Annotated in this window: 53 protein-coding genes and 1 pseudogene (2 of these 54 only partly in view); 25 read left to right on the forward strand and 29 right to left on the reverse strand. The window is 65.2% G+C overall.

From position 1 onward, the window contains the following. The 4 genes from DCM80_RS10385 to cobS form a co-directional block, all read right to left on the reverse strand. Window positions 1–32 carry the 5' end (the start) of an NADH:flavin oxidoreductase/NADH oxidase gene (locus DCM80_RS10385; protein WP_257196875.1) on the reverse strand. 1,081 nt of this gene lie to the left of the window's left edge, so the window shows 32 of its 1,113 coding nt (coding positions 1–32); the start codon lies at window positions 30–32; its stop codon lies beyond the left edge, outside the window. 240 nt (window positions 33–272) lie between these two features. Continuing rightward, a complete protein-coding gene (locus DCM80_RS10390) occupies window positions 273–1,349 on the reverse strand; it encodes an esterase-like activity of phytase family protein (RefSeq protein ID WP_257196876.1) in 1,077 nt (358 codons plus the stop codon). Beyond that, window positions 1,346–3,247: a cobaltochelatase subunit CobT gene (gene cobT, locus DCM80_RS10395; protein ID WP_257196877.1), complete on the reverse strand. Its 1,902-nt coding sequence runs from the start codon at window positions 3,245–3,247 to the stop codon at window positions 1,346–1,348. Before cobT ends, DCM80_RS10390 begins: the two co-directional genes overlap by 4 nt. A gap of 142 nt (window positions 3,248–3,389) precedes the next feature. Next, window positions 3,390–4,373, reverse strand: coding sequence for a cobaltochelatase subunit CobS (cobS, locus tag DCM80_RS10400; RefSeq protein WP_373568102.1), 984 nt, complete (start codon window positions 4,371–4,373; stop codon window positions 3,390–3,392). A gap of 313 nt (window positions 4,374–4,686) precedes the next feature. Here cobS and DCM80_RS10405 point away from each other — a divergent pair, with 313 nt between their 5' ends. Further along, window positions 4,687–5,346, forward strand: coding sequence for a DedA family protein (locus DCM80_RS10405; protein WP_257196878.1), 660 nt, complete (start codon window positions 4,687–4,689; stop codon window positions 5,344–5,346). A gap of 191 nt (window positions 5,347–5,537) precedes the next feature. Here the strand turns inward: DCM80_RS10405 and DCM80_RS10410 are convergent, their stop codons facing one another. Continuing rightward, a complete protein-coding gene (locus DCM80_RS10410) occupies window positions 5,538–6,758 on the reverse strand; it encodes a citrate synthase family protein (protein ID WP_257196879.1) in 1,221 nt (406 codons plus the stop codon). Between the two features lie 78 nt (window positions 6,759–6,836). Here DCM80_RS10410 and DCM80_RS10415 point away from each other — a divergent pair, with 78 nt between their 5' ends. Together DCM80_RS10415 and DCM80_RS10420 are read left to right on the forward strand one after the other, a co-directional pair. Beyond that, entirely contained in the window at window positions 6,837–7,931 is a 1,095-nt protein-coding gene (locus tag DCM80_RS10415; protein ID WP_257196880.1) for a citrate synthase/methylcitrate synthase, read from the forward strand. A gap of 253 nt (window positions 7,932–8,184) precedes the next feature. Continuing rightward, entirely contained in the window at window positions 8,185–8,421 is a 237-nt protein-coding gene (locus DCM80_RS10420) for a hypothetical protein (RefSeq protein WP_257196881.1), read from the forward strand. Window positions 8,422–8,479: 58 nt separating this feature from the next. Here DCM80_RS10420 and DCM80_RS10425 read toward each other — a convergent pair whose 3' ends face one another. Continuing rightward, entirely contained in the window at window positions 8,480–9,112 is a 633-nt protein-coding gene (locus tag DCM80_RS10425; protein WP_028139023.1) for a J domain-containing protein, read from the reverse strand. Between the two features lie 106 nt (window positions 9,113–9,218). Between DCM80_RS10425 and DCM80_RS10430 the strand changes: the two genes are divergently transcribed. Next, window positions 9,219–9,488 carry a BolA family transcriptional regulator gene (locus tag DCM80_RS10430; RefSeq protein WP_257178709.1) on the forward strand — a complete coding sequence of 90 codons (270 nt, stop codon included), beginning with the start codon at window positions 9,219–9,221 and terminating at the stop codon, window positions 9,486–9,488. Between the two features lie 67 nt (window positions 9,489–9,555). Here the strand turns inward: DCM80_RS10430 and DCM80_RS10435 are convergent, their stop codons facing one another. The 3 genes from DCM80_RS10435 to DCM80_RS10445 form a co-directional block, all read right to left on the reverse strand. Next, complete coding sequence (locus tag DCM80_RS10435) at window positions 9,556–10,908, reverse strand: hemolysin family protein (RefSeq protein WP_257196882.1); 1,353 nt, start codon at window positions 10,906–10,908, stop codon at window positions 9,556–9,558. Between the two features lie 67 nt (window positions 10,909–10,975). After that, window positions 10,976–12,118 carry a 3-dehydroquinate synthase gene (aroB, locus tag DCM80_RS10440; protein ID WP_257196883.1) on the reverse strand — a complete coding sequence of 381 codons (1,143 nt, stop codon included), beginning with the start codon at window positions 12,116–12,118 and terminating at the stop codon, window positions 10,976–10,978. After that, the gene (locus DCM80_RS10445; RefSeq protein WP_257196884.1) at window positions 12,115–12,738 is read right to left on the reverse strand and encodes a shikimate kinase; all 624 of its coding nucleotides are present in this window, start codon (window positions 12,736–12,738) and stop codon (window positions 12,115–12,117) included. Before DCM80_RS10445 ends, aroB begins: the two co-directional genes overlap by 4 nt. 174 nt (window positions 12,739–12,912) lie before the next feature. Between DCM80_RS10445 and DCM80_RS10450 the strand changes: the two genes are divergently transcribed. From DCM80_RS10450 to DCM80_RS10465, 4 genes are all read left to right on the forward strand, one after another. Beyond that, window positions 12,913–13,059, forward strand: a complete 147-nt coding sequence (locus DCM80_RS10450) for a histidine kinase (protein ID WP_257178713.1) — start codon at window positions 12,913–12,915, stop codon at window positions 13,057–13,059. A 17-nt stretch (window positions 13,060–13,076) separates the two neighbouring features. Then, complete coding sequence (gene xerD, locus DCM80_RS10455) at window positions 13,077–14,033, forward strand: site-specific tyrosine recombinase XerD (protein ID WP_257196885.1); 957 nt, start codon at window positions 13,077–13,079, stop codon at window positions 14,031–14,033. A 338-nt stretch (window positions 14,034–14,371) separates the two neighbouring features. After that, entirely contained in the window at window positions 14,372–15,334 is a 963-nt protein-coding gene (locus DCM80_RS10460) for an acetyl-CoA carboxylase carboxyltransferase subunit alpha (protein WP_257196886.1), read from the forward strand. Window positions 15,335–15,831: 497 nt separating this feature from the next. Then, window positions 15,832–17,352: a murein L,D-transpeptidase family protein gene (locus DCM80_RS10465; RefSeq protein ID WP_257196887.1), complete on the forward strand. Its 1,521-nt coding sequence runs from the start codon at window positions 15,832–15,834 to the stop codon at window positions 17,350–17,352. Between the two features lie 170 nt (window positions 17,353–17,522). Here the strand turns inward: DCM80_RS10465 and DCM80_RS10470 are convergent, their stop codons facing one another. From DCM80_RS10470 to DCM80_RS10510, 9 genes are all read right to left on the reverse strand, one after another. Continuing rightward, window positions 17,523–18,548 carry a DUF1254 domain-containing protein gene (locus DCM80_RS10470; protein WP_257196888.1) on the reverse strand — a complete coding sequence of 342 codons (1,026 nt, stop codon included), beginning with the start codon at window positions 18,546–18,548 and terminating at the stop codon, window positions 17,523–17,525. Window positions 18,549–18,561: 13 nt separating this feature from the next. Further along, window positions 18,562–19,449, reverse strand: coding sequence for a subclass B3 metallo-beta-lactamase (gene bla, locus DCM80_RS10475; protein ID WP_257196889.1), 888 nt, complete (start codon window positions 19,447–19,449; stop codon window positions 18,562–18,564). Between the two features lie 993 nt (window positions 19,450–20,442). Beyond that, window positions 20,443–21,138, reverse strand: coding sequence for an ABC transporter ATP-binding protein (locus tag DCM80_RS10480; RefSeq protein ID WP_257178719.1), 696 nt, complete (start codon window positions 21,136–21,138; stop codon window positions 20,443–20,445). After that, window positions 21,131–21,862, reverse strand: coding sequence for an ABC transporter ATP-binding protein (locus DCM80_RS10485; RefSeq protein WP_257196890.1), 732 nt, complete (start codon window positions 21,860–21,862; stop codon window positions 21,131–21,133). The genes DCM80_RS10480 and DCM80_RS10485 overlap by 8 nt, the downstream gene beginning before the upstream one ends. Next, window positions 21,852–22,967: a branched-chain amino acid ABC transporter permease gene (locus DCM80_RS10490; RefSeq protein ID WP_257196891.1), complete on the reverse strand. Its 1,116-nt coding sequence runs from the start codon at window positions 22,965–22,967 to the stop codon at window positions 21,852–21,854. Before DCM80_RS10490 ends, DCM80_RS10485 begins: the two co-directional genes overlap by 11 nt. Before the next feature lie 198 nt (window positions 22,968–23,165). After that, window positions 23,166–24,383 carry a substrate-binding protein gene (locus tag DCM80_RS10495; protein ID WP_257196892.1) on the reverse strand — a complete coding sequence of 406 codons (1,218 nt, stop codon included), beginning with the start codon at window positions 24,381–24,383 and terminating at the stop codon, window positions 23,166–23,168. Between the two features lie 4 nt (window positions 24,384–24,387). Then, on the reverse strand, window positions 24,388–25,245 hold the full coding sequence (locus DCM80_RS10500) for a branched-chain amino acid ABC transporter permease (RefSeq protein ID WP_135171376.1): 858 nt from the start codon (window positions 25,243–25,245) through the stop codon (window positions 24,388–24,390). A gap of 36 nt (window positions 25,246–25,281) precedes the next feature. Continuing rightward, window positions 25,282–26,796: an amidase gene (locus tag DCM80_RS10505; RefSeq protein WP_257196893.1), complete on the reverse strand. Its 1,515-nt coding sequence runs from the start codon at window positions 26,794–26,796 to the stop codon at window positions 25,282–25,284. Window positions 26,797–26,961: 165 nt separating this feature from the next. Then, window positions 26,962–28,146, reverse strand: coding sequence for a substrate-binding domain-containing protein (locus tag DCM80_RS10510; protein ID WP_257196894.1), 1,185 nt, complete (start codon window positions 28,144–28,146; stop codon window positions 26,962–26,964). A 179-nt stretch (window positions 28,147–28,325) separates the two neighbouring features. On the opposite strand from DCM80_RS10510, the gene DCM80_RS10515 reads away from it, so the two are divergent. Further along, the gene (locus DCM80_RS10515; protein ID WP_257178725.1) at window positions 28,326–28,769 is read left to right on the forward strand and encodes a MarR family winged helix-turn-helix transcriptional regulator; all 444 of its coding nucleotides are present in this window, start codon (window positions 28,326–28,328) and stop codon (window positions 28,767–28,769) included. A gap of 46 nt (window positions 28,770–28,815) precedes the next feature. On the opposite strand, the gene DCM80_RS31290 is transcribed toward DCM80_RS10515, so the two are convergent. Further along, a complete protein-coding gene (locus tag DCM80_RS31290) occupies window positions 28,816–29,190 on the reverse strand; it encodes a DUF6006 family protein (RefSeq protein WP_373569399.1) in 375 nt (124 codons plus the stop codon). A 324-nt stretch (window positions 29,191–29,514) separates the two neighbouring features. Here DCM80_RS31290 and DCM80_RS10520 point away from each other — a divergent pair. Next, window positions 29,515–29,643 (forward strand): annotated as a pseudogene (locus DCM80_RS10520) (MarR family transcriptional regulator); the annotation flags it as partial. Window positions 29,644–29,808: 165 nt separating this feature from the next. Next, window positions 29,809–30,219, forward strand: coding sequence for a response regulator (locus tag DCM80_RS10525; protein WP_257196896.1), 411 nt, complete (start codon window positions 29,809–29,811; stop codon window positions 30,217–30,219). On the opposite strand, the gene DCM80_RS10530 is transcribed toward DCM80_RS10525, so the two are convergent. Both DCM80_RS10530 and secA read right to left on the reverse strand, forming a co-directional pair. Beyond that, window positions 30,170–31,657, reverse strand: coding sequence for a sensor histidine kinase (locus DCM80_RS10530; RefSeq protein WP_257196897.1), 1,488 nt, complete (start codon window positions 31,655–31,657; stop codon window positions 30,170–30,172). The two genes, DCM80_RS10525 and DCM80_RS10530, sit on opposite strands and share 50 nt — an antisense overlap. 310 nt (window positions 31,658–31,967) lie before the next feature. Next, window positions 31,968–34,808 carry a preprotein translocase subunit SecA gene (gene secA, locus DCM80_RS10535; RefSeq protein ID WP_257196898.1) on the reverse strand — a complete coding sequence of 947 codons (2,841 nt, stop codon included), beginning with the start codon at window positions 34,806–34,808 and terminating at the stop codon, window positions 31,968–31,970. A gap of 355 nt (window positions 34,809–35,163) precedes the next feature. Here secA and DCM80_RS10540 point away from each other — a divergent pair, with 355 nt between their 5' ends. Both DCM80_RS10540 and argJ read left to right on the forward strand, forming a co-directional pair. Beyond that, window positions 35,164–36,090, forward strand: coding sequence for a peptidylprolyl isomerase (locus tag DCM80_RS10540; RefSeq protein ID WP_257196899.1), 927 nt, complete (start codon window positions 35,164–35,166; stop codon window positions 36,088–36,090). 101 nt (window positions 36,091–36,191) lie between these two features. Beyond that, window positions 36,192–37,451 (forward strand): bifunctional glutamate N-acetyltransferase/amino-acid acetyltransferase ArgJ, encoded by a 1,260-nt coding sequence (argJ, locus tag DCM80_RS10545; protein ID WP_257196900.1) that lies wholly within the window; start codon window positions 36,192–36,194, stop codon window positions 37,449–37,451. Between the two features lie 207 nt (window positions 37,452–37,658). Here the strand turns inward: argJ and DCM80_RS10550 are convergent, their stop codons facing one another. Beyond that, entirely contained in the window at window positions 37,659–39,011 is a 1,353-nt protein-coding gene (locus tag DCM80_RS10550) for a TadE/TadG family type IV pilus assembly protein (protein WP_257196901.1), read from the reverse strand. Window positions 39,012–39,143: 132 nt separating this feature from the next. On the opposite strand from DCM80_RS10550, the gene DCM80_RS10555 reads away from it, so the two are divergent. Further along, a complete protein-coding gene (locus DCM80_RS10555) occupies window positions 39,144–39,554 on the forward strand; it encodes a (deoxy)nucleoside triphosphate pyrophosphohydrolase (RefSeq protein ID WP_257196902.1) in 411 nt (136 codons plus the stop codon). A 112-nt stretch (window positions 39,555–39,666) separates the two neighbouring features. Here DCM80_RS10555 and DCM80_RS10560 read toward each other — a convergent pair whose 3' ends face one another. Next, a complete protein-coding gene (locus DCM80_RS10560) occupies window positions 39,667–40,533 on the reverse strand; it encodes a class I SAM-dependent methyltransferase (protein ID WP_257196903.1) in 867 nt (288 codons plus the stop codon). 137 nt (window positions 40,534–40,670) lie between these two features. Between DCM80_RS10560 and DCM80_RS10565 the strand changes: the two genes are divergently transcribed. Genes DCM80_RS10565 through DCM80_RS10585 form a run of 5 tightly spaced genes read left to right on the forward strand, consistent with a single transcriptional unit; the run spans window position 40,671 to window position 43,723 of the window. Further along, a complete protein-coding gene (locus DCM80_RS10565) occupies window positions 40,671–41,189 on the forward strand; it encodes a macro domain-containing protein (RefSeq protein WP_257196904.1) in 519 nt (172 codons plus the stop codon). Between the two features lie 59 nt (window positions 41,190–41,248). After that, window positions 41,249–42,046, forward strand: coding sequence for a ComF family protein (locus DCM80_RS10570; RefSeq protein WP_257196905.1), 798 nt, complete (start codon window positions 41,249–41,251; stop codon window positions 42,044–42,046). A 47-nt stretch (window positions 42,047–42,093) separates the two neighbouring features. Then, a complete protein-coding gene (gene grxC, locus DCM80_RS10575) occupies window positions 42,094–42,369 on the forward strand; it encodes a glutaredoxin 3 (RefSeq protein ID WP_028139049.1) in 276 nt (91 codons plus the stop codon). Beyond that, complete coding sequence (locus DCM80_RS10580) at window positions 42,366–43,244, forward strand: carbon-nitrogen hydrolase family protein (protein ID WP_257196906.1); 879 nt, start codon at window positions 42,366–42,368, stop codon at window positions 43,242–43,244. Before grxC ends, DCM80_RS10580 begins: the two co-directional genes overlap by 4 nt. Beyond that, the gene (locus tag DCM80_RS10585) at window positions 43,241–43,723 is read left to right on the forward strand and encodes a DUF1178 family protein (RefSeq protein WP_257196907.1); all 483 of its coding nucleotides are present in this window, start codon (window positions 43,241–43,243) and stop codon (window positions 43,721–43,723) included. The genes DCM80_RS10580 and DCM80_RS10585 overlap by 4 nt, the downstream gene beginning before the upstream one ends. Here DCM80_RS10585 and DCM80_RS10590 read toward each other — a convergent pair. From DCM80_RS10590 to DCM80_RS10605, 4 genes are all read right to left on the reverse strand, one after another. Next, entirely contained in the window at window positions 43,720–44,619 is a 900-nt protein-coding gene (locus DCM80_RS10590; RefSeq protein ID WP_257196908.1) for an EamA family transporter, read from the reverse strand. The genes DCM80_RS10585 and DCM80_RS10590 overlap by 4 nt on opposite strands. A 257-nt stretch (window positions 44,620–44,876) precedes the next feature. After that, window positions 44,877–45,158, reverse strand: a complete 282-nt coding sequence (locus DCM80_RS10595) for a GIY-YIG nuclease family protein (protein WP_257196909.1) — start codon at window positions 45,156–45,158, stop codon at window positions 44,877–44,879. A gap of 108 nt (window positions 45,159–45,266) precedes the next feature. Then, a complete protein-coding gene (gene ubiG / locus DCM80_RS10600; protein WP_257196910.1) occupies window positions 45,267–46,034 on the reverse strand; it encodes a bifunctional 2-polyprenyl-6-hydroxyphenol methylase/3-demethylubiquinol 3-O-methyltransferase UbiG in 768 nt (255 codons plus the stop codon). 14 nt (window positions 46,035–46,048) lie between these two features. Next, on the reverse strand, window positions 46,049–46,516 hold the full coding sequence (locus DCM80_RS10605; protein ID WP_257178737.1) for a PH domain-containing protein: 468 nt from the start codon (window positions 46,514–46,516) through the stop codon (window positions 46,049–46,051). A gap of 149 nt (window positions 46,517–46,665) precedes the next feature. Here DCM80_RS10605 and DCM80_RS10610 point away from each other — a divergent pair, with 149 nt between their 5' ends. The 3 genes from DCM80_RS10610 (at window position 46,666) to prfA (ending at window position 51,601) form a co-directional block, all read left to right on the forward strand. Continuing rightward, window positions 46,666–47,922: an aspartate kinase gene (locus DCM80_RS10610; protein ID WP_028139055.1), complete on the forward strand. Its 1,257-nt coding sequence runs from the start codon at window positions 46,666–46,668 to the stop codon at window positions 47,920–47,922. Window positions 47,923–48,190: 268 nt separating this feature from the next. Next, complete coding sequence (ptsP, locus tag DCM80_RS10615) at window positions 48,191–50,458, forward strand: phosphoenolpyruvate--protein phosphotransferase (RefSeq protein WP_257178739.1); 2,268 nt, start codon at window positions 48,191–48,193, stop codon at window positions 50,456–50,458. A gap of 57 nt (window positions 50,459–50,515) precedes the next feature. Further along, complete coding sequence (gene prfA / locus DCM80_RS10620; protein WP_257196911.1) at window positions 50,516–51,601, forward strand: peptide chain release factor 1; 1,086 nt, start codon at window positions 50,516–50,518, stop codon at window positions 51,599–51,601. Window positions 51,602–51,652: 51 nt separating this feature from the next. On the opposite strand, the gene DCM80_RS10625 is transcribed toward prfA, so the two are convergent. Then, window positions 51,653–52,123 carry a MarR family winged helix-turn-helix transcriptional regulator gene (locus DCM80_RS10625; RefSeq protein ID WP_257197922.1) on the reverse strand — a complete coding sequence of 157 codons (471 nt, stop codon included), beginning with the start codon at window positions 52,121–52,123 and terminating at the stop codon, window positions 51,653–51,655. 117 nt (window positions 52,124–52,240) lie between these two features. Next, entirely contained in the window at window positions 52,241–52,639 is a 399-nt protein-coding gene (locus tag DCM80_RS10630; protein WP_257178743.1) for a hypothetical protein, read from the reverse strand. A 456-nt stretch (window positions 52,640–53,095) separates the two neighbouring features. Here DCM80_RS10630 and DCM80_RS10635 point away from each other — a divergent pair, with 456 nt between their 5' ends. The 3 genes from DCM80_RS10635 to DCM80_RS10645 all read left to right on the forward strand — a co-directional run. Next, window positions 53,096–54,430 carry a substrate-binding protein gene (locus tag DCM80_RS10635; protein ID WP_257196912.1) on the forward strand — a complete coding sequence of 445 codons (1,335 nt, stop codon included), beginning with the start codon at window positions 53,096–53,098 and terminating at the stop codon, window positions 54,428–54,430. 100 nt (window positions 54,431–54,530) lie between these two features. Beyond that, entirely contained in the window at window positions 54,531–55,406 is an 876-nt protein-coding gene (locus DCM80_RS10640) for a branched-chain amino acid ABC transporter permease (protein WP_257178745.1), read from the forward strand. 12 nt (window positions 55,407–55,418) lie between these two features. Then, on the forward strand, window positions 55,419–56,167 hold the 5' portion of the coding sequence (locus DCM80_RS10645) for a branched-chain amino acid ABC transporter ATP-binding protein/permease (protein ID WP_257196913.1). The gene runs 1,099 nt beyond the window's last position; the window shows 749 of its 1,848 coding nt (coding positions 1–749); it begins with the start codon at window positions 55,419–55,421; the stop codon falls past the right edge of the window.

Consider the following 56,167-nt stretch of genomic DNA (forward strand, 5'->3'; position numbering starts at 1 on the left):
CGCAGCTTGATCGGGGAGAACAGGACGGACATGCGGGGGAGTTCCGGAATGGGGGGCAGTCGAAGAGAGTGTAGTGGGGGACGCGCGGATTGCTAGGCGCGCGGGGGAATGGCGGGTAGTGGCGCCACGCATTGCGCTGTTGGCTTGGTCCAGACCGCCTCCACGCGTCATTGCGAGCGAAGCGAAGCAATCCAGTCTGCCGCCGCGGAGGGATCCTGGATTGCTTCGTCGCAAGAGCTCCTCGCAATGACGGAGGAGAGACGGTGCCCGCCCTACTCCGCCAGCGTGAATTGCAGCAGCAGGGTCCGTTGCAACATCGAGAAATTGTCGTCGGAGATCAGCGTCAGCACGGTCTCGCCCTCGGGCGTGACGTGGGCGTCGATGCCTTCCATGTTGTCGATCTCGTGGCCGAGATCGGCGACGAACAGCGCGGGGCCGTCGACCAGCGCGCCCGGCGCGATCGCCTTCAGGGGGATCGAGCGGATGCGGATGTTGACGCCGGTGAACCAGGAGAACTTGCGCTCGAGGATCAGCAGCTCGCCGGAAGGCAGTAAAACGGCGTCGCTGATGTCGTATTTGTCGATGCGGCGCACGCTGAACTGCCCGGGCGTGGGGCCGCCGATCAGGAATGCCGTCAGATTGCCGTCGGCGTCGAGGCCGCGCTCGGAGAAGGCGATCAGGGTGCCCGCGAGCGGCTGGTCTTTGCCTTTGGGCACGACGACCAGCGCCTCCAGCCCCTTGTTGGAGGGAAGCTTGCGCACGCCCGCCGGCACCGGCATCACCTCGCCGCGGGCGCGCGTGCCGCCCTTGGCAAAATCATAGCGCAGGATCTGGTTGACGCGCTCCAGCCCGACATAGACGAGGCTGCCGTCGCGCGCGATCGCTTCCGAATCCCACCACAGCCGCTTCTCGGTGATCGGCCGGCCCTCGGCTCCTAACAGCGGCGCGGCCTCGACCTCGTCCAGCCCGGTCATCTTGCCGTCGGCATAGCGGATGCGGCCGGTGAACCAGCCGCCCTGGTCGGAGACCGCGAGGAAGCGCTCGCCCCTGGCATCGAGCCGGATGCCTGACAGGCCGCCGAAGCCGCGATAGGGCGAGGTCAGCACCAGGCCGCTGCGGTACTCCAGCGAGCCGAAGCGCGTCCGCGTGCGATCGCGCGGCTCGAAATTGGGAATGGCGCGCGCATTGACCTCGACGCTGACCGGATCGGTGACGGCGTTCTCGATCTGGAGCGGGCGCGGCGGCGGCTCGGCCGCGGCTTGCGCCAGCGCGATGCGGGAGACTGCGAGGGTGGAGAATCCCGCCGCAGCGTACCGAAGAAAGCTGCGGCGGGATGAATGCGTGCTCACGAATGCAGTTTGCGTCGCGGGCGAGCGGGTGCTTGCGTGGGCGCCGTCGCGGTCTCGCTGAACAGCTCGGCGAGCTTCTCGGTGATGGCGCCGCCGAGCTCCTCGGCATCCACGATCGTCACCGCGCGGCGATAATAGCGCGTCACGTCATGGCCGATGCCGATCGCGATCAGCTCGACCGGCGAGCGGGTCTCGATCTCCTCGATGATGTGGCGCAGGTGCCGCTCGAGGTAATTGCCGGGATTGACCGACAGCGTGGAATCGTCGACCGGCGCACCGTCCGAGATCATCATCAGGATCTTGCGCTGCTCGGGCCGGCCGAGCAGGCGCTTGTGCGCCCAGTCCAGCGCCTCGCCGTCGATGTTCTCCTTGAGCAGCCCCTCGCGCATCATCAGGCCGAGATTCTTTCGCGCACGGCGCCAGGGAGCGTCGGCGGACTTGTAGATGATGTGGCGGAGATCGTTGAGGCGGCCGGGATTGGCCGGCTTGCCGGCGGCCAGCCACGCCTCGCGCGATTGCCCGCCCTTCCAGGCGCGCGTGGTGAAGCCGAGGATCTCGACCTTGACCCCGCAACGCTCCAGCGTGCGCGCCAGGATGTCGGCGCAGGTGGCGGCGACCGTGATCGGGCGCCCGCGCATCGAGCCGGAATTGTCGAGCAGCAGCGTCACCACGGTGTCGCGGAACGTCGCCTCCTTCTCGTGCATGAAGGATAGCGGGTGATAGGGATCGGTGACGACGCGCGACAGCCGTGCGGGGTCCAGGATGCCCTCCTCGAGGTCGAACTCCCAGGCGCGGTTCTGCTGCGCCATCAGCCGGCGCTGCAGGCGGTTGGCGAGGCGGGCGACGATGCCCTGCAGATGCGCGAGCTGCTTGTCGAGATAGGCGCGCAGCCGCTCCAGCTCGTCGTGGTCGCAGAGGTCCTCGGCGGCGATCACCTCGTCGAACTTGGGCGCGAAGGCGTGATATTCCGGCCCGCGCGGCTCGTTCTTGCCGTGCTGGTTCGGACGCGTCGCCTCGCCCGGCGTCTCGTCGTCGCCGAGCTCGCCGTCGTCGAAGCTGTCGGAGGTCGAGGCCTGCGCGCTTTCCATCGCGCTCTCGCTCATCTCCTCCGAGCTCGCCTGGGCCTGGTCGGCGCTCATCTCCTGCGCGGCATCGGAATCGGGCGAGCCTTCCGCGCCCGACTGGTCGTTGTCGCCGTCCTGGTTCTCGTCGTCGTTTTCGTCGTCCTCGCTGTCGGCGTTGCGCTCGTCGCCGAGCTCGAGCGCGGTCAAGAGGTCATGCACGGCATCGCCGAACCTGGTCTGGTCCTCGACCAGCGTATCGAGCCGGTCGAGCCGCTTGCCGATCTTGTCTTCGAGGATCGGACGCCAGAGGTCGACCATCTTCTTCGCGGCGGTCGGCGGCGCCATGCCGGTGAGGCGCTCGCGCACCAGCATCGCCAGCGCGTCCGCCAAGGGCGCGTCGGCGCGGTCGGTGATCTCGTCGAACTTGCCGCGATGGAAATGATCGTCGAGCATCGCGGTGAGGTTCTTGGCCACGCCCGCCATGCGGCGCGCGCCGATCGCCTCGACCCGCGCCTGCTCCACCGCCTCGAACACGCCGCGCGCCTGCGGATTGCCCGGCATCAGCTTGCGATGCAGCTTGGCGTCGTGACAGGCGAGCTTGAGCGCGATGGAATCGGCATGGCCGCGCACGATCGCGGCATCCCGCTTGGTCATCTTGCGCGCCGGCTCGGGCAGCCGCGCCTTGCCAGGCGCGAGGCCCGGCCGCTCGGCGGCGAAGGAGACGTCGAGCTCCGGCGCCTTGGCGATCGCCTTCAGGCAGGAGGCAACCGAGCGCTTGAACGGCTCGGTCGGCGCTTCCTTGCTGCTGCGGAATTTGGAGTTGGAGGTGGTCATCTGACCCTATCTGTCGTCCCGGCGAACGCCGGGACTCATAACCACCGGCCGCTCTTGTGTCAGGAAACTATCAGCGTCGTTTCAATCGAGACATCACGCGGCATCGGTCCCGGCCTTCGCCGGGACGACACACCGTGAGAGATTAGCTCAGCGCCACGTTGACCGCCGATTCCGGCAGCTCGGCGTTGAAGCAGCGCTGGTAGAACTCGGCGACCAGGGGACGCTCGAGCTCGTCGCACTTGTTGAGGAAGGTGACGCGGAACGCGAAGCCGATATCGCCGAAGATGTCGGCATTCTCCGCCCAGGTGATCACCGTGCGCGGGCTCATCACCGTCGACAGGTCGCCGTTGGCGAAGGCGTTGCGGGTGAGATCGGCGAGGCGCACCATCTTGTTGACGATGTCGCGGCCTTCGCTGGTGCGATAGTGCTTGGCCTTGGCCAGCACGATCTCCACCTCCTCGTCATGGCTGAGATAGTTCAGCGTGGTGACGATCGACCAGCGGTCCATCTGGCCCTGGTTGATCTGCTGGGTGCCGTGATAGAGGCCCGACGTGTCGCCGAGACCGACCGTGTTGGCCGTGGCGAACAGGCGGAACGCCGGATGCGGCTTGATCACCTTGTTCTGGTCCAGCAGCGTCAGGCGTCCGGAGACTTCGAGCACGCGCTGGATCACGAACATCACGTCGGGGCGGCCGGCGTCGTATTCGTCGAACACCAGCGCGACGTTGTGCTGCAGCGCCCAGGGCAGGATGCCGTCGCGGAATTCGGTGACCTGCTTGCCGTCGCGGACCACGATGGAGTCCTTGCCGACGAGGTCGATGCGGCTGATGTGGCTGTCGAGGTTGACGCGCACGCAGGGCCAGTTCAGGCGGGCTGCGACCTGCTCGATATGGGTGGATTTGCCGGTGCCGTGATAGCCGGTCACCATGACGCGGCGGTTGCGGGCAAAGCCCGCGAGAATGGCGAGCGTGGTGGCGCGGTCGAAGCGGTAGTCGGAATCGACTTCGGGCACATGAGGATCGACTTCGGAATAGGCGGGGACTTCGAGATCGCTGTCGATCCCGAACACCTGGCGCACCGACACCTTCATGTCGGGCAGACCGGAAACTTCCTCAACTTTGGACATGGCGGCGGTCGTCATCAATCCTCCGAGGTCCCGGGCGGTCCCGAAACCGGTTATTCGCACGTTGGCTGCGGCTGGGTGCTGAAAATCAACCTATCAGAGACGGGTGGCCGGCAGAAGCCCGCCCGCCAATCAAAGTTCCGTTGTCTTTTCATTTAGATAGGCAAGGATCGCAGTTTTTGGAGGGCTGCCTTGCGAATCATGCCCAAATTCAGGCGGGTTCGCGGGGGACCCGCCCACGCGAATGGCGCTTTGGCCGCGTGCCCTTACTTATGTAGGGTCGGAAAGCCCCGTGCTCCAGCCCGCCAGAGACGACGTGACGTCCTTTCTCGATCCCCTCATCTCCTTCGTCTCCGCCCATCCGTGGCTGGCCTATCTGACCCTGTTCCTGGCGGCGCTGCTCGAAGCCGTCCCGGTGGTGGGCTCGGTGATCCCCGGCTCGACCATCATCCTGGCGCTGAGCGCCCTGGTGCCGGGCGGCGAACTCAAGCTGCAATGGGTGTTGCTGGCGGCCGCGCTCGGCGCCGTGCTCGGCGACGGCTCAGCCTACTGGATCGGTCACCGGCGCCAGCGCGAGATCCTCAACACCTGGCCGCTGACCAACTACCCGCGCGTGGTCGCCGAGAGCGAGAGCTTCTTCAACCGCTTCGGCACCTGGGCCGTGTTCTTCGCCCGCTTCGTGCCGCCGATCCGGGCCTTCGTCCCCGTGACCGCCGGCGCGCTCGGCATGGCGCCCGCAAAATTCTACGCGGTGAACATCCCGGCGATCCTGGCCTGGGCGCCCGCCCATGTGCTGCCGGGCGTGCTGGCGGTCTTGGCCCTGCACGAATATGCCGGGCTGCATCTTCATGGGCATGTCGGCAAGCATATCTGGATGCTGACCGTGGTTGGGGTTGCGATCGTGGCGGGCGTTGCGGTGGGGATCTATCGCCGGCGGAACGGCGGTGGTGCCGCGGCGGCGAAGCCGCGGACGTAGGAAGACGCCATAGCAAAGCAGCGCCACACCAAAGGTGTCGTCCCTGCGAACGCAAGGACCCATACCGCGTGATCTATGGATTGCAACAGACAGGAGTACCGAACGACTCATCGTCGCCAAACTGCTCCCTGGGGTTATGGATCCCTGCGTTCGCAGGGACGACAGCGGAGAGCGAGGCACTCGCAGAGGTTCTAACCAGCGGTCCCCACCCTCTTCCCCGGCGCAGGCCCGACATACCTTGCCCTCGGCCTGATCAGCTTCCCGTGCTGCAACTGCTCGCTGGCATGGGCGATCCAGCCGACGCTGCGGGCCATCGCGAACAGCGCGAGCTCGCTGCCTCCGGGCAGGCGCAGCGCGTGCACGAGCACGGCGAGCGCATAATCGATGTTGACGAATTCACCGGTGGCTTCCGCGATGCGCTCCGGCACCTCGCGGGTGAATTTGCGCGGCGCGCCGGCGCGGGACAGCGCGTTGAGCAGCGACTGCGCGCGGGGATCGCCGCGCTTGTAGACGCCGTGGCCGAAGCCGGCAAAACGCTCACCGAGCGCGACGCGCTCGCGCACCATGGGCTCGACGTCGCGGTCGATCAGCGTCTTGACGAGCTGCGAGGCCAGCACGCCGGCGCCGCCATGCTGCGGCCCTTTCAACGCGGCAAGGCCGGCGATGACGGCATCGTACAGGTTGAGGCCGGTCGAGGCCGCGCAACGCGCGGTGAAGGTCGAGGCGTTCAGCTCGTGATCGGCGAGCAGGACGAGGGCGCGGCGGATCAGGTCGGGCGCATGCTTGTGGTCTGGCGCCCAGGCGGTTGCGACCTGCTGATGCAACGGCTCGGCCGAGGGCTCGGCATTGAGCATGGTCGCCACCAGCAGCCGGACGATGCGCCCGCCCACCATGGCGCGGCCGTCGGGCGCGCGGGTGAAGGCGCGGGGATCGGTGCTGGCGGCCAGCGCGAACACGGCGATGGCGCGGTCGATCGGCGCCGCGCGGCGTGCGGCCGCGGCGATCGCGCGCATCTCCTCGGAGAGCTCAGGTTGGTTGTCGGCGGCGAAAGGATCGACGTCGGAGACATCCCAGAGCAGCGTCGCGGCGTGCTCCAGCGTGCCGTTCTCGGAAAGATCGACGCAGTTGACGCCGCGATAGATCGCGCCCTCCTCCGTGATGGTCGAGATCTCGGTGTCCATCACCGGCAGGTCGGCATCGAAGCTGCGCAGGCCACGCGGCTCCGGCGACGGCACCCGGCGCTCCTTCAGCGCCCGGACGTCCTCGGCGCGGTAGCGGTTCTTCCGCGAATCCGGCGTCGGCTCGGAGCGGATCAGGCCGCGGCTGACGTAGGCGTAGAGCGTGGCCGGCGAGATCGCGAGTTCGGCCGCGGCCTCCCGGGCCGAGAGATAGAGTCCTTCCCGATTTTTCATATTGATTCATGTAATCAAGATTGATCAATGTGTCGAGAGGCCCGACCTTGTCTGCTCCGTGAACAGGAGATTTGGGCCATGAATATCCACCTCACCAAGAGCCAGATCGGGTTGGACGGCGTTCCCGCGGCCGAGACCGTGCTGAGCCATGTCGATGGCGAGCGCGGCGAGCTGATCATTGCCGGGGAGCATGTCGGCCGGCTGGCGAGCCAGTCGAGCTTCGAGGGCGTCACCGCCCGGCTCTGGAACGGCGCCAGCAAGACCAGCCTGAGCGAAGCCAACGTGCGGGCAAGCCTGGGCGCGGCGCGCGAGCGCGCCTTCGCACGCCTGCCGGACCTGCTGCCGGCGACGCGCGGCATGGGCGTGGTGGACGGATTTCGTGCAGCCGTCGCCGGACTTCGCGCCGAGCCCGGGCTGGAGCACGAGGCGACCATCGTCGGCGCGTTTCCGGTGATCGCGGGCGCGCTGGTCCGGCGCGCCAAGGGGCTCGAGCCGGTCGCACCCGATCCAACTTTGAGCCATGCTGCCGACACGCTGCGCATGCTGCACGGACGCGCGCCTGAAACGCGCGAAGTCACAGCACTCGACGCCTATCTCGTCACCGCCAGCGACCACGGCATGAATGCCTCGACCTTCACCGCGCGCGTGGTGGCCTCGACCCAGGCCGATCTGTTCGCCGCTGTCACCGCTGGCTATTGCGCACTCACGGGCCCGTTGCATGGCGGCGCGCCGGAGCCGGTGCTGGAAATGCTCGACGCGATCGGCACGCGCGAGCGCATCCAGCCCTGGGTGGATGCGGCGCTCGCGCGCGGCGAACGCATGATGGGCTTCGGCCACCGCGTTTATCGCGTACGCGATCCGCGCGCGGACGTGCTCAAGACCGCGGTCGAGGCGCTGGCCTCTGATGGCACCGACCTGCCGTTCGCCGGCGAGGTCGAGGCATATATTCGCAGCTCCTTGCGCAAGAAGAATCCGGAGCGGCCGCTGGAGACGAACGTGGAGTTCTTCACCGCGATCCTGCTCGATGCGCTGGCGATTCCGCGCCAGGCCTTCACACCGATCTTCGCGGTGGCGCGGAGCGCCGGCTGGACCGCACATGCGCGCGAGCAGCAGCGCACCGGGCGCTTGATCCGGCCCAGTTCGTCATATGTCGGGGCGATGCCGGAGGGGTGAGGACGAGCGGATATCTCCGCAAAGCCCGCAATTGTAGGGTGGGCAAAGGCGCGCTTGCGCCGTGCCCACCATCTCTCTCGATCGCAACAGACACGTGGGCACGCTCCGCTTTGCCCACCCTACGCGACTGGAGCCGGCGGTGTGCAAGCATGCGACAGAAGGAATCAGCGGCAAGCTGGAACGATGCGGCGCGCGGGGCATTCACGCTCGCCCCAAAAGTCCGACGTCAGGGGCGATAAGAAAAGGAACGAAAATGAAGAAGCTTACTTGCGCCGTCGCTGCCGGAACGCTGCTGGCTCTGTCATCACTCGCCGCGCCTGCCAATGCCCTGCCGGCTCAGCCGATCCCCGGCGCAGCGGCGTCCGGTGACATCGTGAACGCCCGCTATCACCACGCTCACCGGCGCGTGTGCACCGTGCGCACGGTCGTGACGCGCGGACATCATGGACATCGCATCGTCAAGCGCGTTCGTGTTTGCCGGAGCAGGTAAAGACTCAGGTGCCGTCCGCTTTCGGGCGGACGGCATCCCATCACGGCGCGATCAGGCCTCAAGCCTCGCGCACCACCGTCTTCAGATAATTATACGCCTTGATGATCTCGATCAGGCGATCCTCGGTGGAGCGGTCGCCGCCATTGGCGTCGGGGTGGTGCTGCTTCACCAGCGCCTTGTACTTGGTCTTGACGTCGGCGAGCGTGGCGCTGGGGCCGAGGCCCATGACCAGCAGCGCCTTGCGCTCGGCGTTCATCACCTTGCGCGTCTCGGCCTTGGGCGCGGCTTCGGGGCCCTTGCGCCAGCTGGCGCGGCCGTTGATCTCGCTGAACATGCTGAACGGATCGGACGCCATGTCGATCTCGGCTTCCGCGCCCTTCTTGCCGCCATTGGCGCCCATCTTCCAGGTCGGGCGGTGACCGGTCAGCGCATCCTTCTGGTAGCGCGCGACGGCGTCGGCGTTCATGCCGGAGAAGAAATTGTAGTTCTGGTTGTACTCGCGCACGTGATCCAGGCAGAAGTGCCAGTACTCGCGCTGGTTCTCGCGGCCCTTGGGCGCACGATGCGCGCCCTTGTTCTGGCACCCCGCCCACTCGCAGCCGACGGCGGTGTCGCGCGGCTTCACGTCCGGCTGCTTGCCCCGCGGCTTGACGCGGATGGAGTCGAAGAATTTTGATGAATCGATCGGCATGGCTGACTTTGACTACGCAATGCAAAAACGTTCAAGTCTTGACATTGCAATTCGCCGCAAACCCGGCAATTAACGGGGCGAGATCTCCGCACCCGAATGGCACAACATGGCTATGCGCGACACTATCAGCAACAAGTTGCAGGAAGCTTTCACGCCGGAAAGCCTGCAAGTCGTCGACGAGTCACATTTGCATGAAGGCCATTCCGGCCATCGGCCGGGCGGTGAGACACACTTCCGCGTCTATATCGTGTCTGCCGCCTTCAAAGGGAAGAGCCGGGTCGAGCGCCATCGCATGATAAATTCGGCGCTCGCCGCGGAACTCGCCGGCCGCGTGCACGCGCTGGCGATCCAGGCCAAGGCGCCGGGAGAAGGCTAGCTCTTCCTTCTGGCGGGCTTGAACATGATCACGAATGGTCGTCATGCCCGGGCGCAAAACCACTACGTCAGAACGACGTCCCCGCCCGTCTCGGCTTCGCCTCTTCCAGCTCCGCCTCGCGTGCGACCGGCGAAATACGTAGCGCGGTGATGCGGTTGCGCTCGCGGCGGAGCACGCGGAAACGGAAGCCGTGGAAGGTGAAGCTCTGGCCGCGGTCGGGGATCGAGCGCGCTTCGTGAATGACGAGGCCGGCGACCGTCGTTGCCTCTTCATCGGGCAGGTGCCAGTCCAGCGCGCGGTTGAGATCGCGGATCGGCACCGAGCCGTCGACCACGACCGAGCCGTCGGGTTGACGGCGCACGCCGGCGACCACCACGTCGTGCTCGTCGGAGATGTCGCCGACGATCTCCTCCAGAATGTCTTCCAGCGTCACGAGGCCTTCGACCTCGCCGTACTCGTCGACGACGAGCGCGAAATGGGTCTTGCGGCGGCGGAACGCCTTGAGCTGCTGGGAGATCGGCCGCATTTCCGGCACGAACCAGGGCGGCAGCATGATCGTGGTGACGTCGATGCGCGAGGTATCGCCCTCCGAGGCGCGGATGGCCCGCAACAGATCCTTGGCGTGCAGGATACCGATGATGTTCTCCGACTTGTCGCGCCAGAGCGGAATGCGGGTGTATTCGGTGGCCAGCACCTCACGCACCAGCTCCTCCGGCGGCAGGTCGGCGTTGATCATCACCATGGCGGTGCGGTGAACCATCACGTCGGACACCGCCAGCTCCCCGAGGCGGAAGACGTTGTGAATGTATTCGGCCTCGCCGCTCTCGATCTTGCCGTGCACGGCCGATTCCTCGACCAGGCCCTCGATCTCGGAATCCGTCAGGATCTCGTGCTGCGAAAACTCCTGGACCCCGATCAGGCGCAGGATCGCGCTCGACGCCGCGTTGAGACACCAGCTCAGCGGATAGAACACCAGGTAGGAGACATGCAGCGGATAGGCGATCCACTGCGACACCGGCATCGGCTCCCTGATCGCGAGCGTCTTCGGCACCTGCTCGCCGATGATGATATGCAGCGACGAGAAAACCAGGAAGCCCGCCACGAACGAGACGAAGTGCAGCGTGGCCTCTGCCAGACCGAGCGGCTCGAGGATCGGGCTCAGCAGCGCAGAGACGGTCGGCTCGCCGATCCAGCCAAGCCCGAGCGACGCCATGGTGATGCCGAGCTGGCAGCAGGCGAGATAGGATTCGATGTTTCCCATCATCGTCTGCAGCAGGCGGGCGCCGAAGCGATTCTGCTCGACCATGGCCTTGACGCGGAAGCCGCGGCTCTTCACCAGCGCAAATTCCGCCGCCACGTAGAACGCATTGGCCGCGAGCAGGAGCACCGCCAGCAGCAGATTGATCGAGATCGAATTCATGTTTGCCTCGCGACCGCCTCGGCATTCCCCGCCGTTGCGCGGGCGGCCGGCCTGAACGGTCCCGCCATCACTGCGATAGTTTCGACTGCAGGAAGTCGCGCACCGGGGCCGGCTCGACATCCTTCGCGATCACCGCGCGTCCCACCGCCTCCAACAGGATGAAGGTGAGCTTGCCGCGCTTGACCTTCTTGTCCTGCGCCATCAGCGCCATCAGCGCGTCGGCATCGGCAAGCCCTTCCTGCGCAAAGCCCGCGATGTCCTGCAGGCGGGTCGGCAGGCCGGCCTCGATCAGATGCCGCTCGACGCGCGCGGCGTCCTGCTCGCCGATCATGCCGAGCTTCGCCGAGAACTGCGCCGCCAGCGTCATGCCGATCGCGACGCCCTCGCCGTGGAACAGGCGGTCGGAGAAGCCGGTCGCCGCTTCCAGCGCGTGACCGAAGGTGTGGCCGAGATTGAGTAGCGCGCGCTCGCCGGTCTCGCGCTCGTCGCGCGCGACCACGCCGGCCTTGGCGCGGCAGGAGGTCGCGATCGCGTGCTCGCGCGCGGAGCCGCCCTTGACGATGTCGGCATGGTTCTTCTCCAGCCATCTGAAGAAGGCCTCGTCGCCGAGCACGCCGTATTTGGCGACCTCGGCATAGCCGGCGCGGAACTGGCGCGGCGACAGTGTGTCGAGCACGGCGGTGTCGGCGATCACCAGCACCGGCTGGTGGAACGCCCCTAACAGGTTCTTGCCTTGCGGCGAGTTGATGCCGGTCTTGCCGCCGACGGAGGAATCGACCTGGGCGAGAAGCGAGGTCGGCACCTGCACGAAATCGACGCCGCGGCGCAGGATCGCCGCGGCAAAGCCGGCGAGATCGCCGACCACGCCGCCGCCGAGCGCGATGACGAGATCGTTGCGCTCGATCCTGGCGGCGATCAGGGCTTCGCTGACCTTCTCCAGGCCGGCATAGGTCTTGGAGATTTCGCCTTCCTCGACCACGATGCGCGAGGTCGGGATGCCGCTCGCCGCGAGCGAGGCCTCGGTTGGCTCGAGCCAGTGCTTGGCGACGTTGCGATCGGTCACAACAGCAGTGCGCACGCCCGGCCGCAAACGCGCCACGCGTTCGCCGAGCGAGGCCAGCACGCCGCGGCCGATGACGATGTCGTAGGCGCGGTTCTCCAGCGCGACCTCGACCTTGACGGGATCTGAATGTTTCAACGGCGCAGTCATCTCAACGCACTCGCTACGTCGGCAGCTGGGGGAGCGGCCTGTTCGCCGCAAAGATGGCCGCGCAGCGCCTCGATGCATTCCTCGACGATTTTGTCGTGCGGCACGTCGCGCGAGGCGATGGTGAGGTCGGCATGGCCATAGACCGGCTCGCGCTCGGTGAGCAGGCGCGTCACGGTTCCTTCGGGATCGGCGGTCTGCAGCAGCGGGCGATCGGCGCGTCGGCGCACGCGGCGCATGATGACGTCGTGGTCCGCCTTGAGCCAGATCGACACCGCCTTTGCCGCGATGCGCTTGCGCGTCTCCTCGCGCATGAAGGCGCCGCCGCCGGTCGCCAGCACCACCGGCCCGCCGTCGAGCAGCCGCGCGATCACCCGCGCCTCGCCGTCGCGGAAATAGGCCTCGCCATGGCGCTCGAAGATCTCCGGGATGGTCATTTGCGCCGACGTCTCGATCTCGGTGTCGGCATCGACGAAGGGCAGCTTGAGCCTGAGCGCCATGCGGCGGCCGATGGTGGATTTGCCCACTCCCATCATACCGACGAGCACGATCGAGCGCGATCCCAGCGCCGACAGGATGTCGGCTTCGGGCGAAGCTGGTATCGGCAACGCGGCGTCGGACATGTCTCGCTCGATTGGATCCCGCTCGATCTGCCGCAAGGGGCGGCACCGGTTCGGCCACCTATACGACCCCGGAAGGGGCCTCGCCAGAGGACTCTTGCCACGAAACGGCGAACATGTTGGATGATTTCATTGGTTAATTTGGCCGCCCGAGACCTTCTCCCGAGACCTTGCCCGATGCCCAGCCTGTTCCGCTTCCTGACGGTCGTCGCCGTGCTCGCCGGCATCGTCTATGGCGTGGTGTTCGCGCTGGCCAACTTCGTCACGCCCAAGTCGCGGGAAATGACGGTGACGATCCCGCCGGATAAATTTCTCAAGAAATAGGAGCTAGCCTGACGGGCATGCGCAACTCGCCCTCAGACGCCAGGCTCACCGGCCTGTTCCTCGACATGCTCGCGGCGGAACAGGGCGCCGGGCCCAACACGCTCGACGCCTATCGCCGCGACCTCACCGACTTCTCGGAGTTTCTGGGCCGTGTCGGCCGCAGCTTTACCGATGCCGAGACGCAGACGCTGCGCGATTATCTCGCCGATCTCGACAGCCGCGGCTTCAAGTCCACCAGCGTGGCGCGGCGGCTGTCGGCGCTGCGGCATCTCTATCGCTTCCTGCTCAACGAGCGCATCCGGGCTGAGGATCCCGCCGCGATCCTGTCAGGTCCCAAGCGCGGCCGCGGCCTGCCGAAAGTGCTGTCGATCTCCGATGTCGACCGCATGCTTCGCCGCGCCAGGGAATTGAGCGAGGCGGAGGATGCCTCGCCGGCGAAGCGGCTGCGGAGCTTGCGGCTCTATTGCCTGCTCGAAGTGCTCTACGCCACCGGCCTGCGCGTCTCCGAGCTGGTGGCGCTGCCGCGCTCGGCGGCCAAGCGCGATGCGCGCATGATCGTGGTGCGCGGCAAGGGCAACAAGGAGCGCCTGGTGCCGCTCAACGAGGCCTCGCGGCAGGCGATGGCGGATTACCTTGCGGCGACGGAAGCTGCAAAGGCGGACAAGAAAAACAGCGTGGCCGCCTCGAAATGGCTGTTTCCCTCCTTCGGCGAGAGCGGACACCTGACGCGGCAGCATTTCGCCCGCGACCTCAAGGAGCTCGCAATCGCCTCGGGCCTGCAGGCCCGGCTGGTGTCCCCGCACGTGCTGCGCCACGCCTTCGCCAGCCACCTCCTGCACAATGGTGCGGACTTGCGCATCGTGCAGACCCTGCTCGGCCACACCGATATTTCCACCACCCAGATCTACACCCATGTGGTCGAGGAGCGGCTGAAGAGCCTGGTGCGCGACCTGCACCCGCTGGCGGAGAAGTAAACAGCTCTCGTGCCCCGGACGCGGCGCAGCGTTCCGGCGATGCGAAGCATCGTCCAGTACGGTGCGACGCAGAGCCGGGGCCCATGCCGCGCTGGGTCCCGGCTCTGCGCAGCAGCGCTGTAGAAGCGCTGCAGCGCGTCCGGGACACGAGAGCCGGGCCGGGACGACCCATGAAACCGCCTTGACTTCGGCCACATCTCCGCAGAAAGAGCCGTGGCCTCTCGCATGATTTGGCTCCGCGCCAGCAGCGCACAAGCCAAACCATTGACAACGCTGCACTTCTTCCCACGGCCCCGACCTCGCTTCGCCTCTTAGCCCCGTCCCCCTATATTGAGTTGATGCAAGACCAGATGCGCAGCTATCTCGACTTCGAAAAGCCGGTCGCCGAGCTCGATTCCAAGCTCGACGAGCTCAGGACGCTGGCGGCCTCCGGCACGGATATCGCTGACGAGATCGGACGGATCGAGGACAAGGCGGCGCAGGCGCTGGCCGACCTCTATGAGAACCTGACGCCGTGGCAGAAGACGCTGGTGGCGCGGCATCCGCAGCGGCCGCATTTCAACGACTTCATCAAGGGCCTGATCACCGAATTCACCCCACTCGCCGGCGACCGCAAGTTCGGCGAGGACGAGGCGCTGGTCGCCGGCTTCGGCCGCTTCCGCGGCGAGCCGATCTGCGTGATGGGCCAGGAAAAGGGCGATTCCACCGAGAGCCGCATCCGGCACAATTTCGGCATGGCGCGGCCCGAGGGCTATCGCAAATGCGTGCGGCTGATGGAGATGGCCGAGCGGTTCGGCCTGCCGGTGCTGTCGCTGGCCGATTCCGCCGGCGCCTATCCCGGCATCGGCGCCGAGGAGCGCGGCCAGGCCGAGGCGATCGCCCGCTCGACCGACGCCTGCCTGGCGCTGAGCGTGCCGAACGTCGCGATCATCACCGGCGAGGGCATGTCCGGCGGCGCCATCGCCATCACCACCGCCAACAGGGTCCTGATGCTGGAGCACGCGATCTACAGCGTGATCTCGCCGGAAGCGGCGTCCTCGATCCTCTGGCGCGACGGCACCAAGGCGCAGGAAGCCGCCAACAACATGAAGATCACCGCCCAGGACATGCTCCGTTTCGGGGTGATCGACCAGATCCTGAAGGAGCCGGTCGGCGGCGCCCACCGCGACCCCGCCGCCATGATCGCCACCACGGGCGAGGCCATCGCCAAAGCCTTTGACGAGCTGCGCGGCCTCGACGGCGACGCCATCCGCAAGCAGCGGCGGCAAAAATTCCTCGATATCGGCCGCAAACTGGGCTGATTCGGGCTGGTTTGGTGCCGCAATGGCGGTGCGCTCCCGGGGGAGGGTTGGGGAGAGGGTTGTCTCCTCTCGCGACACTCCCATTGCGGCGCGAGCCCCCTCCCGGCCTCCCCCGCAAGCGGGGGAGGTGAAGAGCGAGCCGGTAACCCCGCATTAACCCTTTTTTTGCCCAAATCGGCGATCTCTGTGGTGGTCTGGCCACATGGTCCAAGTTCCGGCCCAGTTTAAGTCTCTGTTGACCACACCTTTGGGCCAACGCCCTCGTGATCCCCGCTCGGGTTGCGACCACATGACCCAGAGGTTAGAATTTTAATCAATGGCTTCAGGGCACAAGCGCTGGGGCGTGAGCTGAAAAAGCCCGTCACCGACGGGTCCGGTTCGCCGGTCGGATCATGCGCCAAACGAATTGGGGTTCGCGCATCAATGCCCGGCACGGTGTGGGGTCCATCTTGATTTCTCGTTCGCTTGCTCGCGCGCTCTTGGCTTCGGTTGCGCTGATGACGGCCGGCGGTCTGCTGGCCGGCTGCAACACCGACCAAGTCTCGCTCGCGACCAATGCCAAGGCCAATCAGCCGGTGCCGCCGAAGCTGCTCGCCGCGATGGCCGAGAAGGACATGGATCTGCAATCGCCGATCCTGGTGCGGCTGTTCAAGCAGGAGGCCGAGCTCGAGATCTGGAAGCAGACCCGCTCCGGCCAGTTCGCACTGCTCAAGACCTATCCGATCTGCCGCTGGTCGGGCGATCTCGGCCCCAAGGTGCGCGAAGGCGACCGCCAGGCGCCGGAAGGATTCTACTCGATCAATCCGAGCCAGATGAATCCGCAATCGGCCTATTACCTCTCCTTCAACACCGGCTATCCGAACGCGTTCGACAAGGCGCTGGGCCGCACCGGCTCGCAGCTGATGGTGCACGGCGACTGCTCCTCGCGCGGCTGCTACGCGATGACCGACGAGCAGATCGCGGAGATCTATTCGCTCGGCCGCGAATCCTTCTTCGGCGGCCAGAAGGCGTTCCAGCTGCAGGCCTATCCGTTCAAGATGACGCCGGTGAACATGGCCCGGCACCGCAACAATCCGAACATGCCGTTCTGGAAGATGATCAAGGAAGGCTATGATCATTTCGAGGTGACGCGGCAGGAGCCGAAGGTCGATTTCTGCGAGAAGAAGTACGTCTTCGACGCGGCGAAGCCGGCGGACGCCAGGCGCGACCCGGTGTTCGACGCCTCGGCCAAGTGCCCGGCCTATGTCATCCCCGAGGACATCGTCGCCGCGGTGCGAGGCAAGCAGGCCAAGGACGAGGCCGAATACGCCAGGCTCGTCGCCAAGGGCACGCCGGTGGCGCGCATGAACACCGGCATCGATGGCGGCATGAACAAGGTGTTCGCCGCCAAGATTCCGGAAGGCTCGACCGGCCTGTCCGAGGGCGCCGAAGGCACCACGCTGCAGATGCTGGCGATGGCCAAGGCGCCCGGCACGATCCCCAGCCACGTCAATCCGCCGAAGCCGAATCTCGACGCGGTCGCGTCAGCGCCCGCGCCGCAGGACGAGCCGGTGGTGGCCGTGCCCGCGAGCACCCGCGTCGCGTCGGTCCAGCCCGTGGAAAAGTCCCAGGACAAGTCGCAAGAGAAATCCGGCTTCTTCTCGAACCTCGGCCGCAAGATGGGCATCGGCTCTTCCGACACCACGGCGACCACGCCGCCGCCGCAAGCCACCGCATCCGTCGCCCCGGCCGCCACGACCACGACACCCCCGACCGCGGCGTCGCGGCTCAAGGCCGCCGTGAGCCGGTTCGTGCCCGGGCATGACAAGTCGAAGGATGCCGTGAAGGATGCGCCGAAGCCGGCCGTTGCGGCTGCCAAACCGGCCGAGCCCGCCAAGCCAGACACCCGCCTCGCCCAGACCCGGCCGGCGCTGAAGCCGTCGGTGAGCGACGGCGCCGGTGAAGCCACGCAGATCATGGGCGCCGCGCCGATAGTGTCATCGAACTCGTTCGACAGCCGGTTCTCGGCGGTGAAATAGGCGGGCGGGAGGCTTACTCCCGCTGTGTCGGCAACCCGAGGCCGCGTCCGGTTTCACATGGCTTGATCTTCATCCAGAACGCCAGAGGCGGCGAGCCGGACGCTGAGGAAATTGTAAAGCTTGTTCGGGCAACCGCATCAAATGTCGTATTGGGCCAGCAGGCCGCATTCCTAGGATGCCGGTTGCGCTTCCGGCAGCTTCCAGCTTCCGTCCAGGATCTCCTTGCGGGGCCTGTACAGGCGCATCGTGAAGTTCCAGCCGGCCACGATCGGCAGACAGTTCGGTGTCGCCTTTCCGCAGCCGCCGAACTGGATCACGTAGGCGCCGCTCGCATCCGGCTTGGCCGTCAGGTTGTTGAATGAGTAGGCGCCGCGTTCGTTCTTCTGGAAGAATCCCTTCCCGTTGTAGACGCTGATCGACCAGAAGCCGTCGACCGGTACGTCCTTGAGCGTGAGGCGATAGACCGTCTTGCCGTCGTTCTTCGGCGGATAGAGGCTCTGGTAATCGGCCGCATAGCGCGGGTTGCCGCCCCAGCCGATCGCCGTGCCGATGAGATGGTCGATCGGGTCGACTTCGTCCTTCCTGCCGAAGCGATCGACGACGCTGCCCAACGAGCCCAGGGTTTCGAGCGCGGACCTAACCTTGGCCAGCGAAGCCTGGTCCCAATTCGGCACCTCGAACTTGCCCATGCCTGCCTGCCGCACCTCGATCGCGTCCTGCACTCCATTGGCGGCCTTCACGTCCTGAGGGTCATCCGAGTTGGCCAGCGTGCGGATGATGACGTAGACGTAGCGGGTGCCGACCTTGGTCTTGTCGTAGTTGAAAGTGCCGGGCCCGTAGGCCACCTCGGTCGTGTAGTGATCCTGCGAGATCACCTGCATCGACATGAAGCGCTTGCCGGCGTCCGGCAACTTGATGGTGAGCGGTCCGGCGTCCAGGTCGAACACGCCGGAGGAGTACAGCGTGTCGCGGTTCATGCGCACCACATCCTGCTTGTCGATCGAAGCCATTTCGCGCCGGTGCCTGAGCTTGCCGAAGGCGCCGTCGTCCATTGCGGCCTTCCGGAAATAGAGGTCTGTCTCCGCCCGGACGAAGTTGTGGACGTTGACCGCGTTGGGTTTGGCACCTTGAGCGATTGCCGCATTTGCCGAGGCCAGCAGCGCCAGGGCCAATATCGGACCGAGCGGAGATTTCATCGCCAACGACTCCTTACTTTGACGGCGCCTTGGGGACGCCGAGCTCCTCGTCGACCTCGTCCTCGAACGCACGCTTCTTGCCGGCGATGAAGCGTCTGTAGCCCTCCGGATCGATCCAGGCGTTGATGCCCTCGGTCTCCGCCCGCTTCTGCTTGCCTTCCAGGTCGTAATACTCGTTGTGCTGCGCCAGCCAGATGTCGGGCTTGATCATCTCCAGCGCGTGGTGCGTGTTGCGGTAGTCCTCGGTGATGCCGGGGTACGAAGGGTTCTTCGCCACGCGGTAGCCGGGGTTGAAGCCTGCGCCGTCCGGAAACGCCACCACGTAGGCCTTGCCGTCGACGACCAGGTTCGCGATCCAGGTGGTGGCGCCGCGGGTGTGGCCAGGGGTGTGGTAGGCCGTCAGCAGCACGTCGCCCAGCTTGACGGTGTCGCCGTCGCGCAGAACGCGGTCGACCTTCACGCCTTCATAGGTCAGATCGTTGCCGTACTTGAAGTCGTCGCGGTCGTCGCTCTCCATCGCGGCGACATCGTCCTTCATGACGGCCAATTGCGCTCCCGTCAGCTTCTTCATGAAGGCGAAGGCCCCGGCATGATCGATGTGGGCATGGCCGTTGATCATGATCTTGACGTCTTCCGGCTTGAAGCCGAGCTTGCGGATCGACTCTACGATCATCGGCCCCGACGACGGCATGCCGGTGTTCATCAGGATGCTGCCCTGGGACGTAGTAAAGAGGAAAACCCCCAGTCCCTTGGTGCCGACGAAGTAGATCGGTCCAACGATCCTGACGGGTTCGGCCGGCTCCTCCCATTTCAGCGCCTTCTTCGCCAGCGTGATGAAGAGGTTGTTGTTGTTGGCCAGTTGCTCTTTCGTCGGAAGCTCAGGAGGGAGCGCTTGTGCCATCGCATGTGCCGATGCGAGAAGAGCAGCAGCGCTCAGAATTGCACCAATTCGAGTTGGCGAAGCCATTTCAACCCCACGGAACTGGTATCCGGTTGTTCAAGCATAAGCTGAATAATGGCTAATGGAAGGTATTTCGAAGCTGTAGCGGTAAGAGCCCGCTGGTCATCCAATCCTATCGGGGTTCATTTTCGACGGATTCGGCGGGCAATTGAGAACAATGACTGCCGATCTAGGCTCCGCAGTTCGACGTCGCCAACATAATTCGCTTTACCCGAAGCCCGACACACCCTATACTCCCTTGCCATCTCATCCTGCCGGAAGGGGCGGGTCGCGATCGTCACGGTTCGTGGGGTGAGTTGCGGTGGACGCGGGCGGTCTGGCGCCAAGTGCGGTCGCAGGGCGGGTTTCCCCCGTGAGCGATCAGCGGGCGCGTGTACGACAGGCCGGTCGCGTACGGCAAAATCGTGTGGTCCTGACGCCCGCTGGCTGGCGTCAAGTCCTGCAGTGACGTGGCGGTCCAACCGGACGCGCGCATCAGCGATCTGCAGGGCGACGGGGGCAAAAGTGCATCGCTCCCCGGGGAGAGCGCGACATAAGCCGTAAACCCACTGCGCAGGGAAGGCCGGTTATCGGGCTGCACCTGTGTCTCCCCCTGTGAGCGTCTATCCACGCATCATTGCACAGGGGCTCTCGGGTGCCAGCCGGTACCCGGCCTTCCCTGCGCCCTTCCGATTTTCTGGGCGCGAGACTGAAGCAAGACCCGGGCGAATGCGCCGCGGGATCGCGATGTCGCGTCGGCTGTTTGACAGTTAAAGCAAGGACGTGATGCCGCCGCAGCCTCCGCTGTCATTCCCCGCGCAGGCGGGGAATCCAGTATTCCAGAGACAGCAGTGATTAAACCGTGAGGCCGCGGCGTACTGGATGCCCCGCCTGCGCGGGGCATGACAATTGAGGTCGGAGTGTGAGTACCCGCACTTTACCCCGCGCGACGTCCTACGGCGCCAGATACCGCATCAGCTCCGGATTGCCCCGCACCTGCCCCGCCTCGCCTTGCAGCGCGACGCGGCCGCGGTCGAGCACGTAGGCGTAGTCGGCGACGCGGAGCGCCAAATCGAGATGCTGCTCGACGATGATGACGGCGATCTCCTTCGCGAGCTCGATCAGGCGCTCGGTGATCTCCTCGATCACGCCGATCCAGACGCCTTCGGTCGGCTCGTCCAGCAGCAGCAGCTTGGGATCACCGAGCATGGCGCGGCCGATCGCGAGCATCTTGCGCTCGCCGCCGGAGAGCGTGCCGGCGGGCTGGTCGAGGCGCTGGCCGAGCTTCGGGAAGATCGTCAGCACGCGATCGACTGCCGAAGCATCCTTCTTCGCCAGCGAGCCGACCGCGAGATTGTCGCGCACCGACAGGCGGGCGAACACCGAATGCTCCTGCGGCACGTAGCCGATGCCGGCGCGCACCCGTTCCTGGGTTGCGCGGCGGCTGATGTCGCGGCCGTCGAAGGCGACCTCGCCCTTCCAGGCCGGCAGCTCGCCGACGATGGTCTTCATCAGCGTGGTCTTGCCGGCGCCGTTGCGCCCGAGCACGGCGACGCCGCCGCGCCAGGGAATGCCGAGCGTGACGTCGAACAGGACCTGGCTGCGGCCATAGCCGGCGTCGAGATGCTTGATGTCCAAAAATTCAGGCACGGCGCAGATAGATCTCCTGGACGGCTTTGTTGGCCTGGATCTCGGACACGGTGCCCGAGGCCAGCACCCTGCCCTGGTCGAGCACGGTGAGACGATCGCAGATGTCGCGGATGAAATCGAGGTCGTGCTCGACGATGACGAGGGAGCAATGCTGCTTGATCGGCTGCAGCAGCTCGCCGGTGACGCGACGCTCCTCCAGGCTCATGCCGCCGGTGGGCTCGTCGAGCAAAAGAAGTTTAGGCTTGCCGGCGAGCGCCATCGCGATCTCCAGCCATTGCTGCTGGCCGTGCGACAGCGCGGCCGCGGCCTCGAAGGCGCGGTCGGCGAGGCGAAACTGCGTCAGCATGGTCATGACCTGGTCGTGCAGCGCGCCCCTGGTGCGCGAGAACACCAGGTCGAACAGCGAGGACTGCGCCTGCAACGCGAGCAGGATGTTGTCGTACAGCGTCAGCGACGGCAGCACGGATGTGATCTGGAATTTCAGGCTCATGCCGGCGCGTGCGCGCTCGGTCGGCGTGAACGCGGTGATGTCGGTGTTGACGAAGGAGACCTTGCCTTGCGTCGGCACCTCGGCGCCGGCGATGCACTTCATCAGCGTGCTCTTGCCGGAGCCGTTGGGTCCGATCAGGCCGTGGAACTCGTTCTCGCCGACGGTCAGCGCCGCGTCGTCGAGCGCGGTGAGCTTGCCGAAAACCTTCTTGATGCCGGCGGCTTCAAGGAGCATCGCGCGTCTCCTTGACGTTTTCCTTGGGTCTCGCGCCGAAGCTGCCGACCCGTTCGCGCTCGCCAAGGAGGAAGCTGATCAGGCCGAGCGGGCGGAACAGGATCACGAGCAGCAGCAGCAGTCCCAGAATGATCGGCCAGATGTCGCGGTAATTGTCCGAGAGCCAGAAGCTGACGCCCTCGACGATCACGGCACCGATCACGGCGCCGATCAGCGTGCCGGAGCCGCCGAACAGCACGTAGAGCACCACTTGCGTCGAGACCACGACGCCGACCATGTTGGGCCAGACGAAACCTTCGTGGAAGGCATAGAGGCTGCCGGCGAGGCCCGCCACGGCGCCGCCGATGGTGAAGATGATCGCCTTCAGGTGCTGCACCTTGTAGCCGAAGAAGGCGATGCGCTGCTCGTTCTCGCGCAGGCCCGCGAGCGCGAGGCCGAATTGCGAACGCACCAGGAAGCGGCAGAGCAGGTAGACGGCGACGAGAATGCCGAGCACCAGATAATAGAACGCCGGCCCTTCGGTGAAATCGTAAGCACCCAGCGACATCGGCGCGATCGAGGGGATGCCGTTCTGGCCGCCGAGATAATACCAGCCGCGCGCGAGGCGATCTGCGGCGTAGGAGCCGGTCAGCGTGCCGAGCGAGACGAAGATCACGCTGGAGGGATGCCGACCCAGCAGCAGGAAGCCGCCGAGCAGCAGCGCGAAGGCAAGTCCGATCAGCGTGCCCGCCGGCAGCACCAGGAAGATGTTGGTGACGTTGAGGTCGCGCGCGAGCAGTGCGACGCCATACCCGGCCGAGCCGAAGAACAGCGCCTGGCCGAAGCTCATGATGCCGGCATAGCCCCAGACCAGGTCGAACGACAGCGCGAACAGCGCCAGGATGATCACGCGCGTCGCGAACACGGTGAGATAGTCCTGCAGCACCAGCGGCGCGAGCAGCGCCGCGACCAGCACGACGGCCTCGACGATCGGCAGGATCTTCCGTCCCGCCCTGACGCGATCCCTGGCCTGCCCCGCCGCTGCGCCCTCAGCCATCGCACCGTCCGCTTCGTCACCCATGTCGGTGGCGATGGCTTCTCTTACCACACTCATCGGCTTCAGCATTCCACGTTAAGCATTGAGAGGTCAGTCCGCGTTGGTTCACCTCTCCCCAGCGGGGAGAGGTCAGATTGTGCCTGGCGATGCGAAGCATCGTCCGGAGCAATCCGGGTGAGGGACCGCGGCATCGAGCGAGACCTGATCCCCTCACCCGGATCGCATCTTGCGATGCGATCCGACCTCTCCCTCCGGGAGAGGTGAAGATCAGCACTCCTTGGGATCGACGAGGCCGGCGCTGCGGGCGACGATCTCGTAATTCCCGCCCTTGGCGACCGCGGTGTACATCTTCATCTTGCAGTGCCGTTTGCCGGGGACCATCTCGGCAGGCCCGCCCGGACCTTCGGCAATCTTGGCATGGTCGAGCGCGGCGGCGACCGACTCGCGGTCGATCTTGCCGGCTTCCTTCACCGCGGCTTCCCACAGCTTGAGGCCGCGATAGGTGCCGGTCGCGGCACTGCCGGCCGCGAACAGGAAGTTGCCGGGGAAATCCTTCTCGTACGCCGCCTGGATTTTTGCGTCGAACGGGTTCTCCTTGGTCAGCACCTTGAAATAGTCGAGACAGCTGGCAAGGCCTTCGATCTCGGCCGCCTGATTGATGTTGAGCGTGTTCTCGTCATAGTAGACGCAGGCGAGGCGCCCACCGTTCTTGAGGAAGCCGGCTTCATAAAGCTGCTTGAAGAACGGGCCGACGCCGGGCGGGATGACGGTATTGAAGACGACGTCGACCTTGTTGGAAATGATGCGATTGACCGTCGCGGAGAAATCGACCTGGTCGAGCGGGTAATATTCCTCGAACACGACCTCGCCGCCGTTCGCCTCGATCACCTTGCGGGCGTAGACGTTGAGCGTGTGCGGCCAGACGTAATTGGCGCTCGGCAGCGCGAACTTCTTGCCGCCGTTCTTGATCAGCCAGGGGATGAACTCGTCGCATTGCTGCGCCGGCGTCGGCCCAGTGCAGAACAGGTAGGGCGTGCACTCCTTGCCCTCGTAGAGCTGCGGATAGATGTAGAGCGTCTTGCCGCGCGCCACGATCGGATCCTTGATCGCGTTGCGCATCGAGGAGGTGATGCCGCCCAGCACCATGTCGACCTTGTCGCGCTGGATCAGCTTGCGCACATTGCCGACGGCGACGGACTCGTTGGAGGCGGTGTCCTCGATATAGAGCTCGAGCGGACGGCCGAGCAGGCCGCCGGCGGTGTTGATCTCCTTGATCACCATCTTGGCGACGTTGGCGTCGGCATTGCCGGCATAGGCGATCGGACCGGTGAGGTCGGTGGCGATGCCGACCTTGATCGGGGCCTCGGCCGCGTTGGCCCAGGGCGCCGGGATCACCCAGCTTCCGACCCCGGTCGCGACCGCACCGGACGCAAAGGCGAAATTGGAGAGGAAGCGGCGGCGTGAGAGCTGAGTGCGATCGAACATGCGATTAAACCCCTTTTCCAGCGATGAGGCCCTGCGGGCGGAATTTGATGAAGACAATGGCGAGCACGAAGACGAGCACGTCGGCGACGACGGGCGCCATGATCCACGGCAGCGCGGCGCTGAGCGTGCCGATGACGCCGGCACCCGCGACCGGCCCGATGAAGGAGCCGACGCCGCCGACCATGACCGCGACAAAACCCTGGATCAGGAAGCGCAGGCCGAGATCGGCATAGAGGCTGAACACCGGGACGATCAGCGCACCGGCGAGCCCCGCAAGTGCGGAGCCGAATGCGAAGGTGGCGCCGTACATCAGCGGCGTGGAGATGCCCGAGGCCCGCGCCAGCGAGGGATTTTCCAGCGTCGCGCGCATGCGCAGGCCGAAGCTGGTGCGCGACAGCAGCAGGTAGCAGCCCGCCATCACCAGCAGCGTGATGACGATGATGGTGAAGCGCCAGGCCGAGATGTGCATGGCGCCGATGTCGATCGAACCGCCGATCGGCTCGGGCACGGTGAGGTAGAAGCCGCCGATCAGCCCGCGCACGGATTCGCGGATGATCAGGCCGAGCGCATAGGTGCCGAGCATGGCGACGATCGGCGCGGCATAGAAGCGGCGGATGATCAGCGCCTCCAGCGCGAAGCCGAGCGCGCCGACCACGAAGGGCGCCGCGACCATGCCGGCCCAGATCGGCATGCCCTTGGCGTAGGCGAGATAAGTGATGTAGGCGCCGAGCAGGACGAACTCGCCCTGCGCGAAATTGAAGATGCCCATCATGCTGGCGATGATCCCGAGCCCCAGCACGATCAGGACGATGATCGCGCCGAAGCTCAGGATCTCGAACGCTGCGACGAACGCGTTAGCCATGCGTGGCGTTTCCAGCGGTCTGCATCGATGCTCCGCTCACATCTTCTTCCAGTCGCCGATCTGCTCGAAGGCGTGGGCGGCGCGATAGATGGTGGATTCCTCGAACATGCGGCCGACCAGCATCAGGCCGATCGGCAGGCCGTCGACCATGCCGCAGGGCAGCGACATCGCGGGATGATGGGTGATGTCGAACGGCGCGGTGTTGGAGATCATCTCCAGCGCGCGGGCGACGTATTCCTCGCGGCTGGCGTTGGGCTCCGGCAGCTTGGTCGCCTTCATCGGCGTCGTGGGCATCAAGAGCAGATCGTAGTCCTTGAAGGCCTTGTCGTAGGCGGCGGTCAGCCGGCGCGAGATGTTGAGCGCCTTGCCGTAGAAGCGCGGACCGAAATTGTTGTTGATGTAGGTGCCGAGCATCATGAACAGCTTCGTGGTCTCCGACAGCGAATCCGCCTGCCGGCGCCAGCCGCGATGGAAATCCATCAACGAGGTCGAATAGAGATCGCCGCGGGACAGGCCGTAGCCGTCGCCGAACATCATGGTCTGGGTCAGGCCTTCGGTCCCGATCGGGGTCCAGATCGCGCCGCCCAACAGATGCATCGGGATCGAGACCGTCTCGACGGTGGCGCCGAGGTCCTTGAAGCGCTTGGCGGCCTCGCGCACGCTTTCATTGACGGCGGCTTCTGCGACCGGCTGCTCAAAGCCTTCCTTGACGATGCCGATCTTCATGCCCTTGACGCCCTGGCCGAGCGCCTTGGTGTATTCCTCGACCTTGGGCGCCTTGATGCGCGGATCGTATCCGTCGTCGCCGGCGAGCACTTCGAGCAGCAGCGCATTGTCGGCTACGGTCGCCGTCATCGGGCCGGTATGGTCGACATAGATCTCGATCGGCATGATGCCGGTGTAAGGGACGAGGCCCCAGGTCGGCTTCATGCCGTAGGTGCCGCAGAACGAGGACGGCATGCGGATCGAGCCGCCCTGATCGCCGCCGATCGCCATGTCGACCTCGCCGAGCGCGACCACGACGCCCGAGCCCGACGACGAGCCGCCGGCGGAGTAGCCCATCTTGTGCGGATTGTGCACCGCTCCGTAGGAGTTGGTGTGGCTGCCGCCGGACAGGCAGAAGTGCTCGCAATGCACCTTGCCCTTGATTTCCGCGCCGGCATCGAGCATGCGCGTGACGATGGTGGCGTCGAAATCGGGCACGAAGCCTTCCAGCGTCGAGGAGCCGTTGGTCATGGGCACGCCGGCCAGCATGATGTTGTCCTTCAGCGCGACGGTCTTGCCCTTGAGCTTGCCGCTGGCGGCGCCTTTCACGGTCGACTTGCGGTACCAGGCATTGCGCGGATTCTCTTCGGCCGAGGGGCGATAGCCCGGCGTGCGCGGATATTTCACCTCCGGCAACTCGTCCGGCATCGTGGCAACGAGATTGTAGGCTTCGATCGACCCCTGCATCAGGCCGCGAAACGAGGCGACGTCGTCATCGGTGAGCGAAAGGCCGCACTGCTCGGCGACACTGCGGAGCTGGGCTGGCGTGGGAAGGGCAACTGTCACGGCGCTCTCCTTGAGGCTTCTTGATCCCTGGCACTGGACGGAAGCCGCTCGCTCGCGCCTTGCAGGTCGCGGGCCAACCGGCTTCACTCCGTTACTAGAGACGGAAATATTTTCCTTTTCAAGTATTATTTCGCGACATCGCTGCGGCGCGTCGGCAGGGGCCGCTCAGAGCGTCTTGAGGATCCTGAAGTCGAGGCCGTCGGCCTCGGCGAGATACATCGGCATCTCGGCGCGGCCGTCGCGCAGTGTCACCGGACCGCGGCCGGCCGTATAGACGGTGTTGCGCGCGGCCTTGAGCAGCGGACGAAAGGCCAGCGAGCCTGCGCGATGGGCCACCGATTCCAGGAAGCGCAACCCCTCATAGTTCGACTGGCCGACGGAGCCGACCGGCGGCGCGTTGGCCCCGAACATGGCCTGGTAACCGCTGAGGAACTCGTCGTTGGCGTGCGAGGCCATGCAGTTGAAATAGCCGGACGCACAGAACAGATTCTCGGTGTTGTCGGCGCCGATGCCGAGCAGCACGGTCTCGTCCATCGCGCCCGCGAGCCGCAGCGTCGACGTCGCGAGGCCCGCCTCCGCGAAGGCGCGATTGAAGGTGATGCTGTCGGTGCCGATCAGCGAGATCAGCACCACGTCGGGCCTTGCCGCACGGATGCGCGCCAGATGCGGCTCGTGATTGTCCTCGCCGACCGGCACGAACTCCTCGCCGACCATCTGGCCGCCCGCCTCCTTGATGTAGCGCTTCACCGCGCGATGCGACTGCCAGGGCCAGACGTAGTCGCTGCCGATCAGGTACCAGCGTGCCGCCTTCTTGACGTCGGCGAGCCAGTGGATGGAGGGCCGGCTCTGCCAGCGCGGCGTCTCCCCGATCGCCATCACCCCCGGCGTGCGCTCGCCGCCTTCGTAGACCGGGGTGTAGATGTATGGGATGCGGTTGCCGGTGACCTGGCGCAGCGCGACGCGAACGGCACTGATGTGCGAGCCCATGATCAGGTCGACCTCGTCGAAGGCGATCGCCTGCTCGGCGCGGCGCACCACCTCCTCGATCGGACCGCCGGAATCGTAGATCGACAGCTCGAGCTCGCGGCCCAGAATGCCGCCGCGCTTGTTGATCTCGGCGACCGCCAGCATCGCGCTGTTGGTGGAGGTCGGACCCCAGATCCCGGGCGAGCCGGTGAAGGTGAGGAAATTGCCAATGCGCAGCTTGTTGCGCGCGCCGCGGCGCCTCATGACGTGGGCGTCATATGGCGACAGGTCGAAATCCGCCGCCGAGGACGACAAATTCCTGAACAGCAAGAACGGCGGCAACGCCGAGCCGCCGTGAGCCGGGAAGTTCACCGTCGCGCGCACGCCAACTCCTGTCTGAGACCAGACCTGAAAGCACATTCTTCGAGCGGTCGCGGCATCCGCCCCTTTGTTGGGCAATGATCCTATTTTGAAAATATTGAATATTCAAGAATTGAAGTGCATATAGATGCAGCATCGATTGCAAGACATTCACTCATTTGGGTCAAGGCGAAGTCTCAGCCGTGGCAAAACCGCCGAAACAGAATTCCCCGATCACCGAACACCTCGCTTATTTGCTCGCGCAAGCCAACCGGGAAATCAACCGGCAACTCGAACTGCGGTTGAGCAAGGAGGGGGTTCCCGTCGAGCAATGGCGCATCTTGAAGGTGCTGTCGGACGGCAACGGCCATTCGATGGGCGAGCTCGCAGAGGCCGTGCTGCTCAACCATCCGACGCTGACCAAGATGATCGACCGCATGGTCTCGGACACGCTGGTCTATCGCGTCCAGGATCCGAACGACCGCCGCAAAGTGCTGATGTTCATCTCCGACCGCGGCAAGGTGCTGTGCAAGAAGCTCAACTCGCTCGCGGTGGACCAGGAGGAGCACATCCTGGAGAGCTACGGCGACAAGTCGACCAGCGAGCTCAAGCGGCTGCTCGAGAGCCTGATCGACAGCTCCAATTAGGCTCGCCCTCGAGGCCAGGCTGAGATGAGCAGGCGCCGCATTTGCATCATCGCCAGCACGAGAGGCGATAGCGCTGGCCGTTCCATGTCGTCCAGCCAGCGGCCCTGTTGCTGACCGGTTTGGCTAGATACCATTTATTGCCATCGGCATGGTTGAAATACAGGCCGCCCTTCGTTCCGCTGCGTGGATTTGTCAACTTCACCCATCGCGAGCCATTGTCTGAGAAGCTACCTGCCCAGCGTGCTCCCGAACTGCTGGTGCAAGTGTCGCCGTCACAGCTTGTCTGAGTGTCGTCCACGGCGGCCCACCTCATCCGGGCCGGCCGGCCATCGATGTTGCAAGACCATGTTCCGCCCCACCATCCGGCGACCTGGCTCGCAGGGGCCGAACCGCAGGCGTAAAGCTGAATGCAAGAAAACAAAAGGCAGTTGGCAGCGCACGTTTAGACATTGTCCGGGCTCCATTTTGTCGGGCCGCGTGATGCGTCTCAATCAGAACACGGATCGAGCTTTGCTGCGGTGATCCAGTTCACAAAGAGCAACGGCAAAAAATTGGGTGGTTTGCCCGGCAGGTTCTCCGAGACACGATCCCGCGCTTTGCCCGAACGCCCGTCAGCTGCGCGCGATGCTGGGCTTCACGCCTTGCTCAGCTGCGCATTTGACGATGGCCGTGCCGAGCGTTCACGTCACACCGAAGTGCCTTGTCGTTCGAATGTCGCTTCGGCATTCCTCGGCAGCTTGTCAGCGAGGCGCTGTGCAAGAAGCTCACCTCGCTCGCGGTAGACCAAGAGGGGCACATCCTGGAGAGCTACGGCGACAAGTCGACCAGCGGGCTCAAGCGGCTGCGGGAGAGTTTGATCGACAGCTCGAATTGAATCTTTGGTGAGAGCAGCGCGTGTGTTGCGGAACTTGACAGCGCCGAGACTCGGGAACAAAAGGCGGAACTTGACGTTGTTCTCGGCTCATACGGCCGTGGAGAGCGCGTCCGCCGAGCGCTCCTGATTGTTCAACCCAGCACGACGTAGCAGATGCCCCCTTCCGTGTTGATTGTCGAAGACGAGATTTTCGTCGCCAGCGACATCGCTCGCATTCTGGAAGACGCAGGCTATCGCGTCGCCGGGATAGCGACGGATCGCAAGGAGGCCTTGGAGGCGGGTCCGAAGGCGCAAATTGCGCTGGTAGACGTCAACCTGAGGGACGGCTCGACCGGACCGCAGATCGCGCTGGACCTTGCGCGGAACTACGGCACCAAGATCGTGTACGTCACGGCAAATCCTGCGCAGATCATGCCGAGGGCGGGCACTGCAATCGGCTTCATCCGCAAGCCCTTTAGTGATGAGGCGATCCTGACGGCGGTCCAGCACGCAGCGGGCGTGCCGGAAGCGCTGCACTCTCCGGACGTCACGTTCTTTGCGGCTGCGGGCGGCTCATCGACGTCTTTGGAATCATAGCCACGGCCCGGAGCCCTTCCGGTCTCCAATCGTAGGCGATTTTCCCACCGAGCTGACTGGACATACTCAAGGCGATCAGCCTGGAGCCAAAGCCTTCGGCCGCCGGCGCCGACCTGATTTGCGGACCGCCAATTTCCGTCCACGCAACGACGACATCATCATCGGTCTCGCTGACGTCGACGGAGACGCGCCCGGCTAGCGTCGAGAATGCGCCGTACTTGGCGGCGTTGGTTGCAAGTTCGTGGAAGGACAGAGCGAGCGGAGTGGCGGAGCGATCGTCGATAGTGACATCATCGCCCGTGATGAGCACCCGCTTGGTCTCCGACTGATAGGCCGACAAGAGTTGCTCCAGAAGACCCTTGAGCGTTGCCTGGGTCGAAGTCGGCCGCGAGCGGGCGCTGTGCGGACGCACGAAATCGTGCGCCTTCGCAAGCGACATGATGCGCGACCGCAATTCGTCCGCAAGTCCCTTGAGCTCCGGATGCGTACGGGTCGACAGGCCGATCAACCCATTGATCACCGAGAAGATGTTCTTGATGCGATGGCTCAGCTCCTGGCTGATCATCTCGCGTTGATCCATCAGGAGTTTCTGCTCGTGGATGTCGGTACAGGTTCCGAACCAACGGGTGATGTTGCCGTCGGCATCCCGCATCGGCAAGGCGCGTCCGAGGGTCCAGCGATAATTGCCCTCGGCATCCCTCAAACGGTATTCGATTTCGTAGGGCTCGCCGGTCCGCAACGCATGCCGCCACCGCTCCCAGGCTCTGTCTTGGTCCTCGGGATGAAACATGCCGTTCCAGCCCTCACCGTCGGTCGAGCCCTCCGGGACGCCCGTAAATTCATACCATCGAGCATTGTAGTAATCGTGATCCCCGTTCGGCAGCGTCGACCACACCATCTGGGGCATGGTGTCGGCCAGTACACGAAACTTCCGCTCAGTTTCAGAAAGCGCCTGCTTCGCAACCGCCTCGCTGGCCTGCTGCCTCTTCGTGGTCTTGCGATGACCCATCGCACCCACAACCTGGCCGGCCATGACACGCAGGCCCTGCTCCTGCAACGGGGTCAGACCAAGCCTTGGCGCGCGATCGATGACGCAGAGTGAGCCGAGCGGAAAGCCGTCATCCGTCAGCAGCGGCGCACCGGCGTAAAAGCGGATGAAAGGATCGCCCCTGACCAAGGGATTGTCCGCGAACCTCGGGTCCACGGCAGCATCGGGCACGACCATCAGATCCGATCCCAGCATGGCGTGCGCGCAGAAAGAAGATTCCCGCGACGTCTCGGATACGTGAAGGCCGTGCTTGGCCACGAAGCGCTGCATCGTGTCCCCGACCACACTGATCAGGCAGATCGGCGCCTCGCACAGCGCCGCAGTGAAGCGGGTCAACTCACCGAAGCTCGCTTCATCGGCAAGACCTTCGAGGTCGAGCGCCTCGATCATCTCGTTTCTGGATGGCGGAAAATCGTCTAAGGAACTCATGAACGGCCTTAACCCCGGCTCCAGCGCAGCCATCGTCGAGCAATACAGCTCGTCATGTGGCCGCCTCCCCACGTTAAGCCGTCCCGACTTGCATTCCGATCGTCACACGGTCAGGCACCGGCGGACATCATTGTCCCGCCTTGAGGGCGAGCGCACACCCACAAGGTGATGACATCATAACAGCAAATGTTAATCCGGGTTCCGGCCGTGCCCACAACGCCGACCGGGCCACGATTGAAACGCCAAGGGCGAGCCGGCCGACTGTCCCCGGCTACGCATACCGCCCGTGGCAGTGCTTGTACTTCTTCCCCGAGCCGCACGGGCAATCCTCGTTGCGGCCGACCTTGCCCCAGCTGGCGGGGTTCTTGGGATCGCGCAGCGCGGCGTCGGAGGCCTGCGCTCCGAGCGTGACGCTCGCGAGCGCCATCTCGTCCTCGCCGGTGTTGGGATCGAACTTGTGCGCCTCCATCGGCGGCAGGACGGGGGCTTCCTGCTCCGGCGGGACGATCTCGACCCGCATCAGCTGCGCGGTGACCGCCTCGCGCAGATGAGCGCTCATCTCCTGGAAGAGATTGAAGGCCTCGGTCTTGTACTCCTGCAAGGGATCGCGCTGGCCGTAACCGCGCAGGCCGATGACCTGGCGCAGATGGTCGAGCATGATCAGATGCTCGCGCCAGAGATGGTCGAGGGTCTGGAGCAAAATGGTCTTCTCGACGTAACGCATCACGTCGGGGCCCCATTGCGCGACCTTGGCCGCCATGTGCTCGTCGGCCCTGGTCTCGATGCGGGAGAGCAGCTCCTCGTCGGCGATGCCCTCTTCCTTGGCCCATTCGTCGACCGGCAGGTCGAGATCGAGCACGCGCTTCAACTCGTCCTTCAGGCCTGCGACGTCCCACTGCTCGGCATAGGCATGCTCGGGCACGTGCTTGGCGACGAGGTCGTCGATGAAGGCGTGGCGCATGTCGGCGACGGTTTCGGCGACGCTCTCGTCCTTCATCAGTTCGACGCGCTGGTCGAAGATCACTTTGCGCTGGTCGTTCTGGACGTTGTCGAACTTGAGCAGGTTCTTACGGATGTCGAAGTTGCGCGCCTCGACCTTCTGCTGCGCCTTCTCCAGGGCCTTGTTGATCCAGGGATGGATGATGGCCTCGCCCTCTTGCAGGCCGAGACGCTGCAGCATGCTGTCGAGACGGTCCGAGCCGAAGATGCGCATCAGGTCGTCTTCGAGCGACAGGAAGAATTTCGAGCGGCCGGGGTCGCCCTGACGCCCGGAGCGGCCGCGCAGCTGGTTGTCGATGCGGCGGGATTCGTGACGCTCGGAGCCGATGATGTAGAGGCCGCCCGGCTTCTTCACGGTCTTGGCCGGCTTGGATCCCTTCGCCGGCTCGATCTCGACCGTCTCCTCGGCCTTCAGCACGATATTGCGGAAGGTCTCGATGTCGGCCTTGATCTGCTCGATCTTCCTGGCCTTCTCCGCTTCGTCGGTAATCCCGGCGGTCTCCTGCTGGATGCGCATTTCCAGCGAGCCGCCGAGCTTGATGTCGGTACCGCGGCCGGCCATGTTGGTGGCGATCGTGATCGCGCCGGGCACGCCGGCTTCGGCGACGATATAGGCCTCCTGCTCGTGGAAGCGCGCGTTCAGCACCGCGAACAGCTTCGCCGGCTTGCCGGCGCGGGCCGCCGCATAGAGCTTGTCGAGGGCGTGCTCCTTGCCGAAGTCGATCTGCTTGTAGCCGTTCTTCCTGAGGAATTCGGCGAGCACTTCCGACTTCTCGATCGAGGCCGTGCCGACCAGCACCGGCTGCAGCCGCGAATTGGCGCGCTCGATCTCGGCGAGGATCGCCTGGTATTTTTCCTGCTGGGTGCGGTAGACCTCGTCGTCCTCGTCGAGACGGGCAACCGACAGATTGGTCGGGATCTCCACGACCTCGAGCTTGTAGATGTCGAACAGCTCGTCCGCTTCGGTTGCGGCCGTGCCGGTCATGCCGGCGAGCTTCTCGTACATGCGGAAATAGTTCTGGAAGGTGATCGAGGCCAGCGTCTGGTTCTCGGGCTGGACCTGGACGTGCTCCTTGGCCTCCAGCGCCTGGTGCAGGCCTTCCGAATAGCGGCGGCCCGGCATCATGCGTCCGGTGAACTCGTCGATGATGACGACCTCGTCGTCGCGGACGATGTAGTCCTTGTCGCGGGTGAACAGCGTGTGGGCGCGCAGCGCCTGGTTGATGTGGTGCACGACGGAGACGTTCTCGACGTCGTAGAGCGACTCGCCCTTGAGCTGGCCGGCATCGCGCAGCAGCGTCTCGATCTTCTCCATGCCGCCTTCGGTCAGCGTCACCGTGCGCTGCTTCTCGTCGACGTCGTAGTCGGACTTGTCGAGCTTGGGCAGGAAGCTGTCGATGGTGTTGTAGAAGTCGGAGCGGTCGTCGAGCGGGCCGGAAATGATCAGCGGCGTGCGCGCCTCGTCGATCAGGATGGAATCGACCTCGTCGACGATGGCGAAGAAGTGCGGGCGCTGGACCATGTCCTCGAGCCGGTACTTCATGTTGTCGCGGAGATAGTCGAAGCCGTATTCGTTGTTGGTGCCGTAGGTGATGTCGCAGGCATAGGCTGCCTTGCGCTCGGCATCGTCGAGGCCGTGCACGATCACGCCGGTGGTCATGCCGAGGAAGCCGTAGATCTGGCCCATCCAGCCGGAGTCGCGGCGGGCGAGATAGTCGTTGACGGTGACGACGTGGACGCCCTTGCCGGCGAGCGCGTTGAGGTAGACCGCAAGGGTGGCCACCAGCGTCTTGCCTTCGCCGGTCTTCATCTCGGCGATGTCGCCCTCGTGCAGCACCATGCCGCCGATCAACTGGACGTCGAAATGGCGCTGGCCGAGAGTGCGCTTGGCGGCCTCGCGCACGGTGGCGAAGGCGGGCACCAGGAGATCGTCCAGCGTCTTGCCCTCGGCAAGCTGCTTCTTGAACTCGGCGGTGCGGGCCTTGAGCGCCTCGTCGGAAAGTTTGGAAACCTCGGGTTCCAGCGCGTTGATCGCGTTGACGCGGGACTGATATCCCTTCACCCGCCGGTCGTTGGCGGAGCCGAAAAACTTGCGGGCGAGCGCGCCGATCATGCCTAATTCCTGTGTTCGCGATTTAACCGCGTTGGGCCCGAGAAAGTTGTCACCCGCCTGCCTATCAACTCACCGTGACGCCTGATGGCACCGTCGGCCCGGACTGCGGGGTCGTCCGCCATATGGGTGGGAATTGGGCAAGCCTGGGTTCAACGGCCAAAAACGCAGCAAAATAAACGCCATCGCCATGGTCGCGACCGGGCAGAGATATGGCCCGGTCGGGGCCTTGTCAACGGCGGGCGCATTGCGGCTAATTCATCATTTTGACAGACTTTTCGCGTTGCCAAGCCCCCCTGAATTGGGCGAGTGTCCGCCCCGCTTCGAGCAGCCCCCTGCTTCAACATAAGGATTTTCCATGACCAGCTCGTTCCCGGTAACCACCGGCCAGCGTTTCCGCCTTGCGACCGCCCTGGCTGGCAGCCTTGCCCTGGCGCTGTCGCTGGCGTTCGTGGGCCCGCTCCGGGCCGCCGACGATCCGGTGCTGGCAAAGGTCAATGGCGCGGAAATCAGGAAGAGCGACGTCGCCATGGCCGAGGAGGAGCTAGGGCCGAGCCTCGCCCAGATGGACCCCGCGACCAAGGACGAGAACGTCCTGTCGTTCCTGATCGACATGAAGATCGTCAGCAAGGCTGCCGAGGACAAGAAGGTCGCCGACAGCGAGGAGTTCAAGAAGCGCCTGGCATTCGCCCGCAACCGGCTTCTGATGGACAGTCTGCTCGCGAGCGAGGGCAAGGCCGCCACCACCCCGGACGCCATGAAGAAGGTCTACGAGGAGGCCTCCAAGCAGATCACCGGCGAGCAGGAGGTGCGCGCCCGCCACATCCTGGTCGAGACCGAGGACGAGGCCAAGGCGGTCAAGGCCGAGCTCGACAAGGGCGCCGATTTCGCCGAGCTGGCCAAGAAAAAGTCCAAGGATCCGGGCTCGGCCGATGGCGGCGACCTCGGCTTCTTCACCAAGGAGCAGATGGTGCCGGAATTCTCCACCGTCGCCTTCGCGCTGGAGCCGGGCAAGGTCTCCGACCCCGTGAAGTCGCAGTTCGGCTGGCACATCATCAAGGTCGAGGAAAAGCGCAACCGCAAGGCGCCGGACTTCGAGCAGGTCAAGGCGCAGATCGAGCAATATGTGACCCGCAAGGCCCAGGCCGAGTATGTCGCCAAGCTGCGTACCGAAGCCAAGGTCGAGCGGCTGGACCAGCCGGCGGCGGGCGCCAAGTCCGAAGCCAAACCGGCCGACCCGGCCAAGCCGTCCGACAGCAAGATGGCGCCGCCAGCGAAGAAGTAAGAATTCGCTGTCACTTCGCGTACGCCGAGAGTATCTAACGTCGCAATGGCCGGGGATTCCCCGGCCATCTGCATGTCCAGACCCCAGCAAGGCGCTCCGCGATGTCCTCCTCCGTTTCCCCGCTCGCCCCGAAGACCGTCCCCGATATGCCCATGATCGCTGGCGTCCGCCTGGCGACCGCCGAGGCCGGCATCCGCTACAAGAACCGCACCGATGTGCTGCTGGCGGTGATGGACAAGGGCACCACGGTCGCAGGCGTCTTCACCAAATCGAAATGCCCCTCCGCGCCGGTGGAATGGTGCCGCGCCAAGCTGAAGGGCGGCGGATCTTCTAAAAAGGGATTGGCGCGCGCCCTCGTGGTCAATTCCGGCAATGCCAACGCCTTCACCGGCAAGACCGGCCGCGCCTCCACCGCGCTGACCGCGAAGATCGCCGCCAAGGCGGTCGGGTGCAGCGAAAGCGAGATCTTCCTGGCCTCGACCGGCGTGATCGGCGAGCCGCTGGATGCGACCAAGTTCGACGGCGTGCTCGGCCGCCTCGCCGAGACCGCGGAGCCCGGCGACTATCTCGCCGCGGCCAAGGCGATCATGACCACCGACACCTTCCCGAAAGTCGCGACCGCGACCGTCAAGCTCGGCAAGGCCAAGGTCACCATCAACGGCATGGCCAAGGGCGCCGGCATGATCGCCCCCGACATGGCGACGATGCTGTCCTTCATCTTCACCGACGCGCCGATCGCGCCTGCGGCGTTGCAGGCGCTGCTCAAGGCCGGCGTCGAGGACACCTTCAACGCGGTGACGATCGACGGCGACACCTCGACCTCGGACACGCTGCTGGCCTTCGCCACCGGCGCTGCCGCCGCGCACGGCGCACCAAAGATCAGCCGCGCCAGCGATCCGCGCCTGAAAGCCTTCGTCAAGGCCTTCAACCAGGTGCTCGCCAACCTCGCCGAGCAGGTCGCCCGCGACGGCGAAGGCGCGCGCAAGCTGGTCGAGATCATTGTCGAGGGCGCCAAGACCAAGGCCTCGGCGCGCCGAATCGCGATGTCGATCGCCAACTCGCCGCTGGTGAAGACCGCGATCGCGGGCGAGGACGCCAATTGGGGCCGCGTGGTGATGGCAGTCGGCAAGGCCGGCGAGCCGGCCGATCGCGACAAACTCTCGATTTCGTTCAACGGCATCCGCGTCGCCAAGAGCGGCGCGCGCGATCCGTCTTATGACGAAGCGCAAGTGTCGGAGGCGATGAAGGCGCCGGAGATCGCAATTCTGGTCTCCCTCGGCCTCGGCAAGGGCCGCGACCGCGTGCTGACTTGCGACCTCACCAAGGAATATGTGGCGATCAACGGGGACTACAGGTCGTAGGCCCCCGCCCACTCCTCGCAAGCGGGAGGGTTATCGCATTTGGCTCTGAGCGCGCGCCTCGTCCTTCGAGACGACCTGTTGAAACTAGCGCAACGCACTCGGTCCTCATCCCGAGGGCCCGCCGACGGCGGGCGTCTCGAAGGATGGCCACAGGCGAGATCTCTCCATCTGCGATAGCCTACCGCAAGCGGGGGAGAGGTGAACAAATCAGCCGGAGATCCGGGCGTCCGCGACCGCTTTCTTGAACAGCGCGTTCATCGCGTCCGAGATGCCCTGGGTCGGGCTCACCTCGAAAAACAGCCCTGGCGAAGCGCAGCTCTGCATGTTCTGCGCGATCTCGCTGTTCGGCGACGGGCCATAGGGGCCGGCATTGAACGGGTCGATCCATTTCATGTACCAGCTGTTGGTGGGCAGCGCGAGATAGGTCGTGTAGAGCACGGCCACCTTGACGCCCCGGTCCTTCATCGTCTTGCAGAGCGAGGCGTTGATCGGCGATTGGCACCGCGACGAGCCCGAAAGCGGCTTCAGGCAGCCCGTATTGCTTTCGTCGGCGACACCGTCGGAGACGAAAAAAAGATACTTCAGGGGCGCGTTGGATTTGCCGCTTCCGGGATTGGGAATCTCCTTGTCGATCGCCGGCAGGGTGGTGCTGAACGGTGTGTCCTGATCCTTCGTATATTTGTCATTGTTGCCGTAGACGCCCATCAGGTCGATGTTGCCGGCCGCCGTCTTCGCGCTCGACAGATTCGAGGACAACGGGAACAGCGCTCGCAAGCCGATCGTCTTTGAGTCCGCGCCGAAATCGTAGATCGCCATGCGAAACTGGTTCGGATAGGTCTGGCTCGCGGCAGCCGTGTCCATCAGCGATTGCGTCGCGCTGCGCAGCACATCGATTCGGGTGGTGACGCCAATGCTCTTGGCCAGATTGTAGTAATTGTTGGAATCATTGTAGTCGTGGCAGGCGAAGGCACACTGGTCGTCGGGCTTGAAGCTGCTGCCGGTGGTCGCGTTGACCAACTTGGTCACGTCGGCCGGCGTCGCCGCCACGCCCATCGACGGCGAATTGTCCAGCAAGAGATAGAAATCGACATAGAGCGGCATGCTCGCCGTCGCGGTCGACGAACCGGTGACGCTCAACGCGGACTTGCCGATCACGCCGAGGAACATGGTGTTGATGGTGCCTTTGAACGTGACGGACGAGGTGACCGTCGAGCCGTTTTTGACCACTTTCGGCGTGACGCTGTCGAGCGTATAGCCGGTCAGATTGGCGACGTTGGCATTGAAGATGTTCCTCGCGTCGGTGACGCCCGCCGGGATCGCACCGTCCGAGTTCATCGTGCCCGCCGCCTTGAAGGCCGGCGATGCCTTGGCGACCGCGCCGACGCTGGCGGCGTCGGCAGCGGCCTGAAGCTTGGCCTGCATCTGCGTGGCGCGGGAATAATCGACCGCACAGCCAACCGCAGTGATCAGGGGGACGCAGGCGAGTGCGAAGATCACCGCGATGTTGCCGCGCCGGTCGCGTAGGAATCGGCGGAGGGTGGTGCGAAACACAGCGCGCATGAATCGGGCCCGGAATGGTTTAAATATGTTCCCACTCTAGGAACCGTTGATTAAATATGACTTATGGGAGCCAGTCCCCTCAAAGGGATTAACGAATCCTTGCGAACGACCTCAGCGAGCGACAGTCCAGGCATGGCCGATCTCAAACTGACCTTAGTGGTGGCCTGCGCCCTCGTGGATGCCGACAAGCGCGTCCTGATCGCGCAGCGCCCCGCGGGCAAGGCGCTGGCCGGCCTCTGGGAATTCCCCGGCGGCAAGTGTGAGCCGGGCGAGCGGCCGGAGCAGAGCCTGATCCGGGAGCTCTCCGAGGAGCTCGGCATCATCGTCGCCGAGCCGTGCCTCGCGCCGCTGACCTTCGCGAGCTACGCCTATGAGAGCTTCCACCTGCTGATGCCGCTCTACATCTGCCGGCGCTGGGAAGGGATCGTGACGGCGCGCGAAGGCCAGGCCCTGGCCTGGGTCCGCGCCAACAAGCTGCGCGATTACCCGATGCCGCCCGCGGACATTCCGCTGATCCCGCATTTGATCGATTTGTTGATGTGACGGCTTGCCCCGGACGCAGCGCGAAGCGCTGCAGAGCAGGGGCCAAGAAGCCGCAGACTGGGTCACGGCCCTGCGCAGCAGCGTAAGAACGCTGCAGCGCGTCCGGGACACGTCACTCTTTCCCCGCCTTCTTCACCGCCTCCGCCAGGCTTGCCTTCGCCGATCCCGGCTTCAGCGGCTGCTGCTGGCTTGCATGCGGGGCCCAGCCGGAGAGCCAGATGATGTCGAACGTCGCCCGGATGCGGCCATCGGCATCGGCAAAGCGCTCGGCATAGATTTCGGCCATCCGCAGCAACGTCGCGCGCCGCGACGGCGAGCGCCGCCGCTCGATGAGCACGTTGGCCGCGCCCATGCGGCGGAGATCCTGCATCAAGGCGAACGCATTGGCGTAACGCACCACGACGCGATCGACGTCGGTGACCGGCAGCGCAAAGCCCGCCCGCTGCAACAGCGCGCCGATATCGCGCAAATCGGCGAACGGCGCCACGCGCGGCGACACGCCGCCCTCGCATTCGGCCTCGGCGGCGGCAAACGCCTGCCGCAACTCGGTCAGGCTGTCGCCGCCGATCATGGCGGCGAGCAGCAGCCCGTCCGGCTTCAGCGCGCGGCGGACCTGCGCGAGCACGCCCGGCAGGTCGTTGACGAATTGCAGCGCCAGTGCCGAGACGACGAGGTCGAGGCTTTCCGGAGCGAAGGGAAGTTTCTCCCCGCCGGCCGCGTCGGGTGCGACCCGTGTCATGGTCGGAAGCCGGGTGCGCAGCGCCGTGAGCCCGTCGCCAGGCGTCCAGAGATCGGCCGGTGCGTGAAACTCGCGCGTCACCGCATTCAGCCGGTCGGCCATATCCTCGGCCACGCGATCGAGCAGGAAGTGCACAGGACCTTGCGCCTGCGCACGTTGCTGCCGGACGTGCAGCAGCGCACGATCGAAAAGAGCGGGCGGGATTTGGGAAGGCTGAGCCATGCCGCTGGTTACGCTCATCACAGCCACTCTGGCAACCCACGCAACAGAGAGGCTAGTGGAACAGGCAGGCGCGCCGCCGTATAGTCAGGCATCACCGAGGCTCCAACAGTGCTCAACATTCATCTTCGAGACATCAGCGCCGACGTTGTCGAAGCGTGGCAAACGTCGAGGTTTCGCTTGGCGACATCTTTGCGCACGAGGCCGACGCGATCCTGAGCCCCGCGAACAGCTTTGGGCACATGGATGGCGGCATCGACCTGCTCTATTCGCGATACTTCGGGTGGGACCTACAGACCAATCTGCAAGCGGCATTGGCGGAGCAACACTATGGCGAGCTTCCGGTCGGCCAAGCGATCGTGCTCGCCACAGGCCACGCGCGCTTCCCATTCCTCGTGAGTGCGCCCACGATGCGAGTGCCGGCGCGCATCGATCAGACCGTCAATGTGTACCTCGCGTTCCGGGCAGCTCTGATCGCTGTCCTCACACACAATGCCGGCGCCGGCGAGGCCATCGGGTCCCTCCTCGTCCCCGGGTTGGGAACAGGCGTGGGCTCGATGCCTCCCGCACGGGCTGCCCGTCAGATGCGGCTGGCCTATGATTCGATCTTTGCACCAGCCGCGGACCGGCGGAGCGCCCGCGCCATCCTGAGAGAGCACCACGAATTGCTTTCCTGATGGGCCCTTTCGGGCCACGGCGGCTTGAGCGCCACCGAGCGGAACGCTAGCCTCCCCGCATGGAAGCCGACGCCGCCCCGACCCGCTCCATCGCCGCGCCCGTTCGTGCCGCGTGGGCGGCCGGTCGTCACGTGCTGTCGCGGGCAGCTCGGCTCGCGCTCGACATCGCGCTGCCGACGCTGTGCGTGTCCTGCCGCGAGCCGGTCGACGGCGAGGGCGTCTGCGCCTCGTGCTGGGCCCGGCTGTCGTTCATCGAGCGGCCCTATTGCCCGCGGCTCGGCATTCCCTTCGTCTATGATCCCGGCCCCGACATGCTGTCGATGGAGGCGATCGCGAGCCCGCCGGCCTATATGCGCGCCCGCGCGGCGGTGCGCTATGACGACGTCGCGCGCACGCTGGTGCATGCGCTGAAATACCAGGACCGCACCGATCTGGCGCCCGCGATGGGGCGGTGGATGGCGCGGGCGGGTGGCGAGCTGCTGGCCGGCGCCGACATGCTGGTGCCGGTGCCCCTGCACTGGCGGCGGGCCTGGCGCCGCCGCTACAACCAGTCCGGGGCGCTGGCGCGCATTATCGCGCGGCAGAGCGGGGTGAAAGTGCAGGGCGAGGTGCTGCGCCGGGTGCGCGCGACCGAGCAGCAGATCGGCCTGTCGCGGGCCCAGCGCGCCACCAATGTGCAGGGCGCATTCCAGGTATCTTCCGACCGTCAGGCTGAAGTCCAGGACCGCCGCATTGTCCTGATCGACGATGTCCTGACCTCGGGCGCGACGTTGGATGCCTGCGCGCGGGCCCTGCTGCGTGCCAAGGCCGCCCAGGTCGACGTGCTGGTCTTCGCCCGGGTTGTGGAGGCCAGGTAAAGTCCCATATAATTCAATGAATTCATGACATGAGAGCGCCAGACGAGATGAACGCTGCTGTCGAGATCTACACCAGGCCGGGCTGCGGCTATTGTTCCGCCGCCAAGTCGCTGCTGACCCGCAAGAAGGCGGCCTTCACCGAATTCGACGTCGCCAAGAACCCCTCCTGGCGGGCCGAGATGTACGACCGCGCCGGCCAGGGCTCGACCTTCCCGCAGATCTGGATCGGCGGCACTCATGTCGGGGGCTGCGACGACCTCTATGCGCTCGACCGCGAAGGCAAGCTCGACGGCATGCTCGAAGGCGTGAAGGCCAGCTCATGAGCGAGAACCGCACGTTCACCGCCGCGATGGTGCAGATGCGCACCGGCCTGATGCCGGGGCCGAGCCTCGAACAGGCCACCAGGCTGATCCGGCAGGCGGCAGCCGACGGCGCCGATTACGTGCAGACGCCCGAGGTCAGCAACATGATGCAGCTGAACCGCAAGGCGCTGTTCGAACATTTGCAGAGCGAGGAAGACGACACCTCGCTGAAGGCCTACCGGGCGCTCGCCAAGGAGCTGAAGATCCATCTCCATGTCGGCTCGCTGGCGCTGCGCTTTTCGCCGGAGAAGGCGGTCAACCGCTCCTCCCTGATCGGGCCCGAGGGCAATGTGCTCGCGAGCTACGACAAGATCCACATGTTCGACATCGAGCTGCCGGACGGCGAGAGCTACCGCGAATCCGCCAATTACCAGCCGGGCGAGACCGCGGTGATCTCCGACCTGCCCTGGGGCCGGGTGGGCCTCACGATCTGCTACGACGTGCGCTTCCCCGCGCTGTACCGTGCTCTTGCCGAGAGCGGCGCCTATTTCATCACCGTGCCCTCGGCCTTCACCCGCAAGACTGGCGAAGCGCATTGGCACGTGCTGCTGCGTGCGCGCGCGATCGAGACCGGTTGCTTCATCTTCGCGGCGGCCCAGGCCGGGCTGCACGAGAACAAGCGCGAGACCTACGGCCATTCGCTGATCATCGATCCCTGGGGCGAGATCCTCGCAGAGGGCGACGTCGAGCCCGGCATCATCATGGCCGAGATCGATCCGGCCAAGGTCGAGACCGCGCGCCGCGCGATTCCCTCGCTCCAGCATGGCCGCCGCTTCGGCGTGTCCGATCCCAAGGCGGGGCCGGACCATCTGCACCTCGTGCGGGGATCGGCATGATCCGCTACGCGCTCCGCTGCGACCGGGACCATGACTTCGAGAGCTGGTTCCAGAGCTCGTCGGCTTACGATTCCCAGGTCAAGCGCAAGCTCGTGACCTGCCCGATCTGCGGCTCGGCCAAGGTCGAGAAGGCGATCATGGCGCCGCGCATCGTCGGCAAGAAGGGCCGCGGGCGGGCGACGCCGCCGCCGGAAGCAATTGCTGCTGCCGCGCCCGAAGCCGCGCCGTCAGGGCCGACCTCGCTGCTGATGGCGCAGGAAAAGGAGCTGCGCGCCAAGCTGAAGGAGCTGCGCGATCACATCGTCAAGAACGCCGACAATGTCGGCGAGCGCTTCGCCAACGAAGCCCGCGCGATGCATTACGGCGACAAGGAGCACCGCCCGATCTACGGCGAGGCCTCGCCGGAAGAGGCGAAATCGCTGATCGACGAGGGCATCGAGGTCTCGCCGCTGCCGGCGCTGCCGGAAGACAGGAACTAAGCTCCCACCAGCACCGCCACGCCGATCACGATCAGCGCGATGCCAGCAAGCTCGCGCGGCGCGATCGGCTGCTTGAACGAATAATACGCCACGGCTTGCGCGAACAGCACCTCGATCAGCGCGAGCGTGCGGACATTGGCGGCGGCCGTCAGCGCGAACGCCAGGAACCAGAATTGCGAGGCGAAGGCGCCCGTGAAGCCCGCGAGCATCGATGGCCGCCATAGATTGAGGATTCCCCGCAGCACGTTCGGCGCGCGCCAGAGCAGGTAGATCGTCAGGATCAGCGTCTGCACGAACAGGCCGAGCACCAGCGTGACCGACGCCGCCGTCACGAAGGAGACGCCGGGCACATTGATGATGGCGCCGCGAAAGCCGACCGCGGAGAGCGCGAAGGCCGCCGCCGCCACCAGGCCGGTGATGGTCGGCTTCAATTCCGCAAAGCCCTTCTCGCCGCCTGGCCGCAGCGCCGTGATGACGACACCGATGGTCGCGATCACGATCGCCAGGACCTTCAGCCAGGTCAGGTGATCGCCGAGGAAGACGAAGCCGAAGATCGCGGTCTGGATCGCCTCGGTCTTGAGGTAGGCCGTCGTCACCACGAAGGAGCGGTCGTTCATCGCGAGCAGCATCAGGCCGGTGGCGACGATCTGGCTCAGCGCCCCCAGCAGCAGCCACGGCCAGAATACAGTCGGCGGCATGCCGAGATGGTCGCCGGTCGCAACCAGCACCACGCCCAGAAACAGCACCGAGAACGGAAAGCCGAACAGGAAGCGGATATTGGTCGCGCCCCAGGTCCCCAGCGGCTTCGTGAGCGATCGCTGCATCGCATTGCGCGCGACTTGGCCCAGCGCCGCGACGATGGTGAAGGGAATCCAGAGGCTGGCGACGGTGAGCATGGGGGGTGGGGGCGAGATTGGGAAAGAATTCAGCCAACCTGCAAGCTGAGACCGGCGCGGTCAACCAGCAGGGACGTCATGGGAGCGATGCTCGCGCCACAAACTCCGCTGTCGTCCCTGCGCACGCAGGGACCCATAACCCCAGGGAGCAGTTTTGCGAAGATTGCCAACCCGCGCATCTCACACCGAGCCCCACGGAGAGATCACGCGGTATGGGTCCCTGCGTGCGCAGGGACGACAGGGTTTGCTGGGCAGCGTCAAACCAGCAAATCGCTCAGATCCCGCCACTCCGGATTGTCGCGCTCGATCAGTTCGATCTTCCAGTCGCGTTTCCAGCGTTTCAGCTGCTTTTCGCGGGCAATCGCTTCTTCTGCCCGCTCGTACGCCTCGGTGTAGACGAGCCGATACACGCCGTAGCGCTTAACGAATTCCGAGCCCTTGCCGGCGCGATGCTGCTCCAGGCGCGTCTGGAGCGAGTTGGTGACGCCGATGTAGAGCGTTCCGTGATGGCGGCTGGCGAGGATGTAGACGTAGTACATGCTCGGGGCGCCCGTCTCGGTTATTTACAATGGCCTGTGGTTATGGGTCCCTGCTTTCGCAGGGACGACACCGTCTGTGGAGGAACGGCTCGTGCCACAAGCGCGCCCTCACACCATCGCTTCGGCCACCACCATGTAATTCACGTCCATGTCCGACGAGAGCGACCATTTGTCGGCGAAGGGTGAGTAGACGACGCCGGTCTGCTCGGTGATGACGAGACGGTTGTCGAGCAGATACTTCGTCAGCTCGTCGGGGGTGACGAACTTGTTCCATTCGTGGGTGCCGCGCGGCAGCCAGCGCAAGACGTATTCGGCGCCGACGATGGCGAGTGCGAAGCTCTTCCAGTTGCGGTTCAGCGTCGAGACCACCATGAGGCCGTTCGGCTTCAGCATTGCCGCGCAGCGCTTCAGGAAGACGCCGACATCGACGACGTGCTCGACCACTTCCATCGCCAGCACGATGTCGAAGCGCTCGCGCGGGTCGATCTCCTCGACCGTGGTGCAGCGGTAGTCGATGGCGAGATGGCTCTTGTCGGCATGCAGCTTCGCCGCGGCGATGTTGCTCTGGGAGGGATCGACGCCGATGACCTGCGCACCGAGGCGGGACAGCGGCTCGCACAACAGGCCGGCGCCGCAGCCGATGTCGAGCACGCGCAGGCCGGCGAGGCAATTGAGGCTGCGCACATTGCGTTCGAACTTGCGGCAGGCGGCATCGCGGATATAGCCGAGCCGCAGCGGGTTGATCCGATGCAGCGGCGCCATCTTGCCATTGGGGTCCCACCACTCCGACGAGAGTTTCGAGAATTTGGCGATCTCGGCGGCGTCGACGGTCGAGCCCGGCTGGGCGGAGAGGGAAATATTTTGCTGCATGCTCATGGTTGCGCGCGGTCCTACCGCGTGGTGATCGAACTACGGAAGGCGAGCGGCGAGGCGATGGTCCTGATCGTCTCGATGCCCTCGCCGACGCCGCGAATCGTCACGTCGCCGTAGTTGAGAATACGTCCAAGGATGGTCTGGTCGACGTCGACACTCTCGACCTTGTCCAGCGCCATCTCGAAGGTGCGGCGCTTGATGAAGCCGGTCTTGTGCACGACCCGGAGATTGGTGACGTCGGTCTCGGTGGTGAAGCGGTGGAACCAGCCCTTCACCGTCCAGTACAGCGCGGCCAGCGCCACCAGGCCGGACGCGACGAGACAGAGCAGGATGAGCCCCTCGACAATGGTTTGCCGGGACAACACGAACAGCGCCAGAGCCACGACCCAGGCCAGGATGGCCGGAAGATAGAAGATCCAGTGCGCATTGGTCGAATACAGCACCCGCTCGCCCGGCTGCAGGATCTCGTCGATATAGCGCGCCATGACCTCGATTAACCCATTGCCCGGATTGGCCGGAGCAGGAACCCGCTTGCCCCCGGCCCCGCCCCTCTGTATACGCGCGGTCGGTGTCCGCCAGGCCCGTCCAGTGCGGGCCACCATACTGATCCTTATGAAGGAATGCACGCGTCGTCATGAGCCGCCTCGTGATGAAATTCGGCGGCACATCCGTCGCCAACATCGAACGTATCCGCAACGTCGCACGCCATGTGAAGCGTGAGGTCGACGCCGGCCACGAGGTGGCCGTGGTCGTCTCGGCGATGTCCGGCAAGACCAACGAGCTGGTGGCCTGGTGCACCGAGGCCTCGCCGATGCACGATGCGCGCGAATACGACGCCGTCGTCGCCTCGGGCGAGCAGGTCACTTCGGGCCTCCTTGCCATCGTGCTTCAGGGCATGGGCATCCAGGCCCGTTCCTGGCAGGGCTGGCAGATTCCGATCAAGACCAGCGACGCCCATGCCTCGGCGCGGATCGAGGACATCGACGGCAGCGAGATCATCAAGCGCTTCAGGGAGCGCAAGGAGGTCGCGGTCATCGCCGGCTTCCAGGGCATCGAGCCCAAGACGGGTCGCATCACCACGCTCGGCCGCGGCGGCTCGGACACCTCGGCCGTGGCGGTCGCCGCCGCCGTCAAGGCCGACCGCTGCGATATCTACACCGACGTCGACGGCGTCTACACCACCGATCCGCGAATCGTGCCGAAGGCCAAGAGGCTCGACAAGATCGCGTTCGAAGACATGCTGGAACTGGCCTCGCAGGGCGCCAAGGTGCTCCAGGTCCGCTCGGTGGAACTCGGCATGGTCCACAACATGCCGATCTTCGTCCGCTCGAGCTTCGACAAGCCCGAGGATATCGACCCGCATGCCAACCAGCCGCCCGGCACGCTGATCTGCAGCGAGGAGGAGATCATGGAAAGCCACGTCGTCACCGGTATCGCCTTCTCCAAGGATGAGGCCCAGATCTCGGTGCGCCAGATCGAGGACAAGCCGGGCGTTGCGGCCTCGATCTTCGGCCCGCTGGCGGATGCCAACATCAACGTCGACATGATCGTGCAGAACGTCTCCGAGGACGGCAAGACCACCGACCTCACCTTCACGGTGCCGGCGGCAGATTATACCCGCGCCAAGGACACGATTACCGCCGCCAAGGGCAAGATCGGTTACGCGCGGCTCGATACCGCCACCGACGTCGCCAAGATTTCGGTGATCGGTAGCGGCATGCGCAGCCACGCCGGCGTCGCCGCCCAGGCGTTCTCGGCCCTCGCGGGGCGGAATATCAACATCCGGGCCATTACAACCTCCGAGATCAAGTTCTCGGTGTTGATCGACGCCGCCTATACCGAGCTGGCGGTGCGCACGCTGCACACGCTCTACGGTCTCGACCAAGCCTAGACGAATTTTCTCTTAGCGGTCGCAGCAAACGCGTAGGTGTCCACACTTTCGCGTTTGGCAGGCGTTTTGCTTGGCAAAACAAGCCCCAATTCGCTATACGGCGAACAGGGTGGGCTGCCGGAAACTGTGCCCCAGTTCAGGCGGTGCTGATTCGGCTGAGGCAACCGCCTGAGCCGGCGCCGGACGAGCAAACTTGTTGTTTTTCTGGATACTGGGCGAGCAGCCGCGGCCCCTTTCGGCCCCGGCAGACGGAGGAGAGTGACGGTTCATGCGGAGCGCGTCGGGAGGTCCCCGCGTCTTGTTGAGACGGCTCCGCGAAACCATGGCGGAGCAGGTCTCGGCCCAGGAGCGGCTGGACAAGATCGTGGTGCTGATCGCCGCCAACATGGTGGCCGAGGTGTGCTCGGTCTATGTGCTGCGCATCGACAACACGCTCGAGCTCTACGCCACCGAAGGCCTCAACCGCGAGGCGGTCCACCACACCGTGCTCAGCGCCCATGAGGGCCTGGTCGGCCTCGTCGCCAGCGAGGCGACGCCGCTCAATTTGAGCGACGCGCAGAGCCACCCGGCCTTCTCGTTCCGCCCCGAGACCGGCGAAGAGATCTATCATTCCTTCCTCGGCGTGCCGATCCTGCGGGCCGGCAACACGCTCGGCGTGCTGGTGGTGCAGAACCGCGCCAAGCGCAATTATGTCGAGGAAGAGCTCGAGGCGCTGCAGACCACCGCGATGGTGCTGGCGGAGCTGATCGCCTCCGGCGAGCTCTCCGCGCTGGCGCAGCCGGGCCAGGAGCCGGCCGCGCGCCATTCCGCGCAGAAGGTCGGCGCGATCCTGTCGGAGGGCATCGCGCTCGGCCACGTCGTGCTGCACGAGCCGCGCGTCGTCATCAAGGACTACATCGCCGAGGACCTGCCGAAGGAAATCAAGCGGCTCGACACCGCGCTCGCCAAGCTGCGCGCCGATCTCGACCGCATGCTGGAGCGCGGCGACGTCGCCGAGGGCGGCGAGCATCGCGAGGTGCTGGAAGCCTACCGCATGTTCGCCAACGACCAGGGCTGGTCGCACAAGCTGCACGAGGCGGTCGCCACCGGCCTCACCGCGGAAGCCGCGGTCGAGCGCGTGCAATCCGACACCCGCGCGCGCATGCTGCGCTCGACCGATCCCTATTTGCGCGACCGCCTGCACGATCTTGAGGATCTCGGCTACCGCCTGATGCGGCAGCTGGTCGGCCAGGACCACGCGCCCTCACGCGAGCAGCTGCCCGACAACGCCATCGTCATCGCGCGCGCGATGGGCCCGGCGGCGCTGCTCGACTACGACCGCAAGCGCCTGCGCGGCATCGTGCTGGAGGAAGGCACCGCCAATTCCCACGTCTCGATCGTGGCGCGCGCGCTCGGCATCCCTGCGGTCGGCGAAGTCCCGAACGCGCCCGGCATCGCCGATCCCGGCGACGCCATCATCGTCGACGGCACCTCCGGCTCGATCTATGTGCGTCCCTCGCAGGAGGTCGAAGCTGCCTTCGCCGAGCGCGTGCGCTTCCGCGCGCGCCGCCAGGCGCAATACCTGGCGCTGCGCGACCGCCCCTGCGTCACCAAGGACGGCCAGAAGGTCGAGCTGATGATCAACGCGGGGCTCGCCATCGACCTGCCGCATATCGAGGACACCGGCAGCGCCGGCATCGGCCTGTTCCGCACCGAGCTGCAATTCATGGTGGGCCAGAGCCTGCCGCGCACCAGCGACCAGCTGGCGCTCTATCGCACCGTGCTGGATGCCGCCGGCAGTAAGCCCGTCACCTTCCGCACGCTCGACATCGGCGGCGACAAGGCGCTGCCCTATATGGAAGCGGTGATCGAGGAGAATCCCGCGCTCGGCTGGCGCGCGATAAGGCTCGGGCTCGACCGCCCCGGCCTGTTGCGCGGCCAGATCCGGGCGCTGCTGCGCGCCGGCGGCGGCCGCGCGCTGCGCATCATGTTTCCGATGATCTCGGAGGTCGCCGAATTCGATGCGGCCAAAGCACTGGTCGAGCGTGAGCTCACGTACTTGCGCCAGCACGGCCACACGCTGCCTGAACGAATCGACATCGGCACCATGGTCGAGGTGCCGGCCCTGCTCTATCAGCTCGACGAGCTCTTGCGGAAGGTCGACTTCATCTCGGTCGGCTCCAACGACCTGTTCCAGTTCCTGTTCGCGGTCGATCGCGGCAATGCCAAGGTCTCTGAACGCTTCGACACCATGTCGGCGCCGATTCTGCGCGCGCTGCGCCAGATCGCGCACAAATGCCATGCGGCGAAGAAGTCGCTCTCGCTCTGCGGCGAAATGGCGTCGAAGCCGATCGGCGCGCTGGCGCTGATTGCGCTCGGCTACCGTTCGCTGTCGCTGTCGGCGACCGCACTCGGCCCGGTCAAGGCCATGGTGCTCGATGTCGATGCGAAGAAGGCCGAAGCCATGCTCGGCCCGCTGCTTGACGCGCCGGCCGGCAGCGTCTCGATCCGGCAAAAGCTGACGGAATTTGCCGAGGCCGAAGGCCTGGCCTTGTAGCGGGCCTGTCGCCGCTTCCTGCCGCCTTGCCTCTTTCCGCCATTTGAGACTTAACCGATGTCGTCACTCCCCGAAGCCAAACTGGATCTGCTGCTTGCGCACCACGCCTCGCTCGAGGCCGAATCGCTGGGGCAGCTCGCCTCCGAACGCTACGTGCAGATCACGCGCGAGCTCGCCGAGATCACGCCGCTGATCGAAGCCGTGAAGGCCTACCGTTCCGCTGTCAGGGAGCTCGCCGACACCGAGGCGCTGATCGCCGATCCCGCGACCGATGCCGAGATGCGGGCCATGGCGGAAGCCGAACGCGACGAGCTGGCGCCGAAGATCGAGGAGCTGGTCCAGAAGATCCGCGTGGCGCTGCTGCCCAAGGACGCCATGGACGACCGCAACGTGGTGCTGGAAATCCGCGCCGGCACCGGCGGCGACGAGGCCTCGCTGTTCGCCGGCGACCTGTTCCGCATGTACGAGCGCTTCGCAGCCTTGCAGGGCTGGAAGGTCGAGGTGATCTCGGCCAGCGAAGGCACCGTCGGAGGCTACAAGGAAATCATCGCGGAGGTGCAGGGCCGCGGCGCGTTCTCCAAGCTGAAGTTCGAATCCGGCGTGCATCGCGTCCAGCGCGTGCCCGACACCGAGACGCAGGGTCGCATCCATACCTCCGCGGCGACGGTCGCCGTGCTGCCGGAGGTCGAGGACGTCGACGTCGACATCAAGAACGACGATCTGCGCATCGAGACCATGCGCGCGCAGGGCGCCGGCGGCCAGCACGTCAACAAGACCGAATCGGCGATCCGCATCACCCACATCCCGACCGGCATCGTGGTGATGATGCAAGACAGCCGCTCGCAGCACAAGAACCGCGCCTCCGCCATGAACATCCTGCGCTCGCGCATCTACGACGCCGAGCGGCAGCGCGTCGACGCCGCGCGCTCGGCCGAACGCAAGGAGAAGGTCGGCTCCGGCGACCGCTCCGAGCGCATCCGCACCTACAATTTTCCGCAAGGACGCGTCACCGATCACCGCATCAATCTGACGCTCTACAAGCTGCCGCAGGTGATCGCGGGCGAAGCGCTCGGCGAATTGATCGACGCGCTGACCACCGAGCACCAGGCCGCGCAGCTCGCTGCACAAGGCGCGGCGGCGTGACGCCGCACGTCAGCGTCCTTAGTCCACGCGCCTTCGTCTGGCGCGCCTCTTTCAGCGCGATTTGGCCCGGAACGATCGCAGGATCTTGGCCAAGGCGGGCGCGGCAGCGCTCAGCTCGTCCAGGTGAATGCGCGAAAGCGATCGCAGCTTCTGCTCGCCTTTCGCCGTCAGTTTGACGAGAACGCGCCTCGCGTCCTCGGGATCGGCTTCCCGGCTAATCAGCTTGAGCTTCGCCATGCGATCCACCAGCTCCACTGCCGTATGGTGCCGGATCAGGAGGAAGCCGGCGAGGTCGCCGACGCTGGCTCCGTCGGGGCCGGCCAGCCCCTTGATCGCCAGCAGCGCCTGGTGCTGCTGCGGCGTCAACCCGGCGTTCTGGGCCGCGGCTTCGCTGAACGCGAGGAAGGTTCGCAACTGGTAGCGGAATTGCGCAAGCGCGGTGTAGTCGGCCTCGCGCATCGCGCCGCTCTTTGCGAGTGTGGCCCGCGCCGTCTGTCCAGTCTTTCGTTTCGATTCAGCCATCCTGCCTTCGACCTCAGCACGCCGGCGAAGCACGCTGCCGAGATTAGCAAGGAAGGATGGGCGGAACCAACCGACCGGCGCCGCGGATGCACAAATATCCGGGGCTGTTGCGGCCTCCTATTCGAGGTCGGACAACAGGCTCTTCACCAGGATGTCCTGAAATGCGAGCGGGATGCGCACGCTCTTCCGCCGGATCGAGCGCTGCAGCGCGCCGACGATCTCGGCGCTGGTCAGGCTGCGGGCCGACGCATTGGCGATCAGCTCGCCCCACATCTGCGCCAGCGAGCCGCCAGCCGGGATGACCGGGCTGATGGTCACGCCACACCCCTGCGCCCAGTCGACGATCTCCCGCATGGTGTGAGGACCGCAATTGCGAGCGGTCGCGAGCCGCTCGGCCGTCAGAGCGCGCAGCAATTTGCGAGAGGGGGACCAAGCCCCCTTCGGCGGCTGCTCGCCGGTGAGTTCGACCGCGAGCTCCTTCAGCACGTTCTGGGCACGCACGCTGAGCTTCTGCATCGGGCCCGGCTCGCGCTTCGAATGCACGACGCCAGCGACGAGCCCGTGCCGGCCGACGGGACGATTCCGAGGCTCCGCACTGTGGGAGGCATCGCCAAGTTGCGGTCCCACGTGATGATTGCTTTCCTCGGTTGCCTGTCGCTTCGCCGCTAGCGGCCATGCTCGTTGCTTCCGGGAACCCGCCAATGGTGTTTGCCGCGCCATTTTCCTCCGCCGAAACCGTCAGCCTCGTACTCACAAAGACTAATATATATCGTTCTCCGATATGTTTTCACGCGATAATTTCGATCGTTCGACCAAAGGCGAAATTGACAGAATGTCTCTACGAGCCCTGTTTACGCATAAGAGCTTACACGCGGACGTGACGTACCCGGCGCGGGCGGGCCTTCGCGGCCAGCTGCCGTCGGTTGCGTCGTGCTTAGCCTGCCAACAAGAACGATATCGGAGGAAACCATCATGACTGACGATCTCATCCGCCGCGGCCTCTCGCGCCGCGGCCTGCTCCAGACCACGGCAGGCCTCATCGGCGGCTCCGTGCTGCCGGCGTTGCCGGCCTTTGCCGAGGACAAGCCGGCGATCGGCTCCTATCCCGTGGGCGTCTCGGGTTCCACCGCTTTCATCGGCATCTCGGTGCCGCGCACCGGCACCTATGCCGTGCAGGGGGAAGACGAGCTCAAGGGCTATCAACTCGCGATCGAGCACATCAACGAAGGCCACGAGCTGATCAAGAAGATCTCGCCGAAGACGACGAAGGGCGTGCTCGGCAAGGAGCTTAAGTTCGGCGTTGCGGATTCCGCAGCCAAACCGAACGAGGCGGTGCAGGCTCAGCAGCGCTTCATCAGCGAGAACAAGGCAATCATGATCACCGGCGGCACCTCGAGCGCGGTCGCGGTCGCGCTCAACAAGCTGGCTCAGCGCGAGAAGGTGATTTTCGTGTGCGGCATCTCCGGCTCGAACGACACCACCGGCAAGGACTGCGTCCGCTACGGCTTCCGCCAGAACTTCTTCGGCCAAACCGCCGCGGCCGCGATCGGCCCTGTCATGGTTAAGGAATTCGGCAAGGGCAAGAAAGCTGCGTATCTCACGCCTGACTACACCTACGGCCACACCGTCACCAAGTCGATGCAGGACTTCCTCGCGACCGCCGGCTGGAGCACCGTGACCAACCAGGTCGCGCCCCTCGGCGCGCCCGACTATTCCTCTTATCTTCTGAACGTCGCGAATTCCGGCGCCGACGTGCTGATAAACGTCAACTGGGGCCACGACGCGGTGCTGTCGACCAAGCAGGCGAAGCAGTTCGGCGTGCTCGATAAGATGAAGCTGGTGGTCCCGTATCAGGTGCCGTTCATCGCGCGCGAGACCGGCGGCCTGATGCAGGGCGTCTATGCCGCCACGGACTATTGGTGGACGCTCGAGAACAAGTTCCCGCTGGCCAAGATGTTCAACGAGGCGTTCGAGAAGAAGTACGGCTACAAGCCGGAATGGGGCGCGGAGAACGCCTATGTCAGCTTCGCGCACTGGGCTCGCATGTGCGAGCAGGCCGGCAGCTTCAACCCGCCCGACGTGATCAAGGCCTATGAGAAGGGCGAGACGATCCCCTCGCTCGTCGGCGACGTGCACTACCGCCCCGAAGACCACCAGTGCGTCCGCCCCGTGATCATCGTCAAGGGCAAGCAGCAAAAGGACATGAAGGGCAAGGAAGACTGGTACGACGTCGTCGAGATCGTGCCGGGTGAAGGCTTGATGCAGAAGCCGGACGCGTTCGGCTGCCATCTCGGCGACTATAGCTGAGCCCCGCCGGTGCCCCTGACGCCGTAGGCCGCTTCCGGCTCCTACGGCGTCGCCTTGTTTCTGGTACGCCGCGCAAGCGTGCCGCAACCGTGATCATTGCATGATTAGTTGGCCCAACCTCGTTTCGCAGCTCTTCAACGGGCTCGCGCTCGGAGCGCTGCTCGCGCTGATCAGCTCCGGCCTGACCATCATCTACGGCACCCTCGGCGTGCTCAACCTCGCGCATGGCGCGATGTTCATGATCGGCGGCTATGCCGGCTTGGTCGCCTACCAGTACACGGAATCGTTCATTATCGCCGTGATCGCCGGCTCGCTGTTCGTGATGCTGCTCGGCGTCGCAATGGAGCGCCTCATCATCCGCCATTTCTATCACCGGCCACACGAGGATCAGCTGCTCGTGACCTTCGGGCTCGGCATCTGCTTCGTCGAGCTGGTGCGCCTGATGTTCTCGAGCCAATCGCAGATCGTGCCGCCGCCGGCGCTGTTCCAGGGCATCACCAATCTCGGCTTCATGTTCTATCCCACCTACCGCCTCGCCGTGGTCGGCATCGTCGCGGTCGCGCTCGGAGCCCTGTTCCTGGTGCTCTACCGGACCCGGCTGGGCATGATCGTGCGCGCCGGCATCGAAGATTCCGTGATGGTCGATTCGCTCGGCATCAACGTCTACCGCGTCTTCATGGTGGTGTTCGGCATCGGTGCGATGGCCGCCGGCTTTGCCGGCATCGTCAACGCTCCGGTGGTGTCGCTGACACCCGGCATCGGCGACGACATCCTGGTGCAGACCTTCGTGGTGGTGGTGATCGGCGGCGTCGGCTCCTTCCCCGGCGCGATCCTCGGCGGCCTGATCGCCGGCGAGATCATCAGCGTCACCTCCATGTTCAACCCCGGCTATGCCTATGTGATGCTGTTTGCGGTCATGACGCTCGTGCTCGTGGTGCGACCGCATGGCCTGCTCGGCGTCCAGGGCCGCGAATAAGCGATTCCAGAAATGCTCAAGCAACGCCCTTTTCTGATCGAGACCCTGACCGCGATCGGATTGATCGCAGCGCCCTTCGTGCTGCCTCATCTCGGCTTCGCGCCCAACACCGTGAATCGGATCCTGGTCTGGGGCCTGTTCGGCCTCGGCTTCGACATCCTGTTCGGCTTCACCGGCCTGTTATCGTTCGGCCAGTCCGCGTTCTATGGCACCGGCGGCTTCGTCGCGGCCTATCTCCTGACCCGCGCGGGTTTCGGCAACGTGCTGGGTGCACTGATCATCGGCATGGTCGCGGCCGCCGCGACCGGCTACCTGGTCGGCCTGATCGCGCTGCGCCGCACCGGCATCTATTTCGCCATGATCACGGTGGCGATCGCGCAGGTCTTCTTCTTCGTCGAGTTCAATCCGCTCTCGGATTTCACCGGCGGCGAAAACGGCCTGCCCGGCGTGCCGACGCCGAGCTTCAATCTCGGCTTCACCACCATTCACTTCACCAATGGCTGGTCGCTCTATCAATTCATCGCGCTGTGCTACCTCGTCGGCGTCATCGTCGCGCTCAGGATCGTCCGCTCGCCGGTCGGCGCCATTTTCAGCGCGATCCGGGACAATCCGCTGCGCGCCACGGCAGTCGGCCACAACATCCACGGCTACAAGCTGACCGCCTTCGTGATCGCTGCCGCCTATGCGGGGTTCGCCGGCGGCCTGCTCGGCGTGCTCCAGGCCTTCATGCCGCCCGACGCCTTCACCTTCGAGACCTCCGG

It is taken from the genome of Bradyrhizobium sp. WBOS08 (assembly GCF_024585125.1).
Classification (GTDB): domain Bacteria; phylum Pseudomonadota; class Alphaproteobacteria; order Rhizobiales; family Xanthobacteraceae; genus Bradyrhizobium; species Bradyrhizobium japonicum_B.

What these genes read in the sequence shown, in the direction of transcription:
- cobT (WP_257196877.1), bottom strand. Translation starts at nt 3,247, where the DNA reads ATGACCACCTCCAACTCCAAATTCCGCAGCAGCAAGGAAGCGCCGACC.
- cobS (WP_373568102.1), bottom strand. Translation starts at nt 4,373, where the DNA reads ATGTCCAAAGTTGAGGAAGTTTCCGGTCTGCCCGACATGAAGGTGTCG.
- DCM80_RS10410 (WP_257196879.1), bottom strand. Translation starts at nt 6,758, where the DNA reads ATGAAAAATCGGGAAGGACTCTATCTCTCGGCCCGGGAGGCCGCGGCC.
- DCM80_RS10415 (WP_257196880.1), top strand. Translation starts at nt 6,837, where the DNA reads ATGAATATCCACCTCACCAAGAGCCAGATCGGGTTGGACGGCGTTCCC.
- DCM80_RS10420 (WP_257196881.1), top strand. Translation starts at nt 8,185, where the DNA reads ATGAAGAAGCTTACTTGCGCCGTCGCTGCCGGAACGCTGCTGGCTCTG.
- DCM80_RS10425 (WP_028139023.1), bottom strand. Translation starts at nt 9,112, where the DNA reads ATGCCGATCGATTCATCAAAATTCTTCGACTCCATCCGCGTCAAGCCG.
- DCM80_RS10430 (WP_257178709.1), top strand. Translation starts at nt 9,219, where the DNA reads ATGGCTATGCGCGACACTATCAGCAACAAGTTGCAGGAAGCTTTCACG.
- DCM80_RS10435 (WP_257196882.1), bottom strand. Translation starts at nt 10,908, where the DNA reads ATGAATTCGATCTCGATCAATCTGCTGCTGGCGGTGCTCCTGCTCGCG.
- aroB (WP_257196883.1), bottom strand. Translation starts at nt 12,118, where the DNA reads ATGACTGCGCCGTTGAAACATTCAGATCCCGTCAAGGTCGAGGTCGCG.
- DCM80_RS10445 (WP_257196884.1), bottom strand. Translation starts at nt 12,738, where the DNA reads ATGTCCGACGCCGCGTTGCCGATACCAGCTTCGCCCGAAGCCGACATC.
- DCM80_RS10450 (WP_257178713.1), top strand. Translation starts at nt 12,913, where the DNA reads ATGCCCAGCCTGTTCCGCTTCCTGACGGTCGTCGCCGTGCTCGCCGGC.
- xerD (WP_257196885.1), top strand. Translation starts at nt 13,077, where the DNA reads ATGCGCAACTCGCCCTCAGACGCCAGGCTCACCGGCCTGTTCCTCGAC.
- DCM80_RS10460 (WP_257196886.1), top strand. Translation starts at nt 14,372, where the DNA reads ATGCAAGACCAGATGCGCAGCTATCTCGACTTCGAAAAGCCGGTCGCC.
- DCM80_RS10465 (WP_257196887.1), top strand. Translation starts at nt 15,832, where the DNA reads ATGACGGCCGGCGGTCTGCTGGCCGGCTGCAACACCGACCAAGTCTCG.
- DCM80_RS10470 (WP_257196888.1), bottom strand. Translation starts at nt 18,548, where the DNA reads ATGAAATCTCCGCTCGGTCCGATATTGGCCCTGGCGCTGCTGGCCTCG.
- bla (WP_257196889.1), bottom strand. Translation starts at nt 19,449, where the DNA reads ATGGCACAAGCGCTCCCTCCTGAGCTTCCGACGAAAGAGCAACTGGCC.
- DCM80_RS10485 (WP_257196890.1), bottom strand. Translation starts at nt 21,862, where the DNA reads ATGCTCCTTGAAGCCGCCGGCATCAAGAAGGTTTTCGGCAAGCTCACC.
- DCM80_RS10490 (WP_257196891.1), bottom strand. Translation starts at nt 22,967, where the DNA reads ATGCTGAAGCCGATGAGTGTGGTAAGAGAAGCCATCGCCACCGACATG.
- DCM80_RS10495 (WP_257196892.1), bottom strand. Translation starts at nt 24,383, where the DNA reads ATGTTCGATCGCACTCAGCTCTCACGCCGCCGCTTCCTCTCCAATTTC.
- DCM80_RS10500 (WP_135171376.1), bottom strand. Translation starts at nt 25,245, where the DNA reads ATGGCTAACGCGTTCGTCGCAGCGTTCGAGATCCTGAGCTTCGGCGCG.
- DCM80_RS10530 (WP_257196897.1), bottom strand. Translation starts at nt 31,657, where the DNA reads ATGATCGAGGCGCTCGACCTCGAAGGTCTTGCCGATGAAGCGAGCTTC.
- secA (WP_257196898.1), bottom strand. Translation starts at nt 34,808, where the DNA reads ATGATCGGCGCGCTCGCCCGCAAGTTTTTCGGCTCCGCCAACGACCGG.
- DCM80_RS10540 (WP_257196899.1), top strand. Translation starts at nt 35,164, where the DNA reads ATGACCAGCTCGTTCCCGGTAACCACCGGCCAGCGTTTCCGCCTTGCG.
- argJ (WP_257196900.1), top strand. Translation starts at nt 36,192, where the DNA reads ATGTCCTCCTCCGTTTCCCCGCTCGCCCCGAAGACCGTCCCCGATATG.
- DCM80_RS10550 (WP_257196901.1), bottom strand. Translation starts at nt 39,011, where the DNA reads ATGCGCGCTGTGTTTCGCACCACCCTCCGCCGATTCCTACGCGACCGG.
- DCM80_RS10555 (WP_257196902.1), top strand. Translation starts at nt 39,144, where the DNA reads ATGGCCGATCTCAAACTGACCTTAGTGGTGGCCTGCGCCCTCGTGGAT.
- DCM80_RS10560 (WP_257196903.1), bottom strand. Translation starts at nt 40,533, where the DNA reads ATGAGCGTAACCAGCGGCATGGCTCAGCCTTCCCAAATCCCGCCCGCT.
- DCM80_RS10570 (WP_257196905.1), top strand. Translation starts at nt 41,249, where the DNA reads ATGGAAGCCGACGCCGCCCCGACCCGCTCCATCGCCGCGCCCGTTCGT.
- grxC (WP_028139049.1), top strand. Translation starts at nt 42,094, where the DNA reads ATGAACGCTGCTGTCGAGATCTACACCAGGCCGGGCTGCGGCTATTGT.
- DCM80_RS10580 (WP_257196906.1), top strand. Translation starts at nt 42,366, where the DNA reads ATGAGCGAGAACCGCACGTTCACCGCCGCGATGGTGCAGATGCGCACC.
- DCM80_RS10585 (WP_257196907.1), top strand. Translation starts at nt 43,241, where the DNA reads ATGATCCGCTACGCGCTCCGCTGCGACCGGGACCATGACTTCGAGAGC.
- DCM80_RS10590 (WP_257196908.1), bottom strand. Translation starts at nt 44,619, where the DNA reads ATGCTCACCGTCGCCAGCCTCTGGATTCCCTTCACCATCGTCGCGGCG.
- DCM80_RS10595 (WP_257196909.1), bottom strand. Translation starts at nt 45,158, where the DNA reads ATGTACTACGTCTACATCCTCGCCAGCCGCCATCACGGAACGCTCTAC.
- ubiG (WP_257196910.1), bottom strand. Translation starts at nt 46,034, where the DNA reads ATGAGCATGCAGCAAAATATTTCCCTCTCCGCCCAGCCGGGCTCGACC.
- DCM80_RS10605 (WP_257178737.1), bottom strand. Translation starts at nt 46,516, where the DNA reads ATGGCGCGCTATATCGACGAGATCCTGCAGCCGGGCGAGCGGGTGCTG.
- DCM80_RS10610 (WP_028139055.1), top strand. Translation starts at nt 46,666, where the DNA reads ATGAGCCGCCTCGTGATGAAATTCGGCGGCACATCCGTCGCCAACATC.
- ptsP (WP_257178739.1), top strand. Translation starts at nt 48,191, where the DNA reads ATGCGGAGCGCGTCGGGAGGTCCCCGCGTCTTGTTGAGACGGCTCCGC.
- prfA (WP_257196911.1), top strand. Translation starts at nt 50,516, where the DNA reads ATGTCGTCACTCCCCGAAGCCAAACTGGATCTGCTGCTTGCGCACCAC.
- DCM80_RS10625 (WP_257197922.1), bottom strand. Translation starts at nt 52,123, where the DNA reads ATGGCTGAATCGAAACGAAAGACTGGACAGACGGCGCGGGCCACACTC.
- DCM80_RS10630 (WP_257178743.1), bottom strand. Translation starts at nt 52,639, where the DNA reads ATGCAGAAGCTCAGCGTGCGTGCCCAGAACGTGCTGAAGGAGCTCGCG.
- DCM80_RS10635 (WP_257196912.1), top strand. Translation starts at nt 53,096, where the DNA reads ATGACTGACGATCTCATCCGCCGCGGCCTCTCGCGCCGCGGCCTGCTC.
- DCM80_RS10640 (WP_257178745.1), top strand. Translation starts at nt 54,531, where the DNA reads ATGATTAGTTGGCCCAACCTCGTTTCGCAGCTCTTCAACGGGCTCGCG.